This is a genomic window from Streptomyces sp. NPDC001194 (assembly GCF_042896985.1).
Taxonomy (GTDB): domain Bacteria; phylum Actinomycetota; class Actinomycetes; order Streptomycetales; family Streptomycetaceae; genus Streptomyces.
The window spans coordinates 505,409-560,511 of sequence record NZ_JBIAXU010000003.1; the positions used below are offsets into that span (position 1 = coordinate 505,409).

The window sequence follows — 55,103 nt, forward strand, 5'->3', positions numbered from 1 at the left end:
GACCGTGGCCTTGCCTGCCTTGGTCTGGCCGGTGAGCTGCGTGACCTCGTTGGTCTTGGCGGTCTCACCGCCGCCGCAGGCGGTGAGGGTGAGCGCGGCCGCCGCCACGAGGGCGGCGACCGTCACACGTGTGGTGCGCATGGAGGGATGTCCCTGGGATCGGGGATGTGGTGCACGGGCGGGCCGGCGACGAAGAAGGACCGGCCGCGCGCACGTTCTGGACTAAGGGGATACGGCCTGGGGCCGCTCAGGGTCAGGAGGCGCGGCGGCGCGAGGCGACACCGAAGGCGACGCCGCCGAGGCCGATGACGATGCCCGCGACGCCGAGGGCGCGCGCGGTGGTGTCGGAGGCGCTCTTGGCGGCCTCGTCGTGGCCCTTGTCGTCCTTGGCGGCGGCGTTCTTGTCGCCGTCGTCGTGGTGGTCGTCGGCGGCCTTGGCCGCGGTCAGCTTCAGGACGGGAGCCGGGTTCTGCGGCTCCGCCGCGCCCGCCTTCGTCTCCTCGATCCAGCGGACGACCTCGTTGTTGTCGTACGTCTGGATCGCCTTGAAGACCATCTGGTCGGCGTTGTCGGGCAGCTTGCCGACGGAGACCGGGAACTGCTGGAACTTGCCGGGCTCGATCTTGCCGCCGCTCCAGGTCACCTTGGTGACGGCCTCGTTGACCTGCTTGCCGTGGACGGTGAGCGGCTTGTCGAGCTTGCTCTTCTCGATCGTCACGGTCCAGCCGGGGATGTCCTGCGGCATGACGGAGGTCAGCGGCTGGTCCACGGGGAAGTTGACTTCCAGCTGCGTGGTCGAGGCGTTGTCGCGCTCGTTCGGGACCTTGAAGTTGATGGTCGCGTAGCCGCCCTTGACGGCGTCCCCGGGCTGCACGCTGACGTGCGCGAAGGCCGTGCCGGACAGGACGAGGACGGAGCCGGCGGCAAGGGCGGCGGCGAAGGAGACGCGAGAGGTCTTCATGGCGGGAACACTCCACAGGGGCAGGGTGACGGTGATTCCGCGCACGGGTGCGCGCGGAGTTCGCGGCACCGGTGCTTCCGCCGGGTGCTCCGGGGAGGGGTGCCGCGTCAGGCTGCGAGGGCGAGCGCCGTGGAGGGCGGCCCGCGCCTGATCACCGTGTGCTGGAGTGCGTCCCGGCCTGTGTACGCGGCGGGTTCGGCAGCGGTACGGGCCGCCTGCGGTCCACCGGCCGGCGTACCCGCGAGCCCGGCGCCGAGGGCCCGTACGAAGGCCAGCGCTGCGCGCAGCGGACGTACCGGATCGGCTTCGGCGGAGCTGCGCGACAGTTCCACGAGCCGGAACAGGGCCGCGTCGCCGCGCCCCATCAGCCAGCCGGCGGCCAGGGCGGCCAGCAGGTGCCCGAGGAGCATGCCGGTGCTGAACAGGCCGGTGGCGGGCGCGGCGGTGGCCTGCGCGAGGTGCGCGTGGCCGGCGTGGACCGGTGCCGCTCCCTGCGCCGCGGCCTGGGCGGCCAGGGCGGCCGGATCCAGTCCGGCGGTCTCCAGGATCTGCCGGGCGTCGGCCGGGCTGAGCGGGACGGAGTTGCCGCCGCAGACCAGCCGGGCGGCGAGCGCCGCGAGCGAGGTGTCCGCGCCGGCGGGTGCCTGGGCGGAGGCCGCGCTGTGCTGGCCGAGGCCGAACACCGCGTGCAGTGCGAGCTGTCCGAAGGCGAGTCCGGCGGCGATGCCGGGCAGCGTCCGGCGGCGGCCCGCGAGCGGGGCGGCGACGGCGAACACGGCGAGGAAGGCGATGACCAGGGCCCACCAGGGCACCGCGGCGCAGGACGCCAGGGCGTGCCCGGCCGCGGACAGCACGACGCAGACCGCGGTGAACACCGCGGCCCGAAGCAGCCGGAGTCCGGCTCCGGCAGGCGTCGCGTGGGGGACAGTCATGGCCGGGCCATCATCGCACTGCCCTCACACCGTCCATACGGCAGGTCCGGAAGGTCGTGAGTGCCCCTGTACGAGGGCTTCACCTCGGGTGTCCCCGCCGGGACGGGGGCCCGGTACGCCGCCGCATACACCGCTGCTTCGGAGTGCCGCATCGGCCGAATGAGGGCTGTGGAGGCCGCCAGGGGCTTACGCCCCGCCGCGGGCGGCAATACGTAACCGTATGAGCATCTGGTGGTCTCTCCACTTGAGGCGCGAAGCCGCGAGCGTGCCGCTCGCCAGGCGGCTGCTGCTGGGGACGATGGAGACCGCGGGGGTGGACCCGGACATCTCCTTCGATCTCTCGGTGGCATTGAGCGAGGCCTGCGCGAACGCGGTGGAGCACGGCGGTCCCGCGGCCGAAGCCGGTGCCGGCGCGGAATCCCTCCCGGAGGCGTGCGCGGCGTACCGCGTCACGGCATACCTGGACGGGGACTGCTGCCGCATCGAGGTGACCGATTCGGGCCCGGGTTTCCCCGCGGCGACGGTCTCGGGGCACAGACCCCCGCCGGCCGGCCCCTCCGAACCCTCGGAGAGCGAGCACGGCCGGGGCCTGTGGCTGATCGCGGAGCTCGCCGACCACGTCAGGTTGCGCAACCGTCCGGGCCGGGGTGCGGTGGTCAGCTTCGACAAGATCCTGAAATGGCGTGAGGGAGCGTTGCTGAAGGTGTCCTAGCGCAAGCCCCGGCGGAGTGCTGGGGCAAGTCCCGGCGGAAGGCCCCCGGATACGCCGATGGACGGGACTCGCGTACGAGGTCCCGCCCATCGGAGGCGAACGCGGGGCCGGTCCGAAGCCCGGCCCCAGGGCGTCAGCCCTTCAGACGCGCCATCCAGGCCTCGACATCGGCAGAGGTGCGGGGCAGCCCGGCCGACAGGTTCCGGTTGCCGTCCTCGGTGACCAGGATGTCGTCCTCGATGCGGACGCCGATGCCCCGGTACTCCTCGGGCACGGTCAGGTCGTCGGCCTGGAAGTACAGACCGGGCTCGACGGTGAGGCACATGCCCGGCTCGAGCGTGCCGTCGACGTACGCCTCGGTGCGCGCGGCGGCGCAGTCGTGGACGTCCATGCCGAGCATGTGGCCGGTGCCGTGCAGGGTCCAGCGGCGCTGCAGGCCGAGCTCGAGGACGCGCTCGACCGGGCCCTCCAGGAGGCCCCACTCGACGAGCTTCTCGGCGAGCACGTGCTGCGAGGCGTCGTGGAAGTCGCGGAACTTGGCACCCGGCTTGACGGCCGCGATGCCGGCTTCCTGGGACTCGTACACCGCGTCGTAGATCTTGCGCTGGATGTCGGTGTACGTGCCGTTGATCGGCAGCGTGCGCGTGACGTCGGCGGTGTAGAGGGAGTGGGTCTCCACACCGGCGTCGAGCAGCAGCAGGTCGCCGGAGCGGACGTCGCCGTCGTTGCGGACCCAGTGCAGGGTGCAGGCGTGCGGGCCGGCGGCGCAGATGGAGCCGTAGCCGACGTCGTTGCCCTCGACGCGGGCGCGCAGGAAGAAGGTGCCCTCGATGTAGCGCTCGGACGTGGCCTCGGCCTTGTCCAGGACCTTCACGACGTCCTCGAAGCCGCGGACGGTGGAGTCGCAGGCCTTCTGGAGCTCGCCGATCTCGAACTCGTCCTTCACGGCGCGGGCCTCGGAGAGGTAGACGCGCAGCTCCTCGTCGCGCTCCTTGGTGACCTTGTCGGTCAGGGCCGACTCGATGACGGAGTCGTGGCCCCGCACGTTGCGTACGGGGCCCTCGGCCTCGGTCAGCTCGTCGGCGAGCTTGCGCACGTCCTTGGCCGGGATGCCCAGCAGCTGCTCGGCCTCGGCGAGGGAGTGACGGCGGCCGACCCACAGCTCGCCCTGGCCGGAGAGCCAGAACTCGCCGTTCTCCCGGTCGGAGCGGGGAAGCAGGTAGACGGTGGCGGTGTGGCCGGTCTCGCCCGAGGGCTCGAGGACCAGCACGCCGTTCTCGGTCTGGTCGCCGGTCAGGTACGCGTACTCGGTCGAGGCGCGGAAGGGGTACTCGGTGTCGTTCGAGCGCGTCTTGAGGCGGCCCGCGGGCACGACCAGGCGCTCGCCGGGGAAGCGGGCGGACAGCGCGGCGCGGCGGGCGGCGGTGTGCGCGGCCTGGGCGATCGGCTCCAGCCCGTGCAGCTCGGTGTCGGCCCAGCCCGTGCGCATGCTCTCCGCGAGTTCGTCGCTGACGCCCGGGTACAGCCCGTTCTTGCGCTGCTTGTGCTTCTTCTGGGGCTGCTCTTCTTCCGGGGTCTCCGGGGTGAGCTCGTCAGCCACGTCTTCTCCTCAGCTACGACACGTACGACAGCTACTGCAAGGACCGGGTAGGACCGTATCCATCGTATGTGCGAGGGGAAGACGCCCGGCGGCGGGTGTGAGGAATCAGTCAAAACGGGCAGCAAGCAGGACGATGTCCTCCACTTCGTCCTCCGTGGCGGACATGGCGGACATGGCGGCCGCGGCGGCCGTGGTGGCGGACGCGGCGGAAGCCACCGCCAGGGGGGCGGAACCGGCGGGCGCGGCCGCAGGATCGTCCGGGGGCAGCACCGTCCGCAGGATGTGGTCGCAGATGGCCGCCGGATCGTCCCGGATGGCCCGGGGGACCCCCGCGGCGGCCGCGTGCAGCCGTGCGTAGGCCCGGTCCATGGAGTCTCCGGTCCGCCGCAGCAGCCCGTCGGTGTACAGCAGCACCGTTTCTCCACGCGCGGGTTCGATCTCCACGCTCGGCGCCTCCCAGCACGACAGCATCCCGAGCGGCGCCGAGAGCGTGGTCTCCACGTACTCCGTGCGGTGCTCGCCGATGAGCAGCGGCGGGGCGTGTCCGGCCCCGGCCAGGATGATCTTCCGCCCCTGCGGGCCCCCGGCGGGTTCGCAGTAGGCGAAGAGCGCCGTCGCGCAGCGCGCGGGCTCGGTCAGGCGCAGCAGCAGTTCCAGGTCGGACAGGACCGCGACGGGGTCCTCCCCCTCCATGACGGCGTACGCGCGCAGCGAGGCCCGCAGCCGTCCCATCGCGGCGACGGCGCTGGGTCCCGCCCCGCCGACGGAGCCGACGGCCAGCCCGAGTGCGCCCTCGGGCAGCGGCAGTGCGTCGTACCAGTCGCCCCCGCCGCGCGGTCCGGTGTGATGGCGGGCGGCGAGCTGCACCCCGGGGATCCGGGGGAGCCGGCTGGGCAGCAGTTCCTCGGCGACCGTGGCCAGACGCGCGCGGGAGCGTTCCACCTCCAGCATCCGGGCCAGGTGTTCGGCGGCGTGCCGCACGTAGAGCCCGGCGAGGTCGCGCTGGCGCTCGCTCGGCTCGGCCTGTTCGTCGTAGAGCCAGACGGCGGCTCCCAGCCGTCCCGTGGCCTCGGCCGTCAGCGGCAGCGCGTAGCTCGCGGCGTAGCCGAGCCGGGCGGCGACCTCGCGGTGGCGGGGGTCGACGGGGGCGCCGTACCCGTTCGAGCCGGGGACGGCGTCCGGTTCGGGGAGCACCTCGGAGCCGCCCCGGGCGTCGGGGAGTCCGTCGAGGATGCGGCCGTACGAGGTCGCGGTGCGCGGCACGGTCTCGATGTGCCCGAGATCCGCGCGGCCGAGGCCGAGGCCGATGGTGGTCGTCGGGCCGAGCCCGTCGGAGGGTTCGAGGACGACCAGGCCGCGGCGGGCGCCGACGAGGGCGGCTCCGGCGCGCAGGAACTCCTGGAGGGAGGAGTCGAGGTCACGGGCGCGGGCGAGGCGCTCGGTGAGCTCGTGGAGGGTGGTCAGGTCGGAGACCATCCCCGCCAGCCTGTCCTGGATCACCGTGCTCGGTCCGGGGACCGCTGCCGCAGCCTGTGCGGGGGCGGTTCGGGCGGGTGTGGGCGCCGCAGTCTGCGGGACCGCGGTAACTGCTGGATCGATTCCAGCCACTTTCGGCAGATGCGGGGCGCTCATGGCGTCCGCCTTTCCACCTGGTGCGATTCGCCATATAGCATCGCAAACCCCCAGATCGTGCTGCGCCGCCATCAATGAATCCACATCTACACGCACACGAGGATCGATGTCCAGCATTGCCCAGGTGGGAATCCTGGTGTCCGTGGGACGGCAACTCACTGTCCAGCCAAGGCTAGAACTTGGCTGGAAAAAGCCGGAAGCGGACGGTTTTTGCGATCGACTGGTCGGGCGCCGGAGTGGCTCCGGGTACCTAATCGGTGGTGCCCGGGGAGAGTTGGCGCAGCCCGGCGGTCGCCGGGAACCGCCCGGCACGGTCCGTCGTCCTTAGCGGCGGCAGCCGGTCTCGGCACTGGCGCGGGTCGCGTTCCGCCCCCGCCGGACGTTTCATGGACCCGTAAGAAGACTGCACGAACCGTGTGGACCTGCTTCAAGGCGGACAGTGACGCGAAACGTGTACGTGTGGTGAAACACCGGTTACATGGTGTGATGTGGCCCTCGGCGTTCAACGGAAAGGAACGAGCGCTCATGCGCGAGATCCTCGGAAGGCGTCTCCAGCGGCTCCGCGATCGCTTGAAAACCCTCCGCCCCGCCCCTGGGCAGAGCGGTGATCAGGCCCTCCCCCTCCTCGACGCGGCGCTCACCTGCGCCACGGCCCGGCAGTGGCCGGTGCTGCCCGGCATCGGCCGCTCCGGCGCCGACGGCAACCGGTGCGCCTGCCCCGATCCCGACTGCGTCGTTCCCGGCGCGCACCCCTTCGACCCCGGGCTGCTCGCGGCCACCACCGACCCCCGGATGGTGTCCTGGTGGTGGACCAACCGGCCCACCGCTCCCGTACTGCTGGCCACCGGGGGGTCCGCGCCCTGCGCCGTGAGCCTGCCGGCCAACGCGGCCGCGCGGGCCGTCGTACGGCTGGACGCGCAGGGCATGCGGCTCGGTCCGATCGTTGCCACGCCCACCCGTTGGGCGCTGCTGGTCGCGCCCTACTCGCTGGAGCGGCTCGGCGAACTCCTGTACGCCAAGGACCACGTGCCCTCCGCGCTGCGTTTCCACGGCGAGGGCGGCTACCTGTTGCTCCCGCCCTCCCCCGCCTCCGGCGGGGGGCAGGTGCGGTGGGAGCGCGAGCCCGAGGACGGCCCCGTCCCCGGCGGCCTGTGGCTGCCGGAGATCGAGGCCGTCGTGCACGCGCTGGTCGAGGCGAGCACCGGGGCCTCGGGCGGCGGCAGCCGGCTCGCGTACTGAACCGGTGCTCCGGGCACCCGCGGATCACTCGTACGGGTGCCAGCGCGACGAGTTTCCAAGGGAATTGGGCGCGGGGATCTCCGTGCCCCATTCCCGCCTCGCTATCTTCGCCGAATGAATCTCCGCTTGATCGGTATCAGCGCCGGTGTGCTGATCATCTTGTCGCTCCCGCTGGCAGGAGCGATCGCCGGACCGGATTTCGCCGGTCAGGAGGACGGAAAAGGCGGCGGGTTGCTCTCCTCGCTCGGACTGGCCGATCCGTCGGGCGGATCGCGTACGTCGACACCTGCCGCCGGGTCCGAACGGCGGGCCGAGCCGGCGCGGGGAGTGCGGCCGGGGCAGCCGCCCGTGCAGCAGGCCCGGCCGGGCCCGTCCGAGCAGCCCCGCACGGACTCCCGGTGCGGACCCGAACTCTCTTCCCCGCAAGGGCTGGAGGCGCAGACCTGCGTCCTCGTGGGCGAGGGCCGGACCTGGGGCCGCAGCTACTACCGCAACACCAGCGGGCGCGCGTTGGACGCGGTCCTGACGGTGATGGGGCCGGCGGGGCGCACGGTGCAGATCCGCTGCGCGGTCGGGGCGGGCGACGAGCCGGGGCTGTGCGAGACGCCGCGTGAGGACTCGGCGGGGGCGCCGGACGCCTACTCGGCAGTTGCGGAGTTTGCAGTTCCGGATGATGAAGGGCAGCTGCTGCTGCGGTCCGGGAGCAACTCACCGGCACCGGCCGACGGTTGAGCGACGGCGGAAATGGAAGGGCCCGGTCGCTGGCGACGGGGGATGCACCAGCGACCGGGCTACAAGAACGGTAACAAGAGATCGCCTGTTCGCAAATTCGATCTCTGATATTCAGACACCGATTTGCAGGCGATTAGCGGGAGTTGTGACCCCAGTCACCGGTCCTGCGGGGGCTCGGCGGTCAGCTGAGCGTGACCTGGCGGTTGGTGAGTCCGCCGCGCGCCCGGCGCTCCTCCGCGGTCAGCGGGGCGTCCGCGGCCAGGGCCGTGGCCAGCCGCTCCGCGAACTCCGCAGCGGGCTTCTCCACGTCGTCGGCGGTCACTCCGGTGGGCAGGTCCCAGACGGGGACCATCAGGCCGTGCGCCCGGAACGAACCGACCAGTCGGGTGCCTTCGCCGAGCGAGGAGGTGCCCGCGGCGTGCAGCCGCGCGAGGGCGTCGAGCAGCTTCTCCTCGGGGTGCGGCATGACCCAGCGCAGGTGGTTCTTGTCCGGGGTCTCGCACCAGTAGGCCGCGTCCACGCCGGCGAGCTTGACGGTGGGGATGGCGGCGGCGTTGGCGCGCTCGAGGGAGGCGGCGATCTCGGGTGAGGCGTTCTGAGCGCTCTCCGCATCCGGAATCCAGAATTCGAAGCCGCTGTGCACAACCGGCTCGAAAACGCCGTCCGTGTCCAAGAGATCCTGAAGTCGCGGACCCTCGGCCGGAACGCGGCGGGCGGCGACCGGGGTGCCCGGCTCCGCGACGAGCGCGCGCTCCAGGGTGTCGGCCATGTCCCGGGCGAGGTCGCCGGTGGTCGAGTCGTTCTGGAGGCCGAGCAGGACGGAGCCGTCCTCGCGGCGCAGCGCCGGCCAGGCCATCGGCAGTACGGTCACCAGCGTGACGGACGGGACGCCTTCGGGCAGGCCGCCCTTGAGCGTGAGCGGGATCGTCGCCGCGGGCACGAGCTCGCGCAGCGCCACCCAGTCGCACTCGGAGGGCAGGCCCTCGAAGGGGCGCGCCACGTGCTCGGTGACGGCGTGTGCGGCGGCCGCGCCGTGGCAGGCCTTGTAACGGCGCCCGGATCCGCAGGGGCAGGGCTCGCGTGCGCCCACCACCGGGATCTCCCCGTTGTTGATCTGCGGCTTTGCAGTCTTCGCTGCGGGGCGCTTCTTGGCCATCGTGGGTGTCTCCCGGTTGCGGCGGTACGGCGTTGTGTCTGGGCGCGAGCCTAGCCGTTCGCGCCGCCGCAACCGGGAGGGTGCGGCCGGGAGCACGGTCGGCGTGCGCTCCCGGCGGCCGCTCGTTCGGATTCGGATGGCCGGTGTCGTCGTCGAGGATCCGGGTCAGGGATCCGGGTCAGGGTTCGGGGTCGGTGATCCGGTCACGGATGGAGATCGTCGAAGGCGGTGCTGAAGTCGATCGCCGGGGGCGCAACGCGCGTAGCGAAATCCTCGTGCCGGGCCCCGCACGCGACCGTCACCCATACGGTGACCTCGCCCGCCGCTCCGTCCCGGACACCCCAGTCCATGGCGAGGGCGCTGATGATGTTCAGCCCCCGGCCGCCGCGCGCGGTGACCGAGGGCGTGGCAGGAACCGGGCGGGTGGGACCGCCCCCGTCCGTGACCTCGACCGTCAGCCGCCCCGCCTTGTCGATGCGCCACGCGGCGCGTATCTCCCCGTCCCCGACCTCGCCGACGCCCAGTGGCCTGCCGTGCCGGCAGGCATTGCTGAGCAGTTCGGAAAGGATCAGTACGGCGTCGTCCACGACCGATTCGGACACCCCGCTCATGCGCAGTTGCTCACGCATGCGGCGCCTTGCCTCGCCCACGCCCGCAGGACCATGGCATACGTCCATACGCGAAGACGTGGGCACTTCCTGTGCCACCACCAACGCCACCCCCGGAACCTCCTTAGCCCCACGCCATGGTCTGGATGCCCCAATGGCCTGGACCGGAAACCGACCAGGCGGAGCCCTCTGACGCATTCATGTCGGACGATTGCGGAGCGGATGCGCCGGTGCACACCCCGTCACTTGAGTGGCGTGCGGGACGGGTGCGCAAAACGGGACGTCAGCGCCCGAGCTGTGACAGAACTTGTCGCGGCCTGTTCGTGATGATTGCTTCCACACCCAGATCAGCGCAGAGCTGAACGTCTTCCGGTTCGTTCACGGTCCATACGTGTACGGGGTGGCCCGCGCTCTGGAGCTTGCGGATGAACCCGGGGTGGCTGCGCACGATGCGCATCCCGGGACCCGCGATCCGCACCCCGGCCGGCAGGCGCCCGTCGCGCATCCGGGGCGAGATGAACTGCATCAGGTACACGGTCGGGACCGTCGGCGCGGCCGCCCGTACCCGGTGCAGGGAGCGCGCCGAGAAGCTCATGACGCGGACCGGGTGAGGCCCCTCGGCGGGCGGCGAGTCCAGCCCGAACCGCTTGAGGAGGAAGAGGAGCCGCTCCTCCACCTGTCCGGCCCAGCGGGTCGGGTGCTTCGTCTCGACGGCGAGCTGCACCGGCCGGCCGGCGTCCACGACCAGCTCCAGGAGCCGCTCCAGGGTGAGCACGGAGGTGCGCTCGGGGTCGGCGTCCCAGTCCGGGGACTCCTCGCGGTCCTTCCAGGAGCCGAAATCGAGGGCGGCGAGGTCGGCCAGCTCCAGGGCGGAGACGGCTCCGCGGCCGTTGGAGGTGCGGTTGACCCGGCGGTCGTGGACCAGCACCAGATGGCCGTCGGCGGTGAGCCGGACATCGCATTCGAGGGCGTCGGCGCCGTACTCGATGGCCTTGCGGTAGGCGGCCAGGGTGTGCTCGGGGGCATCCTCCGAGGCGCCGCGGTGGGCGACGACCTGGATGGGCGGCAGTGCATGGGTCACCGGGTCATGGTGCCACCGAGACGGCCCCGGGTGTCGGGCTCCGCCGTGCGGATGCGCCCGGAATGCCGGATATAAAGAATGGGGTGGACGCACAGGTCCGGCTTACAGTGCTCTGACGGGTCATGGGGAAGGCTTTTCCCAGGAACTTGTGCGGCACGTCGAACGTTCAGTCGGGCCGAATCGCCAGTTTTTCTGAAGCCGTGTGTGACGAGGAGAAGAGCGCTGTGAGCACCGAGAACGAGGGCACCGCGGCCCCGACGCCCCCCGCGGCCCCGTCCACACCCCCGGTGGCCGCTCCTGCCCCCGAGACGTCTGCGCCCGCTCCGGCAGCCGAGACCCCGGCGCCGCCGGCTCCGGCCGCACCCGCCGCGGAGCCGGTCACCCAGCAGTTCCCCCCGGCGCCCGCGCCCGGCACGGAGCCGACCCAGCAGATCCCGCCCACCCCCGCACCGGGCCCGGCCTACGCCCAGTCCCCCGCGCCGCAGGCCCCGGCCGCGCACGGCGCCGAGGGCTGGCCGCCCCCGCCGCCCGCGGTCCCGGCGTACGGCTCGGGAGGCGGCCACGACGGCGGCGTCTGGGGCGCGCCCCAGACGGCCGACGGCTTCCCGCCCGCCAAGCCGAAGGGCAAGGGCGGCCTGGTCGCCGCCGTGCTCGTGGCGGCCCTCCTCGCCGGCGGCGTCGGCGGCGGCATCGGCTTCTGGGCCGCCGAGCGCAGCGAGAACGGCGTCGGCTCGACCACGGTCGCCGCGAGCAGCACCCCCAAGGACCTCAAGCGGGAGGCCGGCTCGATCGCGGGCCTGGCCGCGGGTGCGCTGCCCAGCGTCGTCACCATCGAGGCCTCGGCCGGCGACGGCGAGGGCGGCACCGGCACCGGTTTCGTCTACGACCAGCAGGGCCACATCCTCACCAACAACCACGTGGTGGCCTCCGCCGCGAACGGCGGCAAGCTCTCCGCCACCTTCTCCGACGGCAAGAAGTACGACGCCGAGGTCATCGGCCGGGCCCAGGGCTACGACGTGGCCGTGCTCAAGCTGAAGAACCCGCCGGCCGGCCTCAAGCCGCTGCCGCTCGGCGACTCCGACAAGGTCGCGGTCGGCGACTCGACCATCGCGATCGGCGCCCCCTTCGGCCTGTCCAACACGGTCACCACCGGCATCGTCAGCGCCAAGAACCGACCGGTGGCCTCCGGTGACGGCTCCGGCGGCAAGAACTCGTACATGAGCGCGCTCCAGACGGACGCCTCGATCAACCCCGGCAACTCCGGCGGTCCGCTGCTCGACGGGCGCGGTGCGGTCATCGGCATCAACTCCGCCATCCAGTCGGCCGGCAACGGCGGCTTCGGAGGCGGCCAGGCCGGCTCCATCGGCCTCGGCTTCGCCATCCCGGTCAACCAGGCGAAGAACGTCGCCGAGTCGCTGATCAAGACCGGCAAGCCGGTCTACCCGATCATCTCGGTCTCCGTGGACCTCCAGTCCAAGACCGACGGCGCCAAGATCTCCGAGCAGGGCGCGCCCGCCAACGACCTGGTCGACCCCAACGGTCCGGCCGGCAAGGCGGGCCTCAAGCCCGGCGATGTGATCACCCGGTTCGGCGACAAGCCGATCGACAGCGGCCCGACCCTGATCAGCGAGATCTGGACGCACAAGCCGGGCGACGTGGTGAAGCTGACCTACCTGCGCGACGGCAAGCCGACCACCGTCGACATCACCCTCGGCTCGCGGGTGGGCGACAAGTAACGACGCCCGGCCCGGGCGCGAAACCGACGGGGCAACCGGCTTGATGGGAGGGGCCGTAGGCGCGAATGCGCCTACGGCCCCTCCCAACGTCCGCTTATGCTTCCCATGTGTTCGATTCCCGGCACATACGTACTTTCCACGAAGTGGTGGCCTCCGGGTCCTACTCGGCGGCAGCCCGCGCCCTCGGGTACACCCAGCCTGCGATCACGCAGCAGATGAAGGCGCTCGAACGCGCCGTCGGCACCCCGCTCTTCACGCGAGTCGGCCGCAAGATGCAGCTCACCGAGGCCGGGGAGTCCATGGCCCGGCACGCCGAGTCCATCCTCGGCAGTCTCTCCGCCGCCGAGGCGCAGCTCAAGGCGTACGCCCGCCTGCGCACCGGGCGGGTCCGGCTGTGCGGCTTCCCCAGCGCCAACGCCACCCTGGTCCCCGAGGCCCTGAGCGACCTGGCCAAGGACCACCCGGGCATTCAGGTCGAGCTGCTGGAGGGGGAGCCTCCGGAGTCGCTGCGCCGGCTGGAGCGCGGGGAGTGCGACATCACCCTGGCTTTCACCTATCCCGGGCTCCACGAGGAGATCCCGGAAGAGGTCGCCGAGGTCAGACTGCTGGAAGACCAGCTGACGGTGCTGCTCCCGACCGGGCACCCGCTGGCCCGGCGGCGGGCCGTGCACCTGGCCGATCTCGCGGAGGAGCGGTGGATCGCCGGCTGTCCGCGCTGCCGGGCGAACCTGCTGCACGAGTGTGCCGAGCTGGGCTTCGTACCCGACATCCGGTTCGCCACGGACGACAACCTGGTCGTGCAGAGCATGGTCGGACAGGGGCTCGGCGTGGCGATGATGCCCGCGCTCGTGCTGCCCTCCCTCTCCCTGAGCAAGGTGTGCGGACGGCCGCTCCAGCCTGCCGCGCGCCGGCACATCGCCGCGTACGTCTACCGCGACCATCTGCGCATCCCGGCGACCTCCGTGGTCCTGAACGCGCTCAAGCAGGTGGCCGCCAACCGCGTCGGCTGCTGATCACCGGACAGTCCTTCCCTTTGAATTCATAAGCGGTGCTTGGGATTTCAGGTGAGAACTGTCGTTGGACGTGATGGATCGACTGTCCGACGCTGCGGGTATGACCACCACTACGCCGGCCCGTACGACCGCGAGGATGGCCGCCCTCGTCAGTGAGATCCGTACGGTCGTGGACCGGGGGCTGGCCCCCGACCTGACCGCCTACCTCGTCGGCGAGCGCGTCGCCCCGCACCTGGGCACGCCCGACCTGCTCACTCCCGAGCAGCGCGTGGGGGACCCCGACCGGTACCGGCAGCACGTCCTGCACGCCGAGCCGGACGGAAGCTTCTCGGTGGTCGCGCTCGTGTGGCTGCCCGGTCAGGAGACCGCCATCCACGACCACGTCTCGTGGTGTGTGGCCGGGGTCCACGAAGGCGAGGAGAGCGAGCTCCGCTACCGGCTGGCCCCCGCGACGGGAGACGCATGCGCCCGGCTGGTGGCTACCGAGCACGTGGTCAACGGCCCGGGTGACGTCTGCGGATTCGCCCCGCCCGGCGATATCCACAAGGTCTACAACTCCTGTCGCACCACGGCGATATCCCTGCACGTCTACGGAGCCGATGTCGTCCGCCTGGGCAGCAGCGTCCGCCGCGTCTACACGCTCCCCACCGACTGATGGCCCTGTTGAACCGCCCTGTACGCGGGGCGGACACCGAGGGCGACCGGCATGTTTCACGTGAAACATCCTCGTCCTGGCCCGGGTTGGGGATGGCGGCCGCCGGAGTGCTGGTGGCGTGGTGCGTGCACCGGCTGGTGCCCGCGGTACCGATGCTGACGGCGTCGGTGGTGCTCGGCATCGCGGCGGCCCACCTCCCGGGCATACGCGAGGTCGTGCGCGGAGCAGCCCGCCCGGGTCTCTCGCTGGCCGGGCGGCGGCTGATGCGGATCGGCATCGTCCTGCTGGGCCTCGGCCTGGGCCTGGACCAGGTGCTCCGGCTGGGCTGGCCCACGGTGGCGATGGTGGCCGCGGTGGTCGCCGCCACCTTCTTCGGCACCCTGTGGCTGGGCCGACGGCTCGGGCTCCCCGGGGACCAGCCGCTGCTGATCGCCACCGGGTACTCGATCTGCGGGGCCTCGGCGATCGGAGCGGTGAGCCAGGTATCGGGCAGTGACGAGGAGGACGTGGCGGCCTCGGTGGCGCTGGTGACCCTGTGCGGAACGCTGGCCATCGCGGTACTCCCGCTCCTCCAAGGCCCGTTGGGGCTCTCGGATCCGGCCTTCGGGCGCTGGGTCGGCGCGAGCGTCCACGACGTCGGCCAGGTGGTGGCCACCGCGCAGACCGCGGGCCCGGGCGCGCTCGGCGAGGCCGTCCTGGTCAAGCTGATGCGGGTGGCCCTGCTCGCTCCGCTCGTGGCCGCGGTGGCCTTCTCCGTACGGGCGCGGCGGCAGGGAGTGCGTACGCCCTCGGGGCGTCGTCCGGCGCCGGTGCCGCTGTTCGTGGCCGGGTTCCTGGCCGCGGCCGCTCTGCGCGCCACCGGGGTGCTGCCCGACGCGGCACTGGACTGGGCGCACACGGCACAGGAACTGCTGCTGGCGGCGGCCCTGTTCGGACTGGGCAGCGCGGTGGACCTCCCCCGGCTGGCCCGGACCGGCGGCCGGGCCGCGGTGCTGGGGCTCGGGGCCTGGCTGGTGGTGGCGGGGGTTTCGTACGCGGGCGTACTGCTGACGACATGACCTCGACGGGCCGGTCCTTGGGTTCCGGCGAAGGGAGTTGGCCAATTCCTGGCCGGAACCGACCGAACGTTCCGACCGTCTCCTGACTTCTCGTGCCGCGCGTGCGACCCTGCGGCCGATCCGCACCGACAGCTCTTCACCCCCACCCTGCCCGTTCCGACGGGACCGGGCACGGCAGAAGGAGTCCTGCGTGAATCGTCATCGCACGGCAGCATCGGTCCTCATGGCGGCGGGCGCCCTGATCGCGGGCGCGCTGACGGCGGCCGCCCCCTCGGCCGCCGCCGATTCCCCGGCCTCGTTCAGGCAGCAGCACACCCAGGGGTTCTGGACCGCCGAGAGGATGCGCGGCGCCACCCCGCTGGACGTGACGGCAGCGCCGGGGACCGGGCGGGCGCCGGTCGCGGCCGCGTCCCGGCCCACGGTGGTCGCCCCGACGGCGGCATCCGCGGCGGCGGCCTCCCCGGCGTCGTTCCCGCAGGCGGGCGGCGCGTGGACGGGCGGCGGCGCGGTGGTCAAGACCTCTGGCCGCGTCTTCTTCACCTTCGGCGACCGTACGGCGTCCTGCTCCGGTGACTCGATCGCCAGCGCCAACGGCAGCACGGTCATCACCGCCGGCCACTGCGTGAAGTACCAGGGCGCCTGGCACACCAACTGGATCTTCGTACCCGCGTACGAGAACGGGAACGCGCCCTATGGCCAGTGGTCGGCCACCAAGACCTTCGCGACGGACCAGTGGGCCGCCAGCGAGGACATGAACATGGACGTCGGCCTCGCCGTCGTCGCTCCGCTGAACGGACAGAAGCTCAGCCAGGTGGTCGGCGCCCAGGGGATCCTGTTCAACGGCGGCTACAACAAGAAGATGTACTCGTTCGGGTTCCCGGCGGCCGCGCCGTACGACGGCACCAAACTGGTCTACTGCAGCGGGGACACCGGCAAGGACTTCCTGCTGACCAAGGACCACAGCCTGGGCTGCAACATGACCGGCGGCTCCAGCGGGGGCCCGTGGTTCCAGGACTTCAACGAGGCCACGGGCCTGGGCACCCAGGTCTCGGTGAACAGCTTCGGCTACACCTTCCTGCCGAACAGGATGTTCGGCCCGTACTTCGGCAACGAGGCGAAGGCGGCCTACGACAAGGCCCAGAATTCCTGACCCGGCCGCCCCCCACCTGCCGGTACTCTGTACCGGCCAGGTGGGTTGCCCGAGCGGCCTAAGGGAACGGTCTTGAAAACCGTCGTGGCGCGAGTCACCGTGGGTTCAAATCCCACACCCACCGCCAGACCGCAGAAGTAGCAGGTCAGAGGGCGGGTCCCCGATGAGGGGACCCGCCCTCTCCGCTCACTCCCGCGTTCGGATCGTGGCGGGGACATGGCGCTCCGCCGCCGTCCGGGCCATGGCCCGGACGGTGGGCTATGTCAGGACGGCCCGCCAGTCATTGCTCGTGTGCCACTGGCCCGGCGGGTACTCGAACTCGGTCTCTCCGAGGAGTACGAAGCCTGCGGCGCGGCAGACGGCGTTGGATGCCGCGTGGTCGACGGACGGGAAGGCGTGGAGGTGGCGGCGCGTGCCGTGCGCGGTCGCGTGGGCGATGACCGCGCGGGCCGCCCGCGCGGCGAGGCCGCGGCCCTGGAACTCGGGGAGGACGCCCCAACCGGTCTCGTAGACCTCCTCGTCCTTCCACGCCCGCTCCCAGAAGGCGATCGTGCCCACGCTCTCGCCCTCGGCGACGATCCGGAACACCCGTCCGGCCGCCGGCTCGCGGGCGCTCATCGCCAGGTACCGCTGATGGCGCTCCCGGAGCTTGGCCTCGGTCTCCGGGCCGCCGAGGTGTTCGGTCATGACGGGCTCGTTCTTGCGCAGCAGCAGCCAGAAGTCGTCCTCGGCCCAGGGCACGAGCTGCAGGGATGCATCCATGCGGCCACCGTAGGCATGGCCCGCATCGGCAAGACAGCCTCTAGGCCCTTCGAGTGGTGTTTGTCGGAAGATCGGCGCGGGTCGTGGGCGCGCTGCGGTTGCGACCACATCATGACGAATGTATGCAGATCCGCCCGTCGGAACATCGCGAAACGAAGGACTTCGTCATGGCTCACCGCATCACCGTCACGTCGATCTGGACCGCAGTCGTCGCCGTCGTCGTGGCCCTCCTCGCGTCCCTCGGATTCGGCGCCAAGGCCGCCCCGGCCGCCGGCGCCACTGCCCCGGCTCCTGCTCCTTCCCTTCGCGCGCCGGCCGCCGTACGCCGACCGGCCCGGCCGATGGGGCGGAGGAGCTGGCGGGCGATGATGCGCGGCGGATCGCTCCCGCCGACCATCAAGCAGCGGATCCGCGCCGAGGCGCACGGCAAGGCCCCGTCCGTCCGCCGCTCGACCACCGCCGCAGCGTCCCTGGCCGGGAGCGGCTCCGGAGCCGCCCGCGAAGACCTGGATCTGGTCGCGTAGCACCCGTACGGCGTCGTCTTACGCCGCGTATCCCGTGACAACGCGGTAGGCGGTCGAGAGTGGCAGCAGCAGGCGCTGGAGCCCGGTCGGCAGGTCGCGACCGCGGATCGCGCCGGTGACGTGCCCCGGAGCGGGGCACGGTGGGATGGCCCCGGCGGGCGCCGGGGGCGCGCAGGGGGCGCGCAGTGGGCGTGAAGCCTGGCATTGCAGGGCCGCAGGCCCGGGAGACGGTGGGGTTCCCGGACGGAGCGGCCCTTTTCGGCATGTCCGGCGCACATGAGTTTGAGGGAACGTTTCACCCCGGATCCGACAGTGGTTTCGGCCGGCTCCGCCGCGCTGACCAGCGCTGATGGGGTGCGAATGGGGTTTATCCGATGTTGCTCATGCTTGCGGGGGAATCGTGGACTCCGGGCTGGTTCGCCGGGGATTCGGTGGGCAACTCTGGTCTCGCGACGTCGTCACCACGCAACGACCGAGGCGGTCGGCCAACTGCCTTGGAGCAAGTCCCACTTCGCTTTTCTGGAGGATTCAGACATGGCAAGCATCCGTACCACCCGCGTCTTCGCCGCCGTCGCCGCTCTCCCCCTCGCCGTCTCCCTCTTCGGTGGTGTGGCCTCCGCCGACAACGGCTCCTTCGCGAACGACGGATCGAATGCGAGCGTCGCCGGCATCATCGGCAGCGGTGTCGGCGGGAACAACAGCGGCAACTCGTCGACTTCCCAGCAGGTGGCCACCGGCTCCGGTGCGTCCAACCAGAACAACACCGCGCAGGTGAACGGCTCGGCCTTCACGGCGATCCAGCAGGGCAACGCCGCTCTCAACTTCCACCCCTGGTGGTAGGCGATCACCGAGTCCTCTGAGTCTTGAGGGCGCCTGTGCCACCGGACCGGCTGGGGTCCGGTGGGGCGGGCGCCTTCGCGCGTTCCCGCATCCGCGCGCAGTGCTTTCCGGGGCTCTCCCGACCTTGACATCCACTGTGAATCTGACGGACAGTCAGGTCCACTCGATGATGTGATGCCGGGAGGCCTGCGCCGTGCACCTCGCCCCGACCGAAGGCCAGTTGCGGCTCCGCGCCGAACTGCGGGAGTACTTCCACGACCTGCTGCCGGGCGGGCCTCCCGAGGACCCCGCCGCCCAGCGTGCACTGCTGCGCCGCATCGGCGCCGACGGACTGCTCGGCCTCGGCTGGCCCGTCGAGTACGGCGGCCAAGGGCGCGGCCCCGACGAGCAGTTCGTGTTCTTCGACGAGGCCTACCGGGCCGGAGCCCCCGTCTCCATGGTCACCCTCAACACGGTGGGCCCGACCTTGATGAAGTACGGGACCCCGGAGCAGAAGGACTTCTTCCTGCCCCGGATCCTCAGCGGAGAGATCGTCTTCGCCATCGGCTACTCGGAGCCCGAGGCCGGCACCGACCTGGCCTCGCTGCGCACCCGCGCCGTACGCGACGGAGCGGACTGGGTCGTCGACGGGCAGAAGATCTTCACCTCCAACGCCCAGAGCGCCGACTGGATCTGGCTCGCCTGCCGCACCGATCCCGACGCCCCCAAGCACAAGGGCATCTCGATCATCCTGGTGCCCACCGACGCCCCGGGCTTCGCCTGGACCCCGATCGACACGGTCGGCGGGCTCACGACCACGTCGACGTACTACGACGGGATCCGCGTGCCCGCCGGGAACCTCGTCGGCCCCGAGCACGGCGGCTGGGGGCTGATCACCAACCAGCTCAACCACGAGCGCGTGGCCCTCGCCGCCATCGGCATGCAGGCCGAGGACTTCTACACGAGGGCCCTGCACCACGCCCGCACCCCCGATCCGGTCACCGGAGAGCGCCCCGCCGACCGGCCCTGGGTGCGGTCCCGGCTCGCCGAGGCACACGCCCGGCTGGCCGCCGTGCGCCTCCTCAACTGGCGCCTCGTCCAGGACGTCGGCGGCGGCACCCTGGCCCCCGGCGACGCCAGCGGCGTGAAGTTCCTCGGCACCGAATCCACCGTCGAGGTGTACCGGATGTGCCAGGAGGTGGTCGGCGAGGAGGCCCTCGTACGGGGGCCCGCGGCGTTCGCCGGCGGCGAGCTGGAGCGGATGAACCGGGCCGCGCAGATCAACACCTTCGGAGGCGGGGTCAGCGAGGTCCAGCGCGAGATCGTCGCCATGATGCGGCTCGGCATGAAGGGAAGGAAGCGATGACCGCCACGGCGGACCAGGCAGCGGGAGCGGGCACGGCACCGGGCACGGCAGCGGGAGCGGAGGCGAGCACGGGCGCGGTCGCGGGTACGGGCGCCGAGGAGGCCGCCGCCCGGTTCCACGCGCTGCTCAAGACCTTCGAGGGGCGCGCCGCCGCCACCGCGGGCCGGGGCAAGGACCCCGTCAACCAGCCGATGATCCGCCACTGGTGCGAGGCGATGGGCGATGCCGACCCCACGTACACCGGCCCGGACGCCATCGCCCCGCCCACCATGCTCCAGGCCTGGACCATGGGCGGGCTCTCCGGCCACGGCGACCGCTCCTCCGCCTACGACGAGCTCCTCGCCCTGCTCGACGGCGCGGGCTGCACCTCCGTGGTCGCCACCGACTGCGAGCAGGAGTACCTGCGGCCGCTGCGCCCCGGCGACACGGTCAGCTACGACGCCGTCATCGAGTCCGTGTCCCCGCGCAAGACGACCAAGCTGGGCACCGGCCACTTCGTGACCACCCGCATGGACGTGCGCGCGGACGGCGAACTCGCCGGGACCCACCGCTTCCGGATCCTCAAGTACGCGCCCGCCGCCCCGCGGGAGAGGAAGTCCGCGGCCCGGCGCCCCCGCCCGGTGATCAACCGCGACAACCAGGGCTTCTGGGACGGGGTCGCGGACCACAAGCTGCTCATCCAGCGCTGCACCGCCTGCGCGACCCTCCGCTTCCCCTGGCTGCCCGGCTGCAACACCTGCGCGAGCCTGGACTGGGACACCGTCGAGGCATCCGGCGCCGGCACGGTGTTCAGCTACGTCGTCATGCACCACCCGCCCTTCCCGGCCTTCGACCCCCCTTACGCGGTCGCGCTCGTCGAACTCGCCGAGGGCGTCCGCATGGTCGGCAACATCACCGGCGTCCCGTACGGCGAGGTCCGCATCGGGATGCCCGTGCAGCTGGAGTTCCTGCGGGTCGACGAGGAGCTGGAGCTGCCGGTCTTCCGAGGGAGCGAGGTCTGATGGACTTCCACCCCACCGAGGAGCAGGCCGCCGCGGCCGGGCTGGCCGGCCGGATCTTCCGCGACCTCGCCACCCACGAACGCCTCGCCGCGGCCGGCACCGGCAGCGACGCCGAGCTGTGGAAGGCCCTCACCGCCGCCGGACTGACCGCCGCCGTGGAGGACATCGGCCTGCTCGGCCTGGTGCTGCTGCTGGAGGAGCAGGGCCGCACCACCGCGCAGGTCCCGTACGCCGCCACCTGCGTGTACGGGATCCTGCCGGTCGCCGCGCACGGCAGCGCCGAGCAGCGGGCCCGGCTGCTGCCCGCCCTGGGCTCGGGCGAGGCGGTCGCCACCGGGGCGTTCCCGGCCCGCGGCCGCATCACCGCCTCGCCGGAGGGACGGCTGACCGGGACCGCGCCCCTGGTGCCCTGGCTGCGCGATGCGACGCACGTGCTGGTCCCGGACGCGGACCGGGTCCTGTGGCTCGTACGGACGGACGCGCCCGGGGTCGGGACGCCCGAGGTGGAGACCACGGCTCCCTGGTCGGCGGGGCGGCTCACCCTGGCCGGGGCCGAGGCCGAACGGCTGGGGGACGGCCTGGCCTACGAAGCCGTACTGGCCACCGCCCGCACCGCCTTCGCGGGGCTCCAGGCGGGGGTCTGCGCGGGTTCCCTGGCCCGCGCCGTCGAGTACACCTCCACCCGCGAGCAGTTCGGCCGGCCGCTCTCCACGAACCAGGGGGTCATGCTGCGCGCGGCCGACGCGTACATGGACACCGAGGCGATCCGGGTCACCGCGTACGAGGCGGCCTGGCGGATCGACGAGGGGCTTCCGGCGCGCGAGCACGCCCTGACCGCGGCCTGGTGGGCCTCCGAGGCCGGCACGCGGGTCGTGCACGCGGGCCAGCACCTGCACGGCGGGATGGGAGCCGACCTGGACCATCCCGTCCACCGGCACTTCCTCTGGGGGCGCCAGCTGGACGCGTACCTGGGCTGCGGCGGCGAGCTGCTGGCCGAGCTGGGCGCACTCCTGTCCGACCACGCAGCACCCGAGGGGGACGACGCATGAACGTCGGCGACACACTGGCGCCGCTGGAGATACCGGTGACGCGCACGCTGATCGTGGCGGGCGCGATCGCCTCGCGCGACTACCAGGACGTCCACCACGACGCCTCGCTCGCACGCGAGAAGGGCTCCCCGGACATCTTCATGAACATCCTGACCACCAACGGCCTGGTCGGCCGGTACATCACCGACCGCCTCGGGCCGGGCGCCGTCCTGAACAAGGTGGCCATCCGGCTCGGCGCCCCCAACTACCCGGGCGACACGATGGTCCTGACCGGCACCGTGGTCGCCGTCGACGGGAACCGGGCCGAGATCCGGGTCGTCGGTGCCAACGGGATCGGCCACCACGTCACCGGCACGGTCACCGTCACCGTCACGGCGGAGGTGGCGGCATGAGCGTCCGGCACCGCGACACGCTCGGAGGTCGCGCCGCCATCGCCGGCATCGGCGCGACCGAGTTCTCCAAGGACTCCGGCCGCAGCGAGCTGCGGCTCGCCGTCGAGGCCGTGCACGCGGCCCTCGACGACGCCGGGCTGACCCCCGCCGACGTCGACGGCATGGTCACCTTCACCATGGACACCAGCCCCGAGATCACCGTGGCCCAGGCCGCCGGGATCGGGGACCTCTCCTTCTTCTCCCGGATCCACTACGGCGGTGGCGCGGCCTGTGCCACCGTCCAGCAGGCCGCCCTCGCCGTCGCCACCGGGGTCGCGGAGGTCGTGGTCTGCTACCGCGCGTTCAACGAGCGCTCCGGCCGCCGCTTCGGCTCCGGGGTGCAGCAGCGCGAGCCCTCGGCGGAGGGCGCGGCGCTGGGCTGGTCGCTGCCCTGGGGGCTGCTCACCCCGGCCTCCTGGGTGGCCATGGCCGCCCAGCGCTATCTGCACGCGTACAACCTGACCCCCGAGGCCTTCGGCCACGTCGCGGTCACCGACCGCCGGCACGCCGCGAACAACCCCGCCGCGTACTTCCACGGCAAGCCCATCACCCTCGCCGATCACGCCGCCTCGCGCTGGATCGTCGAACCGCTGCGGCTGCTGGACTGCTGCCAGGAGACGGACGGCGGTCAGGCGCTCGTCGTCACCAGCGCCGAGCGGGCCCGGGACCTGCGCCACGCACCCGCCGTGATCACCGCTGCCGCTCAGGGCGCCGGGCGCCGCCAGGAAGCCATGACCTCCTTCTACCGCGACGACCTCACCGGGCTCCCGGAGATGGACGTGGTCGCCCGGCAGCTGTGGCGGACCAGCGGACTACGGCCCTCGGACATCGACGTCGGCATCCTCTACGACCACTTCACCCCCTTCGTCCTGATGCAGCTGGAGGAGTTCGGCTTCTGCAAGCCCGGCGAGGCCGCCGACTTCGTCGCCGCGGACGCGCTGCCGCTCAACACCCACGGCGGCCAGCTCGGAGAGGCGTACCTGCACGGCATGAACGGCATCGCCGAGGCCGTCCGGCAGCTGCGCGGCACCTCCGTGAACCAGGTGGCGGGAGCCTCCCGCGCCCTGGTCACGGCCGGGACCGGGGTGCCGACGTCCGGGCTGATCCTGGGAGCCGACGGCTGAGCCCACAGCCGCGTGCCGCTCGTGAGCTGGTCCGTCGGCCGGTCCGTCGGCCGGTCCGCGGGCGTCCCGGTGGCGCCCGAGGTCGGCCTGCCCCTCCACCTTCAGGAGGTGGGGCAGGCCCCACCCCTACAACCTGAGATGGATCCAGCTTCGGCACTTGCGGCCGATCCCAGGTCCGGACCGCGCTTCTAGCGTGGAGCCATGACCACGCCTGTGTGCACGCTCGCCTCGAACCCGACGCCGTACCCGTCGTTCTCGGCGTACGTCCGAACCCGCGGCTCGGTCCTGATGCGCACCGCTCGCTCGCTCACCGCCAACCCCTGCGATGCCGAGGACCTGCTCCAGACGGCCCTCGCCAAGACGTACGTCGCCTGGGACCGCATCGAGGACCACCGCGCCCTCGACGGCTACGTCCGCCGGGCCCTGGTCAACACCCGTACCTCCCAGTGGCGCAAGCGCAAGGTCGACGAGTTCGCGTGCGACGAGCTCCCGGAGCCCGAGGAGAGGCCCGCCTCCGATCCCGCCGAGGCGCAGGCGCTGCACGACGCGATGTGGCGCGCGGTGACCCGGCTTCCCGACCGGCAGCGCGCGATGGTCGTCCTGCGCTACTACGAGGACCTGAGCGAGGCGCAGACCGCCGAGCTGCTCGGGGTCTCGATCGGCACGGTCAAGAGCGCCGTCTCGCGCGCACTGGTCAAGCTCCGCGAGGACCCGGAGCTGACCCCGGTCCGCTGAACAGGCCCGTGTTTCACGTGAAACATCGACGTTTCACGTGAAACGTCACCAATCAGTTGCCGTGTTTGTACCCCCGGGTAGTGACATGCCGACCGGTACGTGCGCAGAATCGGCTCCATCCGTAGCCGCCGCAGCGCCGCAGCGCTCACCGGGAGGACGCTTTGCTGAGCACCATGCAGGACGTACCGCTCCTCGTCACCCGCATACTCCAGCACGGGATGACGATCCACGGTAAATCCCAGGTCACGACCTGGACCGGGGAGGCCGAGCCGCACCGCCGCAGCTTCGCCGAGATCGGTACCCGCGCCACCCGCCTCGCCAACGCCCTGCGCGACGAACTGGGCGTGCAGCAGGACGACCGGGTGGCGACCCTGATGTGGAACAACGCGGAGCACGTGGAGGCGTACTTCGCGATCCCCTCCATGGGTTCCGTGCTCCACACCCTCAACCTGCGCCTGCCTCCCGAGCAGCTGATCTTCATCGTCAACCACGCGGTCGACCGGGTCGTGGTGGTCAACGGGACCCTGCTGCCGCTGCTGGTCCCGCTGCTGCCCCACCTGCCGACCGTCGAGCACGTGGTGGTCTCCGGCATCGGCGACCGTTCCGGGCTCGAAGCCCTCGCGCAGGAGCGCGGCTTCCGCGTCCACGACTACGAGGAGCTGATCGCGGACCGCGCGACCTCGTACGACTGGCCGGAGCTGGACGAGCGCCAGGCCGCCGCCATGTGCTACACCTCCGGCACCACCGGCGACCCCAAGGGCGTCGTCTACTCCCACCGCTCGATCTACCTGCACTCCATGCAGGTCAACATGGCCGAGTCGATGGGCCTGACCGACAAGGACACCAGCCTCGTCGTGGTCCCGCAGTTCCACGTCAACGCCTGGGGCCTGCCGCACGCGGTGTTCATGACCGGCATCAACCTGCTGATGCCCGACCGGTTCCTCCAGCCCGCCCCGCTCGCCGAGATGATCGAACGGGAGAAGCCCACGCACGCCGCGGCCGTCCCCACCATCTGGCAGGGGCTGCTCGCCGAGGTCACCGCCAACCCGCGCGACCTGACCTCGATGAAGCAGGTCACCATCGGCGGCGCGGCCTGTCCGCCCTCCCTGATGGAGGCCTACGACAAGCTCGGCGTCCGCCTCTGCCACGCCTGGGGCATGACCGAGACCTCCCCGCTGGGCACCATGGCGCACCCGCCGGCCGGCCTGAGCGCGGAGGAGCAGTGGCCGTACCGGATCACCCAGGGCCGCTTCCCCGCAGGCGTCGAGCCGCGCCTGGTGGGCCCCGGCGGCGACATCCTGCCCTGGGACGGCGAGTCGGCCGGCGAGCTCGAGGTACGCGGCACCTGGATCGCGGGCGCCTACTACGGCGGTGCTTCCGGCGAGCCGCTGCGCCCCGAGGACAAGTTCAGCGCGGACGGCTGGCTCAAGACCGGCGACGTCGGCGTGATCAGCCCCGACGGGTTCCTCACGCTGACCGACCGCGCCAAGGACGTCATCAAGTCCGGCGGGGAGTGGATCTCCAGCGTGGAGCTGGAGAACGCGCTGATGGCGCACCCCGAGGTCGCCGAGGCGGCGGTCGTCGCCGTCCCGGACGACAAGTGGGGCGAGCGTCCTCTGGCCACCGTCGTCCTCAAGGAGGGCGCGACCGTGGACTACGACGGACTGCGCGTCTTCCTCGGCCAGTCCATCGCCAAGTGGCAGCTGCCCGAGCGCTGGACGACCGTCGAGGCCGTCCCGAAGACCAGCGTCGGCAAGTTCGACAAGAAGGTGATCCGGAAGCAGTACGCGGACGGCGAGCTGGTCGTCACCCGGATCGGCTGAGGCGCGAAGGTCTGATGCTCAGCCCTGGCCGGCCTTGGTCAGCCAGGGCCGCAGCAGCCTGCTGACGGCCGGCATCGCCAGGTAGGTCATCAGCGTGCTGAAGACGACGGCGAAGGCGGCCGTCCGCAGGACGAAGTGCAGATTCACCAGATACGGCCCGAGCACCGCGTTGCCGACGAGCGAGATCGGGAAGATGGCGAGCCCCGAGCTGATCGCCATCTTCCAGCGCGGCGGCGCGGGCCGGGTCGTACCCGGCTTGGCGAACCAGGTCTCCATGCCGTGCAGTTCGCGCCGGGCTATCTCGGTGTGGTGGTGGCCCAGGCAGTTGGAGAACCACTGGGCCCGCTCGGCGGAGTCCTGCCACCGCTGGAAGGCCTCCTGGTTCCGGAAGCGGTGGACCAGGAACCACGGGCCGCCGTCCGCCGCCGGACGGAACAGCCCGTACCCCAGATGACCGGGGAAGGTCGCGGCCGTCTCCAGAATCCCGTGGGCCCAGGCCTCGAACGCCTCCTCGTGGCCCGGCTCCACCTGCCGGGCGATGAGGAGGTTCACCTCCCCGTTGTCGGCGGGGACGGTCTGCTCGCGCGTGTCGGTGATGGCCATCGGGCCAGGATGACTAGTTCGTTCCGATCTTGGCCAGCAGGTCCACGATGCGGCCCTGGACCTCCGCCGTGGTGGACCGTTCGGCGAGGAAGAGCACGCTCTCCCCGGAGGCCAGCCGCGGCAGTTCGTCCGGGTCGATCCCCGTGGCGGTGTAGACGACGAGCGGGGTCCGGTTGAGCTGCCCGTTGGCGCGCAGCCAGTCCACGATCCCGGCCCGCCGGCGCCGGACCTGCATCAGGTCCATGACCACCAGGTTGGGACGCATCCGCGTCGCCAGCTCCACGGCGTCGGTGTCCGCGCCCGCCCGCGCGACCTGGAGGCCGCGCCGTTCCAGGGCGGCCGTCAGCGCCGTCGCGATCTCGTCGTGCTCCTCGATCAGCAGCACGCGGGAGGGGTGCTGCTCGCTGTCGCGGGGGGCGAGCGCCTTGAGGAGGACGGCAGGATCGGCTCCGTACGCCGCCTCGCGCGTGGCGTGCCCCAGCCCGGCCGTGACCAGTACGGGGACCTCCGCGGCCACCGCGGCCTGGCGCAGGGACTGCAGGGCGGTCCGGGTGATCGGCCCCGTGAGCGGGTCCACGAACAGCGCGGCGGGGAACGCGGCGATCTGCGCGTCCACCTCCTCGCGGGAGTGCACGATCACCGGGCGGTAGCCGCGGTCGCTGAGCGCCTGCTGGGTCTGCACATCGGGCGCCGGCCACACCAGGAGGCGGCGCGGGTTGTCCAGCGGCTCCGGAGGCAGTTCGTCGTCCACGGGCAGCGGTACGGGCCGGTTGACGACCTCGACGGCGCCCCCGGGCCCGTCCAGCGGCTCGGGGCCTTCGTCGGCGCCCGCCTCGGGGGCTCCTATCGCGAACGCCCGTCCCTGGGGCGCGGGCTCGGCGAGCCGGCGCCGACGGCCGGAGCCGCTCGTGCCGCCCGCGCCGTCGGTGGAGCCGGAGTCCACGGAGATGCCCTGGCCGAGGGTGCCGAGGGCGCGCACGCTGATCGGCTGTGCGGCCTCCGCGGGGGCGTCCTTGGGCTGCCTGGCACCGGGGACGGCCACCGGGCCGGCGCCCTCCTCGTCCTCGGGAGCGGTACGGGCCGCCGGGACCGGCCAGGCCGGAGTGGCGGGCAGCGCACGCCGCCGGCCGGTCGGCGGTACGGGCTCCTCCGCGGCCGATGCCGATGCCGGCTGCGCTGCGGGGGCCGCGGGCTCGGCGGGCGCGCTCAGCACCCGGCGCCCGCGCCGCCCGGCCGGGGCATCGCCCTCGGCCTCACCGGGCGCGGGGGCCGGTCCGGCCGCGGCGGGGCCCTGTCCGGGGCCCGGCGCCGGTACGGGAGCCGCTGGCGGGGTCGGACCCGCGGGCAGGGCGAAGCCGCCCTCGGGGGCGATGGGACGTGCGGGCGCCTGCGGGGCCGCGGCCTGGGCCGGGCCGAGGCCCGTCGCGGGTACGGGCCCTCCGGGCTGAGGCGCGGCGGCCGAACCCAGCGCGCGCCGCCGCCCGGCGGGATGTTCGGTCACCGGAACCGGCGGCACGGCGGGCACCGGGGGTACGGGCACCACCGGCGCGCCCTGCTGCACCGGGGGCACACCGGGACCGCGAACGGCTCCGGGAGGCCCCTGCGGCACCGGCGGGAGCGCGGGCATGGCGGTGCCCTGCGGGGGCACGGGCCGGCCGGGGCCGCCCTCGCCGCCCGTCTCGCTCCCGTCCCCGTCCCGGCCGCGCCGGCGACCGGTGCCCAGGCCCGCCGGGTTCACCGGGGACTGCGCGAGCTCCGGGCTCGCGGCGTCGACCCCACCGGACTCGCCCGCCCGCCGCCGCCCGGACGGCAGCGCCAACGCGCTCCCGCCCCCGGCGGCGCCGTTCGACTTCGCCTCCTCGGCCGCGTCCTCCAAGAACGCGTCCACCCCGCGCCGGGCCCGCCGTCCGGCGGGGCCCTTGCCCGGTCCCTCGGCGGCCGCGGGCTCCTTCGCGGGCTCGGGCTTCGGCTCCGGCAGCGTCACCGTTCCGGCTCCCGCGCCGAGCGGCAGCTCCAGTACGTACGCACCGCCGGGCGCGCCGGGGACCTCCACCGTCTGCAGCACACCACCGTGCGCGGCCACGATGCCCCGCACGATCGGCTCGTGCACCGGGTTGCCGCCCTCGTACGGCCCGCGCACCTCGATCCGTACGACATCGCCCCGCTGCGCGGCCGCCACGACGATCGTCGAGTCGCCGTACCCGCTGCCCTGGGGGGTCTTGCCGGTGGCGTCCACCCCGGCGACGTCCGCGACCAGGTGTGCGAGGGCGCCGGCGATCCGCTCGGCGTCCACCTCGGCCTCGATGGTCGGCGCGTGGACGGCGAACTGCACGCGGCCCGGTCCGATCAGCTCGACCGCGCCGTCGATCCCGGACGCGACGACCCCGTCGATCAGGACCTTCTTCTTCCTGAGCTTCTCCGTGCCCGCGTCGAGCCGCTGGAAGCCGAGCACGTTGTCGACGAGCGCGGTCATCCGGGAGTACCCGGCGGCCAGGTGGTGCAGCAGCTGGTTGGCCTCGGGCCACAGCTGCCCCGCGTCGTCGGCGGCCAGCGTGGCCAGCTCCCCGCGCAGTTCCTCCAGCGGCCCGCGCAGGGAATCGCCGAGGACGGCCAGCAGCTGGGCGTGCCGGGCGGCCAGCGCGTCGTAGGGCCGCCGGTCGGTGAAGGTCATGACGGCGCCGACGAGCAGCTCCCCGTCCCGTACGGGCGAGGTGGTCAGGTCGACGGCGACGGGCTGCCCGGCCTTGTTCCACAGCACCTGGCCGCGCACCCGGTGCTTGCGGCCGCTGCGCAGGGTGTCGGCGAGCGGGGATTCCTCGAAGGGGAACGGCGAGCCGTCGGCGCGCGAGTGCTGGATCAGCCCGTGCAGCTCGCGGTTGCCGAGGTCGGTGGCGCGGTAGCCGAGGATCTGCGCGGCGGCCGGGTTGACGAGGACGACCCGGCCGTCGGTGTCCGTGCCGACGACGCCCTCGGCAGCGGCCCTCAGGATCATCTCGGTCTGCCGCTGCGAGCGGGCCAGCTCGGCTTCGGTGTCGACGGTCTCGGAGAGGTCCCGCACGACGAGCATCAGCAGTTCGTCGCCCGTGTACGCGGGCTGCGGCTCACGGTAGGCGTCGCGGCCGTCGAGGTGGGCGGCGGTGACCTCGACGGGGAACTCGGTGCCGTCGGTACGGCGCGCGACCATCCGCTTGGGCTTGGCCCGGCCCCCCTCGTCCTCGCCGGGCCGGCGCATGGAGCCGGGGATCAGCTTGGAGTCGAACTCGGGGAGGAGGTCCAGCACGCCGCGGCCGACGAGGCCGGTGCCGGGACTCTCCATCACTTCGAGGGCGATCGAATTCGCGTTGACGACCGTGCCGTTGGCGTTGACGAGCAACAGCGCGTCCGGAAGAGCGTCGAGTATTGCTGCGAGGCGAGCAGCGCCTCGGGATGGCCTGCTGCTCACGACGAGCTTCCTCCCTGACCACAACTACCGGCATGTCACGGGAGGAGTCTAAGGGCACGGCCCCGGCATGAGGTGGCGGATGTTCGGTGGATACCGCGCATCCTTCGCATCCTCCCAGGTCAGGACCGCCCACCCGGAAGCACAGGTTCCAGGTTGTTCCACCGGGCGATCTCGCATCCGTTGGTCCGCCGGAACGCCGCGTCCACCTTGTGGCCTTGCCAGGTTCCGGTGATGTGCGCGGTGGCCGGACCCCCGTCCTGCATGGTGCAGATCTGCCGCTTGGCGGTGGGGGCGAAGGGGTCCTTGTCCTGCTTCGCGAGGATGTCGAGGCGGTCGCAGGCCCGCTCGGCCTCGGGGTGGTCCCCGCCGACGGGGTTGCACTCGAGCAGGTACTCGCCGTTCGCCCGGGGGTTGCCTGTGGCGGACACGGTGATGGTGAGGCGGTCGGGCGCGGCCAGCAGCCGGCCCAGCGCCGGCAGCGGGGGCAGCGGTGGCCCCGCTGCCGTGACCGCCGAGGCGGCCAGGGCGGAGGTGACGGCGAAGGCGGCGAGACGCAGCATGGGGCACTCCAGGTCGTCCGTACGTCGTACGCCTGACCAACGACGCGCGCCCGCCGACGTTGCGTACGGGCGCGCGTACGGACGGACGTGCCGGAGGGCGTGCCGGAAGGGTGCGTGGGAGGACGTGCGGGACCACGCGGACCGGGAGGCTTAAGGCTTTGCTCTGGTGGCGGCTGTCCTTGTACCGTGGGAGCGGATTGGTGAGCGGCCCTGTGGCTGTGTCATCATCTGCACGCACCCTCGTACGCGGGGGTGTGCTGGAGGCGTCGCCTAGTCCGGTCTATGGCGCCGCACTGCTAATGCGGTTTGGGTCTTAAAGCCCATCGAGGGTTCAAATCCCTCCGCCTCCGCACCTGCCGAAGCCCCGGTCCTGACGGACCGGGGCTTCGGTGCGTTCCGGGGTCTTGCTTTGACGCGTTCCGGCCAGGCGGACCACCGGCCCAACCCCGCCCCGACAGCGGTGCGAACCCACCCCGATGATCTCCATCCGGAGTGTTTCCGCAGGTCAGACCCGGTTTGGCTAATGGATTTCGCGTCCCGCCGAGGTCCATGTATTGTTGTTCTCGCAAGGCCAACGGGGCGCAAAACCCCGAGAAGCCCAAGCACTCGTAGCTTAACGGATAGAGCATCTGACTACGGATCAGAAGGTTGCAGGTTCGAATCCTGCCGAGTGCACAGCAGGCCAGAGGCCCCGGACGGAAGTCCGGGGCCTCTGGCGTTTCCGCCGTACAGCAGCGAAGTACAGCAACCGCCTCAGCCGGTGCCGCCGCCCATTGCTTCGGACAGCTTGCCGATCGCGGCCCGCACCTCTTCCTCGCTCGCCTCGGCGTAGACCTCCATCGTCATGGCGATCTGCGAGTGCCGCAGGATCCGCTGGGCCACCTTCGGGTGCACCTTGAGCGCGACCAGAAGCGAGCTGCACGTGTGCCGGGTGTTCCGGAGCGGGATCACCCGCAGGCCGGCGCGTCGGGCCCGTAGGGCAAACATTCGGGTCAGGTTCCCCGGCTCGATGGGCGTCCCGTACTTCGTCGTGAAGACCAGGCCACGGCTGTCCTGCCACAGATCCCCGGCCGCCTTCCGGTCCCCGATTTGCTGGGCTCGACGCATTCGGAGCGCCTTCAGGCAGAGGGAGGGCAGCGGCAGGAAGTCGTCGGAGTCCTCCGTCTTGGTCTCCCGGTGCAGGATCTGGCGCCCGGCCCGCTGGATCTGGTGGTCGACGTACAGCTCCCCGGCGTCGAAATCGATCGACTTCCAGGTCAGCCCGAGGACCTCCCCGCGCCGCAGCCCGAGGCACAGCACGAGCATCCACGCGGCGAAGAGGTGATCTTCCCGGGCGACTCCGTCTGCCAGGAACTTGCCCGCTTCGACCACGGACCACGGCTTGATCCGCTTGCGCCGGGGCTTGGGCACCTTCACGAGGGAGGCGACGTTCTTGCCGATCTCCTCTTCCGTGACGGCGTGAGTGAGGGCGGCCCGCAGCGCGTCACGTGAGCCCTGGATCACGCGCCGGGACGGGAAGGACTCGCAGCACTCCCCGACAGCACAGCAGCGCCGGACCTTGGGGGCACGCTTGGCATCCTTGCCCTGGGCGCAGCACTGGCAGATGGCAGCCAGCTTGGTCAGCCACTCGCGCACGTCCCGGACGGTGAGCTTGTCCAGCCGCTTCGTACCCAGGTGCGGAGCGATGTAGAGCCGTACGTAGCCCTCGTACGAGACGTAAGAGAGTGGAGCCAGGTTCGGCTTCACGATCGACTCCAGCCAGTAGGCGAGGAAGGCCGAGACCGTTCTGTGCCGGGTGACCACAGGCCCCTTCTTGGCCTCCGCGTGCAGGTTCAGCCACTTCTCGTGGACCTCTTCGCGGGTCTTGCCGTAGGCGTACTTCCGGGCGCGCTTGCCGTCGGGCTTTGTCACCCAGACGTACGCGGCGTAGCCGTTCTTGTACGGGTAGATCGATCCCTCACCGTTGCCACGCTTGCCGCTCATGCCGCCCACCCCTCGGCACCAGCGGTGATGCGCTCGACGTACTCATCGACCCAGGCCGGGAGGATGCGCCGGTTGCGGCCGACCTTCACCGAACGGATCTCCCCGGTCAGCACGAGCATCTTGGTCTTGGACAGGCCGAAGCCGAGCATCTCGGCGACCTCGGCGGTGGTGTGCCACTTCCGCTGGATCACTACGGCAGCCACGCGGTTTCTCCTTCCAGTTCGGACAGTTCGGCCCGCATCTCGTGGGCGAGTTCGCGGTTGTGCTGGAGGTCCCGGCGGATGTTGGCGGCGAGCCAGGACTCACCGGGTGTGTGGCCGTTGCCGGCGTAGGACCAGTGGGCGACGACGAGGAGGGTGGCTTCCGGGTGGTCGTCGGGGTTGGGCAGGCCGAGGGAGGCGCGTTGCTGGGCGGCCCGGTAGTCGGCGCGGACCTGGCGTAATGCGCCGAGGGTGGTCGAGTAGCTGCGGGACTTGGTGGAGAAGTGGCCGCGGAAGCCGAGCATGTGAGCCCAGGCGGCGAGGCGCCGGGTCGGATAGGACGCCTGGAGGGCGATGCAGGCCGCCATGAGGCGGCGGACGTGATCGGGGACAGACAGCCTTGCGAGGTCTTCGCGGGTGCCCGTTCCGTGGCAGCCAGCACAGCGACTCAGCACGGACCCCGGACGGTCGTAGCGGTCGGACACCCCGGTTCCCCCGCACTTTCGGCAGTGCACGGCTGTATCGGTGGCGCCGGTGCTCTCGGCTGCCTTGGTGGCGTACTTGGCGACGTAGGAGGCAACGGCCTGTTCGGTCAGCTCCTCGTGCCCGAGTCCGCCGATGGGCTGCACGTCGAGTTGGTCTCCCCAGGTGAGGGTGCGGGCGGGGAAATCCCCGGCGGCGGGAAGGCTCACGGCGACGCGGCGGGCGGCGGCCCGGATCGCGTCATCGAGCAGGCTGACCGATGCCCACGACGGTGGAGACGTGTGCGGTCCGCCTGGTCCGTCGAGGCGTACGACAGCGTGGAAGTGAACCGCTCCGCGCTGCTGGTACTCGGCGACCTTTCCGAATGAGACCCGGCATTCCTCCTTCAGCTCCACCTGGGTGATCCCGGCACGGGCGGCGATCTCTCGGCGGAGGTAGATCGTGAAGTAGCGCCACAGCTCGGGGGCGTGGTTGTTCCACAGCACGGCGCCCGCGTAGTCGTACGTGCCCGGGTTGAGCGGGGTGCCCAGTTCCTCGGCATCCTCGGGGTGCCGGATGCCGCAGCGGCAGGGGCGGGTGCCGGGCCGGTTGTGGACGGGGCCGAATGACGGGGCGGTCAGGGTGGCGAAGACGCGGGGGTGATCGCGGATCGTCTCGGGGGTGCCCTTGGCGGGATCGCCGATGAGGCCGGCGCGGATCAGGTGGTAGGTGTCACCGGCGTACGTCCAGGCGCAGGCGGGGCACCGGGAGGCCCGGCGGTTGCCGCAGGCGACCCGGAGTACGCCGCCGGGTTCGGCGCTGGTGTCGTACGAGTGGAGCAGGGTCCCGGTGCCCGGGTCGATGAGCTTGGTGCCGCCGGAGAGGCGGATCGGGGCCGTGCAGCCCCCGGTGCGGCGGATCTGTTCGTGGAGGCGGTCGAAGCCGGGGGACCCAGCCACCCGGAGCAGATCGCTCAAGGTGGCCGGGTCCAGGCCCGCCGCAGTGGCGGTGTCGATCACGTGCTCACTTCCTATGGGCGGAGCCGTGGTTGGCGTTCCAACCGGAGACCAGGGCACTGACCTGTGCGTCTCCCTTGGCGGCAGCAATGGCACCGCAGTGGCAGACGGCGGAGGCGGTGGCGGGCTCTGAGGGGGAGGGCTTGCTGACGTGCAGACCGGGCGTGGCGGCCGTGGGCGCGAGGTTCGGCACGGCGCTCACCTGCCGATGCGGACGCGGATGGCGGGGATGGTGCGGCCGAGTCCGCGGCAGGCCGGGCAGTTGACGCTGACCGTGGCCTTGGCGCCGTCAGGGGTCCGGGTGCCGGTGGTGATCGTCGCGGTGGCGAAGCCGTCGCAGTCGCGGCAGACGGGCTTGGCCTGGGCGTGCTGGGGCATGATGAGGCTTCCCTTTCGGGTCCGTTGGATCTGGAAGTGGTTGCAGGCACCGGGGCGGCGGATCTTTGGCGAGAGAGCCGCCCCGGTGCCGTTCAGCGGCGGCGGTTGCGACTGCGCGGGATGGGCGGGATGGAGTCGTAGGACTCCTGGCCGTCGCGGAAGTCGCTGAGGTCGGTCACGTCCTTGTCGTTGCCGACCTGCCGCATGATCCGGTTCATGGCCTTGGTGTCGCGGTGGCGGCGGGCGATCGCGTACTCACGGCCGAGTTCGGCCATCTCTTCGTTGCGGGCGGGCTCGGGGGTGCTGTTCTTGCGGCTGAAGATGCCCATGTCAGTGACCTTTCGGGTTGTTGAGCAGGGAGCGGATGACGACGGCGCACACGGCGACCGAGGCGGCCGTGATGGCGACGGCGAGGAGCATGGAGACGAGTACGGCGCCGACGACCAGGACCACCGCCCCGCCGCTGGCGACGAGGGCAGCGACGCTGCCGGGCGTGAGCTGGACGCTCGGGCGGGCAGTCGGAACGGGGGCCGGGGCCGGGGCGGTCGGCATGGGGACCGCCGCGGGTTCGGGGACCGGGTGGACCGGGGTGTAGGTGTCGGGCTTCGGGTACTTCGGCGTGAGCATGAACGGATCTCCCTTCAGGCCTTGCAGCGGTGGGTGCGGGCGGCGAGTTCGGCGCTGGCACGGGTGAAGTAGTCGGCGGAGAAGTCGCAGCCCGGAGCGGTGCACACGGCGGTGTGCTTGGTACGGCCCCGGCCGTCGTGGTGGGTGCCGACACGCACCGGTCCGAAGCGGGCGACGTTGTAGAAGCGGTTCGGGCGCACGGGGTCTATCTCCCTTCTGTCAGGCGAGTTGGAGGGCGATCGAGTCCGCCAGAGCGGGCGGGACGCCGAGGCGGCTGCGCAGGGTTGCCGCGTCGATCGGGGCGCCGGTCTGTGCCTGATGGGCGTCCGCAATCTTTCGGGCGTGGTCGAGCAGCGCGGGCGGAACAGGTACTGCGGACGGCGTGAGGGCGGGCTGTGGCGGTACGTGATCCGGGGCGGGTTCGGCCGGCGGCAGTTCGGGAGCCGGTTCCGGGTCCCGCTCCACGGTCAGGTCCGGAACGGGTTCGACGTGGGGCGCATCCACAGGCTCCGGTGCCGGTGTGGGTGCGTGGGCGAGGAGGGTGCCGCCGAGGAAGGCGAGTGCGGGCCATCCGGCGACGAGGATGCGCAGCCAGGGCGGGACGTTGTGCAGGTCGAGCAGTCCGGCGGTGGCGACGTTGGCGCCGAGTGAGGCGACGAGGGCGATGGCGAACCAGAGCCAGGCGTCGCGGTTCTCTGCGTTGGTGCGCATCCGGCGCCATGCGGCGACCAGCAGTAGGTCGACGCTGACCGGGTAGGCCCACGCCTTCCAGCCGTCCTGTCCGGCCGCCGCAGCCAGATCGTGCAGGTGGGCGAAGGACAGGGCACCGGCGATGACGGCCTGGATCAACACGGCGTCGAGGCGGAGGGTGCGGAACACGAGTCACCTCCTTTCGGGAGGATTCGAGTCAGGCGGTTCCGGTGCCGAGGCAGCTCGGGCAGAGCCCCGTCTGTGTGGCGCCGATCTCCCGGCGCTTGCGCCCGACCCGGACGGTCGTCGTGGTCTCCCCCGTTCCGTCGCAGGTGTCACAGGACGGCGGGACGGGAGCGGGCTTGGCCGAACGCGGCCGTCGGGTCGACGGCTTCGTGTCAGTGCTCATGGCGGTTCCCTTCGGATTCGGGCATGGGTCGGGTAGGGACCTGGCGCGAGATGGTCACGCCGACCGAGGGGGAGAGAACTGCTACGGCGTCGCCGGAGTCGGCTTCGTCAGCGGGGCGGACCCGGCGGACCAGGCTGAGGCGGAGACCACAGGCCGGTATGAGGCGAGGGCCGGAAGGGCCGGTGTCAGGTACGCGTATTCGGCGCAGACCGCAGCAGCCTTGGCCGCGTTCAGCTCGGGCGTACGGATGCGGGACCAGCCGCCGGAGGAGTCGCCGGCCACCGCGACGCCGGGCAGGTCGGGCGGGATCGCCGTTACGGCCATGACCGCGTCCGGAGCGATGTCGCCCAGGCCCATGTCGGCGGTCTGCTTGTCGTTGACTCGGTGGACGACGCGGCCGGTGAGCTGGGCGCGCAGCGTGGTGGCGCCCTTGCCGAGGTCGGAGCCGAAGCGCTGGCCGCAGATCTCCAGGTACATTCCGGCCGCGCGGGCCATCTGCCCGAGGCGGATCAACTGCATGACCATCCGGTCCCGGCGGTCCTCTTCCTTCTTGCTGGCCACGAGGAACAGTTCCGCGACTTCGTCCACGAGCACCACGATCGGCACCGGACGAACATCCTCGGGCAGCGCCCACACATCGGCGGCCCCGTAGTCGCTCAGCAGATCGAAACGGTCTTCCATCTCGCCCACCAGCGCATCCAGCAGCCCGGATGCCGTCTCGGGGGTCATGGCCAGCGCCGACAGCCGGGGTGCGTATCCCCGCTGCTCGACACCGCGCTTGCAGTCGATGCCGACCAGGGCGACCCGTAGCCGGGCGAGGCCTGCGACCAGGTTGCGCTGGTACATGGACTTGCCCGACTGGTTGGCGCCGAGTGTCAGCGCGTGCGGGACCTTCAGGTAGTCCCGTACGAACGCGGTGCCGTCCTCCCGGAGCGCGACGGGAACGGTCATGGGCCCGGAGGGGAGTTTGCGCGGCATCTTCACCCGGCGCAGTACGTCGTACCCGGTCATCCGGAGCTCGACGAACCCGGGCTTGGTCTCGAAGACGGTGATGGAGTGGACGCCCCAGGCGTGCCGCAGCCGCTCGGAAGCCGCGACCACGTCTGCGGGCTCCAGTCCGGCCGGCAGGCGCAGGGTGACCCGCATGCCGGTCGAGGAACCGCGTACGCGGCGGACCTTCGGCGGTACGGGCTGTACGTCACTGCGGCGGGCAACGTTGCGGATGAGGAACGCCCGCAGGCGGGACGGCTGGACCGTCAGCCCGCATACGTCCATCGTGGCCCGGTACGTCACCGCGAACCGAACCCGCGCCACGGGCAGACCGGCTACGGCCCAGAACACGCGGGGCGCACGGACCTTCGCATATCCGAGACCACCACCCGCTGTAGCGAGGGGTAGGCCGACCTCCCATAACGTCGACAGGTCGGTCATGGTCAGACCCCGACGGTGAGGGCGACGGCGCGGAACGCGATGCCGTGCCGCGTCTGACCGTTGGAGGTGTTCTCCCAGTCGCGGGCCCTGAGACCGATCACCGATACCACCGTGCCCGGCATCAGGCCCGCGGGGAGACCGGTCTCCGGAACGGTCACCTGGCAGAGGGTGCCTTCCCCATCGTCCGAGATCAGCAGGCCCACCGTGGACAGCCCGGCACCAGTCTCCCGGTCCATCGCACGCTCGCCGGTCTGCTTGCTCACGAGCTTCGGGGTAGGGGCCGTGGCCACGAACACCACGGCGGTCGACGTGTCCACCTTGAACGACGGCATGGTTTCTCCTTCAGAGATGCCAGCAGGAAGCTAGATGACCAACTTGGCTATCCCGGTTGGTCACATCTCGAAGATAGGAGAGATGGCTAGCCATGTCAACAACATGACTGGCATGGCTGTCCCGCTTGGGGGGTGTCGCCTACCATCGACCACATGACCTTTGTCCCCGAGCCCCTCGACCCAGACGACGACCGAGCCCCGTACGAGCAGGTGGCGAGCAGCCTCAGCGCGGCCATCCGAACTCGAAAGCTGGGCCCTGGTGAGAAGCTCCCGTCTCACGCGAAGCTGACGGAGCACTACGGGTTCGCTCGGGCGACAATTCAGCGCGCGCTGCGCGACCTCGAAGATGAGGGCCTGGTGGTCTCCCGCAAGGGCAGCGGTGTCTATGTGCGCAACCGGACCGAACGGCCGGCGGGCTTGCGCCCGTACGTCGAGCAGGCTTTCGCCAAGGACCGCGTGACGATCGACTTCGCGGGTTTCTCCAGCGAGACCCTGCATGGGGCGCTTCAGGAGCCGCTCGACAAGATCCGGGTCGGTCGGCTCACGCCGTCGAGCATCACCATGCGGATACTCGTCCCCGACATGTCGGTGCCCCAGGCGGCGCCGGTACGCAAGGACGACGGCGCGGACGACAAGCGGCTCCGCGACCGCATGCACGACATCATGGTCAGCTACACCCGCAGCATTCGTGACGCGATCACCGAGCTGGAGCACCTTGGGCTCGTAGCCGAGACGCAGATCAGCGTCCGTGTCCACAGCGGTACGCAGTTCTTCAAGCTCTACGTGATCAACAACGAAGACGCGTTCTTCGGGTACTACCCGATCCGCCCCAACAAGGTCGTCGCCCAGGGCGAGACGATCGAGATCTACGACCTTGTAGGCAAGGACGCCACCCTGTTTCACCACTCGATCAATGACGGCGAGTCTTCCAGTGGGGCGCAGCAGGTCCAGCAAGCCCGCATGTGGTTCGACAGCGTGTGGGAGACCATCGGAAGGGACTTCGACCTTGACGCACGATGACCGTCTCTCGGGGGTCCTGGCGAACGCGCGCGTGATCTTCTTCGACTTCGACGGGCCCGTGTGCGACGTGTTCGCCGGGCTGCCCGCCCCGGAAGTCGCCAAGCAGCTCACCACATTGCTCGCAGCCCAGGACGAGGCCGCCGGTGCCAAGGCCGCCGAGACCGACGATCCGATCGAGGTCATGCGCATCGCGCACGAGGCCGGTGACGAAACCGGCCGGACGGTGGAGCAGGCCCTGACGGCGGCCGAGGTCGAAGCCGTGGCGCTGGCCGGCCCGCCGACCCCGGGGGCGGTGGAAGCCCTTCAGGCCGCGCGTGCCGCGGGGCGGCCGGTGGCGGTGGTGAGCAACAACTCCGCGGAATGCGTCCAGCGCTTCCTGGAGAAGCACGGGCTGGGGGGATACGTCGTGAAGGTCATCGGTCGACCGTCCGGGCAGCCGCACCTGATGAAGCCGAACCCGTTCCCACTGATCGGGGCGGCAGACCAGATGCAGGTGGATGTCACACACTGCACCCTGATCGGTGACTCGCTTACGGACATCCAGGCCGCTCATGCCGCAGGGACGACGGTCATCGGCTACGCCAACAAGCCCCACAAGGCCGCCCTGTTCGCGGACGCGGGAGCCGATGCCGTAACGGACGACATGCAGGCCATCGCCGACGCACTCACCACGGCGTAGCCGAGGATCAGCGGGGGACCTGTTACAGGTTTCTCTACCTCATCAAGCACCCGGCTGCGCTCCGCTCCGCCGGGCGGGCTTCCCGGCTCCGCTCGGGGCGACGCTCCTGCCTTCGGCCCGCTCCGCCCCCGCTGCGCCGACGCCCGCCCCTGCAAGACGGGATAGGCCCAAGGGCATGAGTCGAGCCCCGACCGACCGCGGATTCCATCCCTCACCGATATGCCTCCGGCGGGGGCGCTCCGACTCCGGGATGCGGGGGCCCGCCATGCGGCCGCAGGCGCGTTGTGGTTCGGGGTGGGGCTGTCATCCCGTCTGCCGTCGCCCCAGGGCAAGCCGTAGCAGACCAGCCACCAGGGGCCCAGGTCGTTCGTCCAGCAGGGCGCTCCACCTGGGCCCCTGGCGACTGCCCTGCTACCACTCCGTGTGGGACGACGGCAGACGGGATGACAGCAGGGCGCGATGTGGCCGGGGCGGCATAGAGGCGCGGCACCCGCCCCACCCACGGTTTGTGAGTTACGTCACTGCGAAATGTCACATGGAGAGCTATTCGACCCCATTTTATGCTGTGACCTGCGTCTCTCGTCTCGGCGTGGTGTCAGGTGCGTGTGCTATGGGCCGGAAGGGGGCTCGCATCGCCGCAGGTCGGGCGCTCGGACGTGGTGTACAGAAAGCGCGCTTGGGCGACTGCGGAGTGACGTCAACAACACCAACAACATGGCCAGTTGCAGTTTCAGCGCGGGTTGGCAATAGGAGGTGCGCATCCGCATCATGTGGCAACAGGAAAAGCCCACCCAGACTGCTCCTGGCTTGGCGGCGTGGCGCAGTCGGGTGGGCACTAAGCCATGGAGGCTCAGTGATGAGTGTGACCCCTTCCCTATGGGGACTGTCAAACCCCCCGCGTAAGTACTGGGTTATCACCGTGATCATCATCGTGATGATCGTGTGGCCCTCGATGGGCGAAGCCGTCGGGGCTTACGCCGACTTGTTGGCCATTTCGGCCGCGCTTGCAGGGGGAGGTACAGCAGTGGCGTACCGCAACCATGGCAACCGCGCTTGACCCTCAGGGTCCCGGCATGGTCGTCAAGTAGCCGGTATGGCCGTCGCTGACCGGTCTGGCTAGAGCTACGGATCAGAAGGTTGCAGGTTCGAATCCTGCCGAGTGCACAGCAGGAGAGGCCCCCCGGTTCGCCGGGGGGCCTCTTGCGTTCCCCGGTGTCCTTCTCGGTGGGGAGGGCGGTCTCGGGGTTCTTCAGGGGTGGCGGTCGGTCCTGTGGGGGATGATCGGCCGGCCGGGCGTGGATACGGTCCTTGGAGACGGTTCGGAACGGTCGGGCCGCGAGAGGGGGACTGTCATGGGGCTGTTCGGGAACGCGCACACGGTCGATCCGATGTCGGCGCAGCGGGACTACGCGCGGCTGCTCGGGCAGGGGGAGCAGGTGCACGCCGCGTACCTGTTGATACGCGACACGATCCTGTTCACCGACCGGCGGCTCGTGCTCGTCGACAAGCAGGGCCTCACCGGGAAGAAGGTGGAGTACCACTCCATCCCGTACCGGAGCATCACGCACTTCTCCGTGGAGACCGCCGGGCACTTCGATCTCGACGCGGAGCTCAAGATCTGGCTCTCCGGGAGCGCTGCGCCGATCGAGAAGACGTTCACCAAGGGTGTGGACATCTACGAGGTGCAGGCGATCCTCACGCAGTTCGTCGCCCGGTAGCCGGTTCTGTGGGTGGCGCTCTCCCTCCTGGCGGACTACCTGCTGAATTTGGTTCGGCCTGTCGGTGAGATCTCAGGATCCTGTACTGTCGGCTCCAGGTTTCAGGGGATGTGGGAGGAAGATCGCGTGGACGACATCGACCGGGCGCTCGTCCTGCGCCTGCAGCAGGACGCGAGCCAGTCCTACGCCGCCCTCGGCACCGCCGTGGGGCTGTCGGCCGGGGCCACCCACGAGCGCGTACGCAAGCTGCGCGAGCGCGGGGTCATCCGGCGCACGACGGTCGAGGTGGATCCCGCGGCCGTCGGGAGCGGGGTGCTCGCGTACGTGATGGTCGACTCCAACGCCTGGATGGGGGATTCGAAGGCGGCCTTCGAGGCGATCGCCGAGATCCAGGAGGCGCACATCATCGCGGGGAGCGCCTCCGTCCTCGTCAAGGTGCGCACGGCCTCGACCGAGCAGCTCCAGGACGTCCTGCGCCGCCTCTACGCCGTCGACGGCGTCAGCGGTACGCACGCCACCGTCGTGCTGGACACCTTCTTCGAGCGGCCGCTCCCGCTGTGACCTGGCGGTGCACCGGGATCCGGTGGACTGACGGCCTCCCCGCCATCGGGTGGTGGGCCGAGGGCCGCGGTGAGCGCAGCAGCCCGCTCGCGTACGGACGGCAGCTGGCTTTCGCGGCCCGCGGGGAGCGGCACTGCCTCGGTGTGCGACGGGCCGGGAAACGGACCCCGTGCCCCACGGCCGCCACCGTTCCCGGCCGGGCCGCGAACGCCCAGTGCCCCGAATGCGCCCGTCTGGACCGCTCGTTCTCGGTGGCCGCCGACACCAATGCCGCCGACCCGCGCACCTACCGCGTCTACCTGGCCTGGTTCGGGCCCGAGATGGTCAAGGTCGGCATCACCGCCGAGGAGCGCGGCCCGGCCCGGCTGCTGGAGCAGGGGGCGGTGACATGGACCTGGCTGGGTCGGGGGCCGCTGATGGCCACCCGACGCACCGAGGAGCTGCTGCGCGCCGCCCTCGGGGTGCCCGACCGGATCGCGTACGCCCGCAAACGCGCCGTACGGGGTCACCTGCCGGCGCCGGCCGACCGCGCCCGGGAGGTCGCCGAGCTGCACGCCCGGGCCGCGGCCCTGGAGGGCTGGCCGGAGTCGCTGGAGCGGATGGAGTGTGAAATCGCCGATCACGCCGGCCCGTTCGGGCTGGACGGGCTGCCCGCTCCCGCGCGGGTGATCACCGCGATGGTCCCCGGCGGGGCGGTCGTCGGCCCGCTCGCCGGCGCGGCCGGTCCGGATCTGCACTTCGCGGACGGGCTCGTGGTGGACACCCGGCTGCTCGCCGGCTGGGAGCTCGTCGCCCCCGCCGCCGACGCCGCGACCGCCGTGCCCGTGGCCGAGCTGCCCCCGCCCGCCGGGCCCGGCGGGCAGGACGGGCTGTTCTGAGCAGCGGGTGGCCACACCGGCGGAGGCAGGGCGTCCAAGGTCAAAACTTGGATCCCTTTGCGCTCCCCGCCCCCTTTCCGGTGGACATGCCGGGGCGCCGCTGCGGAAGGTGGTGGGCATGAGCATCCAGCCCGTACCCGCCTTCGAACCGCCGTACGTGATGGCGGTCTTCAGCAACATCCGCATGCCGGACGACACCGGATACCCGGAGACCAATCAGCGGATGAACGAGATCGTGGCCGCGAATCCGGGCTTCCTTGGCTACGAATCCGCCCGCACCCCCGGTGGCCTCGGCATCACCGTCGCCTACTTCCGCGACCACGAGTCCCTCGGCGAGTGGCGCCAGAACCTGGAGCACCAGGCGGCCATGAAGCGGGGCCGCGCCGACTGGTACGAGAGCTACACCCTGCACGTCGCGACCGTCGAACGGAGCCACGGCTTTGCCCGCAACGACTGACGCGGTCCACGCCTTCCGGGAGCGGCTCGGGCTGCCCGGACTGGTCGACGTCCACACGCACTTCATGCCCGAGCGGGTCCTGGCGAAGGTGTGGGACTACTTCGACGCCTTCGGGCCGCTGGGCGGTGTCGAATGGCCCATCACCTACCGGCACGAGGAGGAGCAGAGGGTCGCGCTCCTGAGGGAGTTCGGGGTCCGCGCCTTCACCTCGATGCTCTACCCGCACAAGCCGGCGATGGCCGCCTGGCTCAACTCCTGGGCCGCCGACTTCGCCGCCCGGACCCCCGACTGCCTGCACACCGCAACCTTCTTCCCGGAGGACGGGGCCGAGGCGTACGTCCGGCAGGCCGTCGAGACCGGAGCCCGGGTCTTCAAGGCCCACCTCCAGGTCGGCGGGTACGACCCGAACGACGACCGGCTCGACCCGGTCTGGGGGCTGCTCGCCGAGGCGGACATCCCGACGGTGATCCACTGCGGGTCGGGGCCGGTCCCGGCCAAGCACACCGGACCCGAGCCGGTCGCCCGGCTGCTGGCCCGGCACCCCCGGCTGCCCTTGATCGTCGCGCACATGGGCATGCCCGAGTACGCGGACTTCCTCGACCTCGCCGACCGGTACCCCGCGGTGCGCCTCGACACCACCATGGCCTTCACCGACTTCTCCGAGCGGTTCCGCGGCTTCCCGCAGACGGAGCTCGGGCGGCTCGCCGACCTGGGCGACCGGATCCTGCTCGGCACCGATTTCCCGAACATCCCCTACCCGTACGAGCACCAGCTGGAGGCCCTGGAACGGCTGGGCCTGGGCGACGACTGGCTGCGCGCGGTCTGTCACGACAACGGGGCCCGGCTGTTCCGTCTGGCCTGAGCGGCCGGCCCGGCGTCGCTCGGGGTTTCTCAGGAAATTCACAGGTAGGGACAAGAACGCTCTCAGAGGCCGCGGTCAGCGTGGTCGCATGACTGCGACGACCACCTCCCATGCGTCCACGTCCACCAGCAACCCGACGGCCCTCGTCCGGCCCGACGGCGGCCCCTGCCGGGTGCTCGTCGTCGACGACGAGGCCTCCCTCTCGGAGCTGCTCTCCATGGCCCTGCGTTACGAGGGCTGCGAAGTCCGCAGCGCGGGCGACGGGGCCGGCGCGGTCCGGGCCGCGCGGGAGTTCCGGCCGGACGTCGTGGTCCTCGACATCATGCTTCCCGACATGGACGGACTCGCCGTCCTCGGCCGGCTGCGCCGGGAGATCCCGCAGCTCCCGGTGCTGTTCCTGACCGCCAAGGACTCCGTCGAGGACCGCATCGCGGGCCTGACGGCGGGAGGCGACGACTACGTCACCAAGCCCTTCAGCCTGGAGGAGGTCGTGGCCCGGCTGCGCGGCCTGGTCCGCCGCTCGGGCGCGGCGCACGCGGCCCGCGGGGGCTCCGTCCTGGCCGTCGGTGATCTGCGGCTCGACGAGGACAGCCACGAGGTGTCCCGGGGCGGCCGGGAGATCCACCTGACCGCCACGGAGTTCGAGCTCCTGCGCTACATGATGCGCAACCCGCGGCGCGTGCTGAGCAAGGCGCAGATCCTGGACCGGGTGTGGTCCTACGACTTCGGCGGCCAGGCCAATGTCGTCGAGCTGTACATCTCCTACCTGCGGCGCAAGCTGGAGAGCGGCCCCGGCTACCCGCCCATGATCCACACCCGGCGCGGCGCCGGCTACTTGATCAAGCCGGCCGAGTAGTGGCCCTCCGCCCGCCGCGGCCGCGTCCCGCCTTCCGCCTGCCCCGCCCCTTCCGCCCGGTCCGCTCCTGGTCCCTGCGGGCCCGGCTCGTCGTCTCGGCGGTGGCGCTGATCGCCGTGGTGGGCACGGCCATCGGGGCCGTCACCACCCTCGCGCTGCGCTCGTACCTGGTCGACAAGCTCGACGACCAGCTGAGGGTCTCCGTCGACATGGGCATCCGCAAGCCCCTCGAGGAGAAGGCGCTCCGCGACAAGGACGACAAGTTCGTCCTCGCCCCCGGCACCCCGCTGGGCGCCGCCGGGATCCGGCTCCTCGCCGACGGCACGGTCGCCAGCACGGCACGCAGCGCCGCCGTCGGCGGGCCCGGGTACGACCACATCCAGCGCCTGACCCAGGCCCAGACCGAGACCCTGGCCCGAGCCGCCCGCAAGGCCGCCGCACAGGGCGCGCCCGGCCCCGTGAACCTGGACCTTCCGGACCTCGGCGCGTACCGGGTGCTCACCGCCCCGGACGGACGCCTGGTCCTCGGCTTCCCGCTCGCCGAGGTGGACTCCACCGTGAGCACGCTGATCGCCGTGGAGGTCTTCGTCACCCTCGCCGGTCTGATCGCGGCCTCACTCGCCGGACAAGCCCTGGTCGGGGTCGCCCTGCGCCCGCTGCGCCGGGTGGCGGCCACCGCCACCCGCGTCTCCGAACTCCCCCTGCACAGCGGCGAACCCGCCCTCCACGAACGGGTCCCGGAGGCCGAGGCCGACCCCCGCACCGAAGTGGGCCAGGTCGGCGCCGCCCTCAACCGGATGCTGGGACACGTCTCCTCCGCCCTCACGGCCCGCCAGCAGAGCGAGACCCGGGTCCGCCAGTTCGTCGCGGACGCCAGCCACGAGCTGAGGACTCCCCTGGCCTCCATCCGCGGGTACGCCGAGCTGACCCGCCGCGGACGGGAGGAGCCCGGCCCCGACACCCGGCACGCCCTGGGCCGCATCGAGTCCGAGGCGACCCGGATGACCGGCCTCGTCGAGGACCTGCTGCTGCTCGCCCGGCTCGACGCGGGCCGCCCGGTCAGCTCGGAGGACACCGACCTCGCCCCGCTCGTCGTCGACGCCGTCAGCGACGCCCGGGCCGCCGGACCCGAGCACCACTGGCGCCTCCGGCTACCCGACGAGCCCGCGCCCGTCCGTGCCGACCCGGCCCGGATCCAGCAGGTCCTGGTCAACCTGCTGGCCAACGCCCGCACGCACACCCCGCCCGGCACCACCGTCACGGCCCATGTTTCACGTGAAACATCCGCCGTCCGGCTGCGGATCGAGGACGACGGCCCCGGCATCCCGCCCGCCCTGCTCCCCCACGTCTTCGAACGGTTCGCCCGCGGCGACGCCTCCCGCTCCCGGGCCGCGGGCTCCACCGGCCTGGGGCTGGCCATCGTCGAGGCCGTGGTGACGGCACACGGCGGACAGGTCGACGTGCACAGCGAGCCCGGGCGCACCTGTTTCGAGGTCCTGCTCCCGCTCGCGCCGGACCAGACCCCGAGGACGGGCCCCCGGGCGGACTCCCGGGCGGACTCCAGGCCGGGCTGCCGGGCGGACTCCTGGACAGACCCCCGGGTGGAGTCGCGGGTGCAGTCCCGGACGGACTCACAGACGGGGCACAGGCTCACCACACAGCGGTGACAGCCCGCCCGGAGAAGGTCGGTCTATGCGAACCGACACCTCCTCCGGCGCCCTTCCGGCACGGGCGCACCTCGCGCCCGTGCCCGGCGAGCCCGTACTCGACGTGGTGATCCCGGTCTTCAACGAGGAGACGGACCTCGGCCCGTGCGTGCGCCGGCTCCACGACCACCTCACCCGTACGTTCCCGTACCCGTTCCGCATCACGATCGCCGACAACGCGAGCACCGACCGCACCCCCGAGATCGCGGCCGCCCTCGCCGCCGACGTCGACGGCGTACGCAGCACCCGGCTGGAGGAGAAAGGCCGCGGCCGCGCCCTGCGGACCGTCTGGTCCCGCTCCGAGGCGCCCGTCCTCGCCTACATGGACGTGGACCTGTCCACCGACCTCAACGCGCTGCTGCCGCTGGTCGCCCCGCTCATCTCCGGCCACTCCGACCTCGCCATCGGCACCCGCCTCGCCCGCTCCTCGCGCGTGGTGCGCGGAGCCAAGCGGGAGTTCGTCTCCCGCGCCTACAACCTGCTCCTGCGTTCCTCGCTCGCCGCCCGCTTCAGCGACGCCCAGTGCGGGTTCAAGGCCATCCGGCGGGAGGTCGCGGAGCGGCTGCTGCCGCTGGTGGAGGACTCGGGCTGGTTCTTCGACACCGAGCTGCTGGTGCTCGCCGAGCGGGCCGGACTGCGGATCCACGAGGTTCCCGTCGACTGGGTGGACGACCCGGGCTCCACCGTCCACATCGTCAGCACCGCCACCGAGGACCTCAAGGGCATGTGGCGGGTGGGCCGGGCACTGGCCGTCGGCGCGCTGCCGCTGGACCGGCTCGCCCGCCCCTTCGGAGACGACCCGCGCGACCGCAGCGCCCTGCCCGGCGTGCCGCGCGGTCTGGCCCGCCAGCTCCTCGGCTTCTGCGCCGTCGGGGCGCTCTCCACGCTCGCCTACCTCGCCCTGTACTCCCTCTTCCGGCTCGGCGCCGGACCGCAGCTCGCCAACGGCGGCGCGCTGCTCGTCTCCGCCGTCGCCAACACCGCCGCGAACCGCCGGCTCACCTTCGGGGTCCGCGGCCGCGACCGGGCCGTACGCCACCAGGCCCAGGGCCTCGTCGTGTTCGGCGTCGGACTGGCCCTGACCAGCGGATCGCTCGCCGCCCTCGGCGCCGCCACCTCCGCCCCCTCCCACAGCACCGAACTGGCCGTGCTGATCACGGCCAACCTCGCCGCGACCGTGCTGAGGTTCCTGCTCTTCCGCGCCTGGGTCTTCCCCGAGCGGCGCGCCACACCCGCGAAGGACGACACCCGATGACCACGGCCGTACCACCCATGGACTCCCCGTTCCCCGAACGGGCCCCGACCGCTCCGTCCACCCCGACCGCCACCTCCGGCGCCGGTACCGCGACCCCAGAGCGCCCCCGCTGGGAGCGGCCCGCGTACGTGGCGCTCCTGCTGGCCACCGCCGTCCTGCTGCTGTGGAACCTGGGCGCCTCCGGCTTCGCCAACTCCTTCTACTCCGCCGCCGTCCAGGCCGGCAGCGAGAGCTGGAAGGCCTTCTTCTTCGGCTCCTCCGACGCCGGGAACTCCATCACCGTCGACAAGCCCCCGGCCGCCCTGTGGCCCATGGCGCTGTCCGTCCGGCTGTTCGGGCTCGGCGGCTGGCAGATCCTCGTCCCGCAGGCCCTGATGGGCGTCGGCACCACCGCCGTGCTCTACGCCGCCGTACGCCGCCACTTCGGGCCCGCGGCCGCACTGATCAGCGGCGCGGTCTTCGCGCTCACCCCGGTCGCCGCGCTGATGTTCCGGTTCAACAACCCGGACGCGCTGCTCGCCCTGCTGATGACCGTCACCGTCTACTGCGTGCTGCGCGCCCTCGACGGCGCCCACACCAAGTGGCTCGTCTGGGCGGGCGTCGCGGTGGGCTTCGCCTTCCTGACCAAGACCCTCCAGGCCTTCGTCATCCTGCCGCCGCTCGCCCTGGTGTACGCGGTCTGCGCGCCGACCAGGCTGCGCCGCCGGCTCGGCCAGCTGATGCTCGCAGGAGCCGCCATGGTGGTGGCCGGCGGCTGGTGGGTGGCGATCGTGGAGCTCTGGCCCGCGTCCTCCCGCCCGTACATCGGCGGCTCGCAGAACAACTCCTTCCTGGAGCTCACCCTCGGCTACAACGGCCTCGGCCGGATCAACGGCGACGAGACCGGCAGCGTCGGCGGCGGAGCGCGGCCCGGGGGCGGAGGCGGCGGTGGCGGCTGGGGGGAGACCGGCATCGACCGGCTGTTCTCGGCCAACATCGGCGGACAGATCTCCTGGCTGCTCCCGGCGGCCCTGGTCATGCTCGTCGCCGGAATCGTGATCACCTGGCGGGCCCGCCGGGCCGCCGACTCCCTGGAGGGCATGGCCCGGGCCGCGTTCCTGGTGTGGGGCGGCGCCCTGCTGATCACGGCGCTCGTCTTCAGCTACATGCAGGGCATCTTCCACGAGTACTACACCGTGGCGCTGGCGCCGTTCGTGGCCGCGCTGGTCGGCATGGGCGTGGCGATGCTGTGGGAGGAACGGGGCGGCAAGGCCGCCGCGCTCACCCTGTCCGGCACCCTCGCCCTGACCGCCTGGTGGTCGTACGTCCTGCTCGGCCGCTCGAGCGGATACCTGCCGTGGCTGCGCTGGACGGTCCTCGTGGCCGGCCTCCTCGCGGCCGCCGGGCTGCTGTTCGGCGCCCGGCTCGGCCGCCGGTTCGTGCTGGGCGCGGCGGGGCTGGGGCTGGCGGCCGCGCTGGCCGGTCCGCTGGCGTACTGCCTGACGACGGTGGACTCCACCCGCGGCGGGTCGATCGTGACGGCAGGCCCCGCGGTCTCGGGCGGCCGGGGCGGCATGGGCGGCATGGGCATGCGCTTCGGCGGCGAACTCCCTCCGGGCGCCTTCCCGCAGGGGATGCCGCAGGGCGCCCCGCAGCAGGGCGGGCCCGCAGGAGCCGGCTCGCAGGGCGGTTCCCGGCAGTTCCCCGGCGGACAAGCCGGTCAGGGATTCCCCGGCGGGCAGGGCGGGCAGGGTCTGCCCGGCGGCGCGCAGGGTTTCCCCGGCGGGCGCGGCGGCGGTGCGCGCGGCGGCCAGAACTCCGCGGGCGGCGGACCCGGCGGACTGCTGGGCGGTACGAAGGTCGGCCAGGAGGCCACGGCCGCCCTGCGCAAGGACGCGGGGAAGTACACCTGGGCGGCGGCCGCCGTCGGCGCGCAGAACGCGGCGAGCTACCAGCTGGCCTCCGGCGAGCCGGTGATGCCGATCGGCGGCTTCAACGGCAGCGACCCGTCCCCGACGCTCGCCAAGTTCCAGGAGTACGTGCGCGCCGGGAAGATCCACTACTTCGTCGGTGAGACCGGCGGCCAGGGCGGCGAGGCACAGGGCATGCGCGGCGGCCCGGGCGGTGGTCCGGGCGGTGGCACCAGCAGCGCCATCACGAGCTGGGTCAAGGCCAACTTCAAGACCACCACGGTCGGCGGGGCCGCCTTCTACGACCTGACCGCCCCCCTGAACGGCACGTCCGCCCCGTCCTGAACCTGCCGGAACACAGGAGGCACCCTCTAGCATCAAGTGGGCGGACCGGGCATTCCGGGCTGATCCAGTTGTCGTGAGGAGGGTGCCTCCATGGTGACCACGGCCGATCCCGGCGCTTCCCGGACCAGCGTGTGGCTGGCCCCCGGGCACCCCGCACCCGCCAGGCGCCGCAGCGAGGCGCCTTCGGGTCTCGACCGGGACCGGATCACCGGAGCCACCGTCCGGCTGCTCGACGCCGAGGGGCTGGCCCGGTTCTCGATGCGGCGGCTGGCCGCCGGGCTCGGGGTCACCGCGATGTCCCTGTACTGGTACGTCGACACCAAGCACGACCTGCTCGAACTCGCCCTGGACCGGGCCCTGGGCGAGCTCCCGCTGCCCCGCAGCGCCCCGGCAGAGCCGATCGCACCCGCCGAGCCGATCGCACCCGCCGAGCCCATCGCACCTGCCGCGCCGTCCCAGGACGGCTGGACCGGCCGGCTGCGGTCGCTGGCCTGCGGCTACCGGCGGCTGCTGGCGGAACACCCGTGGGTGGCGCCGCTGACGGCCGCGTACCCGAACATCGGCCCGCACGCCCGGGCCTTCGACGCCGCGCTGCAGCGGCTGCTCGACGCCACCGGCCTGGCGGGTGCCTGCCGGACGGGCGCGCACCTGGCCGTGTCGCAGTTCCTGAACGGCTGCGGGGGCACCGCCCGGCGGGCGTCCGACGGGGACTTCGTCCTCGCGCTCGACGTCCTGATCGCGGGCATCGAGGCGAAGGCCGCCGCCCGGCCGGGGACGTAGGAAACCCCCGCCGGGCGCCGCTCCCGCCCTGCCGGAGGGGAGAGGCGGCCCGACGGGGGTCCGCGGGTACCGCTCGCCGTCGCTACTCCGCCGTGGCCGTGGCCGCCGACGCGGTCGGAGCGTGGGCCGCGGGCTTCGACTTCAGCGCGACCTCCTTGATGAACAGCACCAGGAGGAGCCCGAGCAGCGCGAACGGCGCCGCGTACAGGAAGACGTCGCCGACGCCGTGCCCGTACGCGGACTCGACGACCGTGCGGAACGGCGCGGGCAGCTTGTCGAGGTCGGGGATCCCGCCGCCGGCGGTGCCGCCGTGGCCCATCGCCGCCGCCTTCGGGCCGAGTTCGGCCAGCCCGTCCTTGACGTAGTGGGTGACCCGGTTGGCCATGACCGCGCCGAGCGCGGAGACGCCCACGGCGCCGCCGAGGGAGCGGAAGAAGGTGACGACCGAGCTGGCGGAGCCCAGGTCCTCGGGGGCCACTTGGTTCTGCGTGGCGAGGACGAGGTTCTGCATCATCATGCCGAGACCGAGGCCGGTCAGCGCCATGTAGATCGCGATGTGCCAGTACGGGGTGTCGTACCGCAGGGTGCCCAGCAGCCCGAGGCCGGCCGTCAGGAGGACGCCGCCGGAGACGAGCCAGGCCTTCCACCTACCGGTCTTGGTGATCACCTGACCGGAAACCGTGGAGGAGACGAAGAGCCCGCCGATCATCGGAATCGTGAGGATTCCGGACATCGTGGGGGACTCGTTGCGGGCCAACTGGAAGAACTGGCTGAAAAACACCGTGCCCGAGAACATCGCGATGCCGACGAACAGCGAGGCCGCGGAGGCGAGGGAGATGGTCTTGTTGCGGAACAGGCGCAGCGGGATGATCGGGTCGCTCGCCTTGGACTCGACGAGGAGGAAGAGCAGGCCGAGGAGGACGGCGCCGCCGGTCATCGCCGCGGTGGTCCAGGAGACCCAGTCGTACGAGTCGCCGGCCTGGGTGACCCAGATCAGGAGCAGGGAAACGGCTCCGCTGATCAGGAAGGCGCCGAGCCAGTCGACCTTGACGTCGCGGCGGACGACCGGGAGGTGCAGGGTCCGCTGGAGGACGATCAGGGCGATGATCGCGAACGGCACGCCGACGTAGAAGCACCAGCGCCAGCCGAGCCACGAGGTGTCGGTGATGACGCCGCCGAGGAGCGGGCCGCCGACGGTGGCGACGGCGAAGACCGCGCCGAGGTAGCCGCTGTAGCGGCCGCGCTCGCGCGGGGAGATCATCGCGGCCATCACGATCTGGGCGAGGGCGGAGAGACCGCCGACGCCGATGCCCTGGACGACGCGGCAGGCGATGAGCATGCCGGTGTTCTGGGACAGGCCCGCGACCACCGAGCCGAGGACGTAGATCACCAGGGATATCTGGACCAGCAGCTTCTTGCTGAAGAGGTCGGACAGCTTGCCCCAGAGCGGGGTCGCCGCGGTCATCGACAGCAGGGCGGCCGTGACGACCCAGGTGTACGAGGACTGCGTGCCGCCGAGGTCGCTGATGATCTGGGGCAGGGCGTTGGAGACGATCGTGGACGACAGGATCGCCACGAACATGCCGAGCATCAGCCCGGACAGCGCCTTCATGATCTGGGCGTGGGTCATGGGGGCGGGGGAGCCGGGAGCGGACGCGGGGTCGGACGTGGTCTCCGACCGGCTGCCTCCCTGCACACCGGTGGGTGCGGTGGTCGCCATGTGTTTCCTTCGGTCTAGAAGCTCGATCGGAGCCGGGTCAGCAAGGTGTTGAGTACGTCGATGTCGTGCGGGGACCAGTCGGCCAGGGCCCTTTCCAGCGCGCCGGTGTAGCGGGCGCCGACCTCGGCGAGGAGGGCGTGGCCGGCCGGGGTGAGCCGCAGGATGCGGCAGCGGCCGTCGCCGGGGTCGATGTCGCGGGTGATCCACCCGCGGTCGGCGACGTGGGCGACGTGGCGGCTGGTCACCGAGATGTCGATGGCCATGAGGTCGGCGAGGCGGCCGAGCCGCATTTCGCCGTGGCGGTCGAGCAGGGTGAGGACGGCGGCCGAGCCGGCCGGGCAGTCCGGGGGGAGCAGCCGGGCCAGGTCGCGCTTGACGGCGCCGATGCCGGTCAGCTGGCGGGCCAGCTCTTCGTAGCGGGTGGTGGGGGTGTGGGGTGTCTGCGCTGCGGGTGGTGCCGGTGGCGCTTGCAGCGTCCGGGCTTCGGTGGTCACGGGGCTCCCTCCCCTCCTCATGTTGTTGCTTAGGGCAACCATAAGAGTGATTGGTTGCTACAGGCAAACGAATAGGGGGGTGCGGGCGGTAAAGGAATGGGAAAAGCCGCTAGGGTCCTGAGGCATGGCTGCGAACCACAACTCACAGGGACCCGAGGGCAACTACGACCCCGCGGGCAGCACTCAGATGTTCCGGGCGTTCGTCGAGGAGGCCGCACCGGCCGGGCCGGGTGCCGGGGCGGGGCCGGTGGCCCCGGGATCCCGGCGGCGGCAGGCCGCGGCGCAGAGCTCGGGGTCGAAGGCCGGGCTGTGGCTGGGGGTGGGGGTCGCCGCGGTCGTGCTGATCGGCCTGGTGGCCTGGCTGGCCCTGTAGTCGCCGGTGAGGGCGGGGCGGGGCGCCGCGCGGGCCGCACCCCTGCCCCCGCCTCCCCTCCCCGCCCCGGAATCTCCCCTCCGCCGTCTCTCCCCGGCCGTCCCCTCTCCCCGGCCGGCCCTGGCTCCGATCGCCCCGGCGCCTACGTCCAGGTCGCCGTCGCGCTCCGGGTTTCCACGTGCATGCCCAGGGGGACCCGCCAGGACTCGACGCAGACCGTGTAGGTCCGCGTCTTCGTCGTGCCCCCGGGGACCGGGGCGGGGAGGGGCTGGGTCGTGGTGATCGTGGCCCAGTCGATGCCCAGTGCGCCGATGATGTGCGTCGCGAACGTGACCGTGCCGGAAGTGGCCGGTTTCGATCCCGTGTTGGTGAACGCCACCGTGACCTTCTCGCACCAGCGGTCCGCCGCCGGGGCGCGGGTGGGCGGGCCCAGCGTCAGGCTCGCCGGCGTGGCCGGGGGCGTCGTCCCCGGCTCGGGCGCGGGGGGCCGCGGGGTGGGCGGTGCCTGCCCCGGCGGTGCCTGCCCCGGGGGTGCCTGCCCCGGCGGGGGCTGGGCCGGCTGTGCGGTACCGGCCGGGGTGGCCGGGGATCCGCCCTGGGCGGAGGCCGCCGGGCTCCTCGGGTCCGGGGTGCCGGGCGGCGTACTCCCCGTCTCCGAGGTGGGAGGGGGGCTCTCGGCCAGTTGCCGGAGCTCCACCGGGGACTGTGGCGGCACGTTGTCGCCCGCCCGGCGTTCGGGGCCCGGGGCCACGGCGCCCGCGGCCGCGTAGCCGTCACGTGCCGGGCCGCCGCATCCCGTCAGGCATGCGGCGGCCAGAGAGCAGCACAGGGTCATCAGGGTGAGCGTTCGGCGGTCCACTCGCATCGCCGTAGTTTTGCTGACCCTGCGTCAGGTGGGAACCCTTGCGGCCCCTGCTACTCGCCGATCAGGCCCACGCGCAGCTGTGCCAGCGTGCGCGTCAGCAGGCGGGAGACGTGCATCTGGGAGATGCCGACCTCCTCGCCGATCTGCGACTGCGTCATGTTCGCGAAGAACCGCAGCATGATGATCTGCCGTTCCCGGGGCGGGAGTTTGGCCAGCAGCGGCTTCAGGGACTCGCGGTACTCGACGCCCTCCAGAGCGGCGTCCTCGTACCCGAGCCGGTCCGCGAGCGAGCCCTCGCCGCCTTCGTCCTCCGGGGAGGGCGAGTCGAGCGAGGACGCGGTGTACGCGTTGCCGACGGCGAGGCCGTCGACGACGTCCTCCTCCGACACCCCGAGTACGGCGGCCAGTTCCGGCACCGTCGGCGAGCGGTCGAGCTTCTGGGCGAGCTCGTCGCTGGCCTTGGTGAGGGCCAGGCGCAGCTCCTGGAGGCGGCGCGGGACGCGCACCGACCAGGAGGTGTCCCTGAAGAATCGCTTGATCTCGCCCACGACGGTCGGCATCGCGAACGTCGGGAACTCCACGCCGCGTTCGCAGTCGAACCGGTCGATCGCCT

59 protein-coding genes and 3 tRNA genes (2 of these 62 running past the window's edge) are annotated in these 55,103 nt (G+C 71.9%); 34 read left to right on the forward strand and 28 right to left on the reverse strand.

The window, feature by feature from the left end; genetic code table 11:
- The 3 genes from ACFY1T_RS10360 to ACFY1T_RS10370 form a co-directional block, all read right to left on the reverse strand.
- A protein-coding gene (locus tag ACFY1T_RS10360) for an SCO family protein (RefSeq protein ID WP_390787788.1) crosses the window boundary here: on the reverse strand, positions 1-141 show its 5' portion. It extends 513 nt beyond the left edge of the window; only the first 141 of its 654 coding nucleotides appear in the window; the start codon lies at positions 139-141; the stop codon falls past the left edge of the window.
- Positions 142-253: 112 nt separating this feature from the next.
- Positions 254-961 (reverse strand): YcnI family protein, encoded by a 708-nt coding sequence (locus tag ACFY1T_RS10365; RefSeq protein ID WP_390787789.1) that lies wholly within the window; start codon positions 959-961, stop codon positions 254-256.
- 107 nt (positions 962-1,068) lie between these two features.
- Positions 1,069-1,893, reverse strand: coding sequence for a hypothetical protein (locus ACFY1T_RS10370; protein WP_390787790.1), 825 nt, complete (start codon positions 1,891-1,893; stop codon positions 1,069-1,071).
- A 220-nt stretch (positions 1,894-2,113) separates the two neighbouring features.
- Here ACFY1T_RS10370 and ACFY1T_RS10375 point away from each other — a divergent pair, with 220 nt between their 5' ends.
- Entirely contained in the window at positions 2,114-2,605 is a 492-nt protein-coding gene (locus ACFY1T_RS10375; protein WP_030857836.1) for an ATP-binding protein, read from the forward strand.
- Between the two features lie 133 nt (positions 2,606-2,738).
- On the opposite strand, the gene ACFY1T_RS10380 is transcribed toward ACFY1T_RS10375, so the two are convergent.
- Both ACFY1T_RS10380 and ACFY1T_RS10385 read right to left on the reverse strand, forming a co-directional pair.
- Positions 2,739-4,205, reverse strand: a complete 1,467-nt coding sequence (locus ACFY1T_RS10380; protein WP_390787791.1) for an aminopeptidase P family protein — start codon at positions 4,203-4,205, stop codon at positions 2,739-2,741.
- A 105-nt stretch (positions 4,206-4,310) separates the two neighbouring features.
- Positions 4,311-5,954, reverse strand: a complete 1,644-nt coding sequence (locus ACFY1T_RS10385; RefSeq protein WP_390787792.1) for a PP2C family protein-serine/threonine phosphatase — start codon at positions 5,952-5,954, stop codon at positions 4,311-4,313.
- Between the two features lie 408 nt (positions 5,955-6,362).
- On the opposite strand from ACFY1T_RS10385, the gene ACFY1T_RS10390 reads away from it, so the two are divergent.
- Both ACFY1T_RS10390 and ACFY1T_RS10395 read left to right on the forward strand, forming a co-directional pair.
- Positions 6,363-7,076, forward strand: a complete 714-nt coding sequence (locus ACFY1T_RS10390; RefSeq protein WP_390787793.1) for a bifunctional DNA primase/polymerase — start codon at positions 6,363-6,365, stop codon at positions 7,074-7,076.
- A 114-nt stretch (positions 7,077-7,190) separates the two neighbouring features.
- Positions 7,191-7,808 carry a hypothetical protein gene (locus ACFY1T_RS10395; protein WP_390787794.1) on the forward strand — a complete coding sequence of 206 codons (618 nt, stop codon included), beginning with the start codon at positions 7,191-7,193 and terminating at the stop codon, positions 7,806-7,808.
- Between the two features lie 181 nt (positions 7,809-7,989).
- On the opposite strand, the gene ACFY1T_RS10400 is transcribed toward ACFY1T_RS10395, so the two are convergent.
- From ACFY1T_RS10400 to ACFY1T_RS10410, 3 genes are all read right to left on the reverse strand, one after another.
- Positions 7,990-8,964: a DUF5926 family protein gene (locus ACFY1T_RS10400; RefSeq protein WP_390787795.1), complete on the reverse strand. Its 975-nt coding sequence runs from the start codon at positions 8,962-8,964 to the stop codon at positions 7,990-7,992.
- A gap of 203 nt (positions 8,965-9,167) precedes the next feature.
- Entirely contained in the window at positions 9,168-9,770 is a 603-nt protein-coding gene (locus ACFY1T_RS10405; protein WP_390787796.1) for an ATP-binding protein, read from the reverse strand.
- A gap of 85 nt (positions 9,771-9,855) precedes the next feature.
- Complete coding sequence (locus ACFY1T_RS10410; RefSeq protein ID WP_390787797.1) at positions 9,856-10,653, reverse strand: glycerophosphodiester phosphodiesterase; 798 nt, start codon at positions 10,651-10,653, stop codon at positions 9,856-9,858.
- Positions 10,654-10,877: 224 nt separating this feature from the next.
- Here ACFY1T_RS10410 and ACFY1T_RS10415 point away from each other — a divergent pair, with 224 nt between their 5' ends.
- From ACFY1T_RS10415 to ACFY1T_RS10440, 6 genes are all read left to right on the forward strand, one after another.
- A complete protein-coding gene (locus tag ACFY1T_RS10415) occupies positions 10,878-12,389 on the forward strand; it encodes a S1C family serine protease (RefSeq protein ID WP_390787798.1) in 1,512 nt (503 codons plus the stop codon).
- Positions 12,390-12,496: 107 nt separating this feature from the next.
- Positions 12,497-13,402 (forward strand): LysR family transcriptional regulator, encoded by a 906-nt coding sequence (locus tag ACFY1T_RS10420; RefSeq protein ID WP_390787799.1) that lies wholly within the window; start codon positions 12,497-12,499, stop codon positions 13,400-13,402.
- A gap of 100 nt (positions 13,403-13,502) precedes the next feature.
- Positions 13,503-14,057, forward strand: a complete 555-nt coding sequence (locus tag ACFY1T_RS10425; RefSeq protein ID WP_030857856.1) for a cysteine dioxygenase family protein — start codon at positions 13,503-13,505, stop codon at positions 14,055-14,057.
- Positions 14,057-15,115, forward strand: coding sequence for a YeiH family protein (locus ACFY1T_RS10430; protein ID WP_390787800.1), 1,059 nt, complete (start codon positions 14,057-14,059; stop codon positions 15,113-15,115). Before ACFY1T_RS10425 ends, ACFY1T_RS10430 begins: the two co-directional genes overlap by 1 nt.
- 190 nt (positions 15,116-15,305) lie before the next feature.
- Positions 15,306-16,265 (forward strand): trypsin-like serine peptidase, encoded by a 960-nt coding sequence (locus ACFY1T_RS10435; RefSeq protein ID WP_390787801.1) that lies wholly within the window; start codon positions 15,306-15,308, stop codon positions 16,263-16,265.
- Between the two features lie 39 nt (positions 16,266-16,304).
- Positions 16,305-16,392: transfer RNA gene (locus ACFY1T_RS10440), tRNA-Ser, on the forward strand.
- Positions 16,393-16,523: 131 nt separating this feature from the next.
- Here the strand turns inward: ACFY1T_RS10440 and ACFY1T_RS10445 are convergent.
- On the reverse strand, positions 16,524-17,027 hold the full coding sequence (locus ACFY1T_RS10445; protein WP_390787802.1) for a GNAT family N-acetyltransferase: 504 nt from the start codon (positions 17,025-17,027) through the stop codon (positions 16,524-16,526).
- Between the two features lie 167 nt (positions 17,028-17,194).
- Between ACFY1T_RS10445 and ACFY1T_RS10450 the strand changes: the two genes are divergently transcribed.
- From ACFY1T_RS10450 to ACFY1T_RS10490, 9 genes are all read left to right on the forward strand, one after another.
- Positions 17,195-17,551: a DUF6344 domain-containing protein gene (locus ACFY1T_RS10450; RefSeq protein WP_390787803.1), complete on the forward strand. Its 357-nt coding sequence runs from the start codon at positions 17,195-17,197 to the stop codon at positions 17,549-17,551.
- A gap of 534 nt (positions 17,552-18,085) precedes the next feature.
- Positions 18,086-18,391, forward strand: a complete 306-nt coding sequence (locus tag ACFY1T_RS10455) for a hypothetical protein (protein WP_390787804.1) — start codon at positions 18,086-18,088, stop codon at positions 18,389-18,391.
- Positions 18,392-18,584: 193 nt separating this feature from the next.
- Positions 18,585-19,736: an acyl-CoA dehydrogenase family protein gene (locus ACFY1T_RS10460; protein ID WP_390787805.1), complete on the forward strand. Its 1,152-nt coding sequence runs from the start codon at positions 18,585-18,587 to the stop codon at positions 19,734-19,736.
- Positions 19,733-20,737 carry a bifunctional MaoC family dehydratase N-terminal/OB-fold nucleic acid binding domain-containing protein gene (locus ACFY1T_RS10465; protein ID WP_390787806.1) on the forward strand — a complete coding sequence of 335 codons (1,005 nt, stop codon included), beginning with the start codon at positions 19,733-19,735 and terminating at the stop codon, positions 20,735-20,737. Before ACFY1T_RS10460 ends, ACFY1T_RS10465 begins: the two co-directional genes overlap by 4 nt.
- A complete protein-coding gene (locus tag ACFY1T_RS10470) occupies positions 20,737-21,786 on the forward strand; it encodes an acyl-CoA dehydrogenase family protein (protein ID WP_390787807.1) in 1,050 nt (349 codons plus the stop codon). Before ACFY1T_RS10465 ends, ACFY1T_RS10470 begins: the two co-directional genes overlap by 1 nt.
- The gene (locus tag ACFY1T_RS10475; protein ID WP_390787808.1) at positions 21,783-22,178 is read left to right on the forward strand and encodes a MaoC/PaaZ C-terminal domain-containing protein; all 396 of its coding nucleotides are present in this window, start codon (positions 21,783-21,785) and stop codon (positions 22,176-22,178) included. Before ACFY1T_RS10470 ends, ACFY1T_RS10475 begins: the two co-directional genes overlap by 4 nt.
- On the forward strand, positions 22,175-23,341 hold the full coding sequence (locus tag ACFY1T_RS10480; RefSeq protein WP_390787809.1) for a lipid-transfer protein: 1,167 nt from the start codon (positions 22,175-22,177) through the stop codon (positions 23,339-23,341). Before ACFY1T_RS10475 ends, ACFY1T_RS10480 begins: the two co-directional genes overlap by 4 nt.
- 201 nt (positions 23,342-23,542) lie before the next feature.
- Positions 23,543-24,076 carry a SigE family RNA polymerase sigma factor gene (locus tag ACFY1T_RS10485; protein WP_030857893.1) on the forward strand — a complete coding sequence of 178 codons (534 nt, stop codon included), beginning with the start codon at positions 23,543-23,545 and terminating at the stop codon, positions 24,074-24,076.
- A gap of 161 nt (positions 24,077-24,237) precedes the next feature.
- The gene (locus ACFY1T_RS10490; protein WP_030857895.1) at positions 24,238-25,899 is read left to right on the forward strand and encodes a long-chain fatty acid--CoA ligase; all 1,662 of its coding nucleotides are present in this window, start codon (positions 24,238-24,240) and stop codon (positions 25,897-25,899) included.
- Between the two features lie 18 nt (positions 25,900-25,917).
- Here ACFY1T_RS10490 and ACFY1T_RS10495 read toward each other — a convergent pair whose 3' ends face one another.
- The 3 genes from ACFY1T_RS10495 to ACFY1T_RS10505 form a co-directional block, all read right to left on the reverse strand.
- Positions 25,918-26,502 carry an antibiotic biosynthesis monooxygenase gene (locus ACFY1T_RS10495; protein ID WP_390787810.1) on the reverse strand — a complete coding sequence of 195 codons (585 nt, stop codon included), beginning with the start codon at positions 26,500-26,502 and terminating at the stop codon, positions 25,918-25,920.
- A 13-nt stretch (positions 26,503-26,515) separates the two neighbouring features.
- A complete protein-coding gene (locus ACFY1T_RS10500; protein WP_390787811.1) occupies positions 26,516-29,944 on the reverse strand; it encodes a PAS domain-containing protein in 3,429 nt (1,142 codons plus the stop codon).
- A 119-nt stretch (positions 29,945-30,063) separates the two neighbouring features.
- Positions 30,064-30,504, reverse strand: a complete 441-nt coding sequence (locus ACFY1T_RS10505; protein ID WP_390787812.1) for an SSI family serine proteinase inhibitor — start codon at positions 30,502-30,504, stop codon at positions 30,064-30,066.
- 259 nt (positions 30,505-30,763) lie between these two features.
- Between ACFY1T_RS10505 and ACFY1T_RS10510 the strand changes: the two genes are divergently transcribed.
- Both ACFY1T_RS10510 and ACFY1T_RS10515 read left to right on the forward strand, forming a co-directional pair.
- Positions 30,764-30,854 (forward strand) — tRNA-Ser (locus ACFY1T_RS10510).
- A 252-nt stretch (positions 30,855-31,106) separates the two neighbouring features.
- Positions 31,107-31,179: transfer RNA gene (locus tag ACFY1T_RS10515), tRNA-Arg, on the forward strand.
- A 78-nt stretch (positions 31,180-31,257) separates the two neighbouring features.
- Here the strand turns inward: ACFY1T_RS10515 and xerC are convergent.
- The 12 genes from xerC to ACFY1T_RS10575 form a co-directional block, all read right to left on the reverse strand.
- A complete protein-coding gene (gene xerC, locus ACFY1T_RS10520) occupies positions 31,258-32,487 on the reverse strand; it encodes a tyrosine recombinase XerC (RefSeq protein ID WP_390787813.1) in 1,230 nt (409 codons plus the stop codon).
- Positions 32,484-32,690 carry an excisionase family DNA-binding protein gene (locus ACFY1T_RS10525; RefSeq protein WP_078971754.1) on the reverse strand — a complete coding sequence of 69 codons (207 nt, stop codon included), beginning with the start codon at positions 32,688-32,690 and terminating at the stop codon, positions 32,484-32,486. Before ACFY1T_RS10525 ends, xerC begins: the two co-directional genes overlap by 4 nt.
- Positions 32,678-34,168: a replication initiator gene (locus ACFY1T_RS10530; RefSeq protein WP_390787814.1), complete on the reverse strand. Its 1,491-nt coding sequence runs from the start codon at positions 34,166-34,168 to the stop codon at positions 32,678-32,680. The genes ACFY1T_RS10525 and ACFY1T_RS10530 overlap by 13 nt, the downstream gene beginning before the upstream one ends.
- A gap of 4 nt (positions 34,169-34,172) precedes the next feature.
- Positions 34,173-34,358, reverse strand: a complete 186-nt coding sequence (locus ACFY1T_RS10535) for a hypothetical protein (protein WP_390787815.1) — start codon at positions 34,356-34,358, stop codon at positions 34,173-34,175.
- A gap of 5 nt (positions 34,359-34,363) precedes the next feature.
- The gene (locus tag ACFY1T_RS10540) at positions 34,364-34,543 is read right to left on the reverse strand and encodes a hypothetical protein (RefSeq protein WP_390787816.1); all 180 of its coding nucleotides are present in this window, start codon (positions 34,541-34,543) and stop codon (positions 34,364-34,366) included.
- Between the two features lie 92 nt (positions 34,544-34,635).
- On the reverse strand, positions 34,636-34,872 hold the full coding sequence (locus ACFY1T_RS10545; RefSeq protein WP_383337016.1) for a hypothetical protein: 237 nt from the start codon (positions 34,870-34,872) through the stop codon (positions 34,636-34,638).
- Between the two features lies 1 nt (position 34,873).
- Entirely contained in the window at positions 34,874-35,170 is a 297-nt protein-coding gene (locus ACFY1T_RS10550) for a SpdD protein (RefSeq protein ID WP_390787817.1), read from the reverse strand.
- 14 nt (positions 35,171-35,184) lie between these two features.
- Complete coding sequence (locus ACFY1T_RS10555; protein WP_053688359.1) at positions 35,185-35,370, reverse strand: mobile element transfer protein; 186 nt, start codon at positions 35,368-35,370, stop codon at positions 35,185-35,187.
- 19 nt (positions 35,371-35,389) lie between these two features.
- Positions 35,390-36,049, reverse strand: coding sequence for a DUF2637 domain-containing protein (locus ACFY1T_RS10560; protein ID WP_390787818.1), 660 nt, complete (start codon positions 36,047-36,049; stop codon positions 35,390-35,392).
- A 28-nt stretch (positions 36,050-36,077) separates the two neighbouring features.
- Positions 36,078-36,269, reverse strand: coding sequence for a hypothetical protein (locus tag ACFY1T_RS10565; protein WP_390787819.1), 192 nt, complete (start codon positions 36,267-36,269; stop codon positions 36,078-36,080).
- An 81-nt stretch (positions 36,270-36,350) separates the two neighbouring features.
- Positions 36,351-37,700: an FtsK/SpoIIIE domain-containing protein gene (locus ACFY1T_RS10570; RefSeq protein WP_390787820.1), complete on the reverse strand. Its 1,350-nt coding sequence runs from the start codon at positions 37,698-37,700 to the stop codon at positions 36,351-36,353.
- Between the two features lie 2 nt (positions 37,701-37,702).
- Complete coding sequence (locus ACFY1T_RS10575) at positions 37,703-38,032, reverse strand: hypothetical protein (RefSeq protein WP_390787821.1); 330 nt, start codon at positions 38,030-38,032, stop codon at positions 37,703-37,705.
- A gap of 153 nt (positions 38,033-38,185) precedes the next feature.
- On the opposite strand from ACFY1T_RS10575, the gene ACFY1T_RS10580 reads away from it, so the two are divergent.
- The 13 genes from ACFY1T_RS10580 to ACFY1T_RS10640 all read left to right on the forward strand — a co-directional run bounded on the left by ACFY1T_RS10580 (position 38,186) and on the right by ACFY1T_RS10640 (position 51,038).
- On the forward strand, positions 38,186-39,052 hold the full coding sequence (locus ACFY1T_RS10580; protein ID WP_390787822.1) for a GntR family transcriptional regulator: 867 nt from the start codon (positions 38,186-38,188) through the stop codon (positions 39,050-39,052).
- Positions 39,039-39,731 (forward strand): HAD family hydrolase, encoded by a 693-nt coding sequence (locus ACFY1T_RS10585; RefSeq protein WP_390787823.1) that lies wholly within the window; start codon positions 39,039-39,041, stop codon positions 39,729-39,731. The genes ACFY1T_RS10580 and ACFY1T_RS10585 overlap by 14 nt, the downstream gene beginning before the upstream one ends.
- Positions 39,732-40,650: 919 nt before the next feature.
- Positions 40,651-40,788, forward strand: coding sequence for a hypothetical protein (locus ACFY1T_RS10590; RefSeq protein WP_390787824.1), 138 nt, complete (start codon positions 40,651-40,653; stop codon positions 40,786-40,788).
- Positions 40,789-41,083: 295 nt separating this feature from the next.
- Positions 41,084-41,449 (forward strand): PH domain-containing protein, encoded by a 366-nt coding sequence (locus ACFY1T_RS10595; protein WP_053692457.1) that lies wholly within the window; start codon positions 41,084-41,086, stop codon positions 41,447-41,449.
- 126 nt (positions 41,450-41,575) lie between these two features.
- Entirely contained in the window at positions 41,576-42,010 is a 435-nt protein-coding gene (locus ACFY1T_RS10600) for an Lrp/AsnC family transcriptional regulator (RefSeq protein ID WP_030857900.1), read from the forward strand.
- Positions 42,007-42,888 carry a DUF2797 domain-containing protein gene (locus ACFY1T_RS10605; RefSeq protein ID WP_390787825.1) on the forward strand — a complete coding sequence of 294 codons (882 nt, stop codon included), beginning with the start codon at positions 42,007-42,009 and terminating at the stop codon, positions 42,886-42,888. Before ACFY1T_RS10600 ends, ACFY1T_RS10605 begins: the two co-directional genes overlap by 4 nt.
- A 118-nt stretch (positions 42,889-43,006) precedes the next feature.
- Positions 43,007-43,345, forward strand: coding sequence for an antibiotic biosynthesis monooxygenase (locus tag ACFY1T_RS10610; protein WP_030857902.1), 339 nt, complete (start codon positions 43,007-43,009; stop codon positions 43,343-43,345).
- Positions 43,329-44,207, forward strand: a complete 879-nt coding sequence (locus ACFY1T_RS10615; protein WP_390787826.1) for an amidohydrolase family protein — start codon at positions 43,329-43,331, stop codon at positions 44,205-44,207. Before ACFY1T_RS10610 ends, ACFY1T_RS10615 begins: the two co-directional genes overlap by 17 nt.
- A gap of 88 nt (positions 44,208-44,295) precedes the next feature.
- Positions 44,296-45,063, forward strand: coding sequence for a response regulator transcription factor (locus ACFY1T_RS10620; RefSeq protein ID WP_030857904.1), 768 nt, complete (start codon positions 44,296-44,298; stop codon positions 45,061-45,063).
- 38 nt (positions 45,064-45,101) lie between these two features.
- A complete protein-coding gene (locus tag ACFY1T_RS10625; RefSeq protein WP_390787905.1) occupies positions 45,102-46,730 on the forward strand; it encodes an ATP-binding protein in 1,629 nt (542 codons plus the stop codon).
- Between the two features lie 25 nt (positions 46,731-46,755).
- Positions 46,756-48,024 carry a glycosyltransferase gene (locus tag ACFY1T_RS10630; protein WP_390787827.1) on the forward strand — a complete coding sequence of 423 codons (1,269 nt, stop codon included), beginning with the start codon at positions 46,756-46,758 and terminating at the stop codon, positions 48,022-48,024.
- Complete coding sequence (locus ACFY1T_RS10635; RefSeq protein WP_390787828.1) at positions 48,021-50,258, forward strand: ArnT family glycosyltransferase; 2,238 nt, start codon at positions 48,021-48,023, stop codon at positions 50,256-50,258. Before ACFY1T_RS10630 ends, ACFY1T_RS10635 begins: the two co-directional genes overlap by 4 nt.
- A 90-nt stretch (positions 50,259-50,348) precedes the next feature.
- A complete protein-coding gene (locus ACFY1T_RS10640) occupies positions 50,349-51,038 on the forward strand; it encodes a TetR/AcrR family transcriptional regulator (protein WP_390787829.1) in 690 nt (229 codons plus the stop codon).
- A gap of 82 nt (positions 51,039-51,120) precedes the next feature.
- Here ACFY1T_RS10640 and ACFY1T_RS10645 read toward each other — a convergent pair whose 3' ends face one another.
- Both ACFY1T_RS10645 and ACFY1T_RS10650 read right to left on the reverse strand, forming a co-directional pair.
- Positions 51,121-52,758: an MDR family MFS transporter gene (locus tag ACFY1T_RS10645; protein ID WP_390787830.1), complete on the reverse strand. Its 1,638-nt coding sequence runs from the start codon at positions 52,756-52,758 to the stop codon at positions 51,121-51,123.
- A gap of 14 nt (positions 52,759-52,772) precedes the next feature.
- Positions 52,773-53,231 (reverse strand): MarR family winged helix-turn-helix transcriptional regulator, encoded by a 459-nt coding sequence (locus ACFY1T_RS10650; protein WP_051805019.1) that lies wholly within the window; start codon positions 53,229-53,231, stop codon positions 52,773-52,775.
- Positions 53,232-53,376: 145 nt separating this feature from the next.
- On the opposite strand from ACFY1T_RS10650, the gene ACFY1T_RS10655 reads away from it, so the two are divergent.
- Entirely contained in the window at positions 53,377-53,625 is a 249-nt protein-coding gene (locus tag ACFY1T_RS10655) for a hypothetical protein (protein WP_390787831.1), read from the forward strand.
- Positions 53,626-53,767: 142 nt separating this feature from the next.
- On the opposite strand, the gene ACFY1T_RS10660 is transcribed toward ACFY1T_RS10655, so the two are convergent.
- Both ACFY1T_RS10660 and ACFY1T_RS10665 read right to left on the reverse strand, forming a co-directional pair.
- A complete protein-coding gene (locus tag ACFY1T_RS10660; RefSeq protein ID WP_390787832.1) occupies positions 53,768-54,484 on the reverse strand; it encodes a hypothetical protein in 717 nt (238 codons plus the stop codon).
- 56 nt (positions 54,485-54,540) lie between these two features.
- Positions 54,541-55,103: the 3' portion of an RNA polymerase sigma factor SigF gene (locus ACFY1T_RS10665; RefSeq protein ID WP_389009099.1), read on the reverse strand. 295 nt of this gene lie beyond the right edge of the window; 563 of the gene's 858 nt are visible here — the last part of the coding sequence; the start codon falls outside the window, past its right edge; its stop codon occupies positions 54,541-54,543.

Excerpts from the sequence above, each read along its gene's own strand:
- ACFY1T_RS10470 (WP_390787807.1), top strand. The coding sequence starts at position 20,737 with ATGGACTTCCACCCCACCGAGGAGCAGGCCGCCGCGGCCGGGCTGGCC.
- ACFY1T_RS10540 (WP_390787816.1), bottom strand. The coding sequence starts at position 34,543 with ATGCCCCAGCACGCCCAGGCCAAGCCCGTCTGCCGCGACTGCGACGGC.
- ACFY1T_RS10455 (WP_390787804.1), top strand. The coding sequence starts at position 18,086 with ATGGCAAGCATCCGTACCACCCGCGTCTTCGCCGCCGTCGCCGCTCTC.
- ACFY1T_RS10430 (WP_390787800.1), top strand. The coding sequence starts at position 14,057 with ATGGCCCTGTTGAACCGCCCTGTACGCGGGGCGGACACCGAGGGCGAC.
- ACFY1T_RS10475 (WP_390787808.1), top strand. The coding sequence starts at position 21,783 with ATGAACGTCGGCGACACACTGGCGCCGCTGGAGATACCGGTGACGCGC.
- ACFY1T_RS10370 (WP_390787790.1), bottom strand. The coding sequence starts at position 1,893 with ATGACTGTCCCCCACGCGACGCCTGCCGGAGCCGGACTCCGGCTGCTT.
- ACFY1T_RS10635 (WP_390787828.1), top strand. The coding sequence starts at position 48,021 with ATGACCACGGCCGTACCACCCATGGACTCCCCGTTCCCCGAACGGGCC.
- ACFY1T_RS10365 (WP_390787789.1), bottom strand. The coding sequence starts at position 961 with ATGAAGACCTCTCGCGTCTCCTTCGCCGCCGCCCTTGCCGCCGGCTCC.
- ACFY1T_RS10385 (WP_390787792.1), bottom strand. The coding sequence starts at position 5,954 with ATGCTGGACATCGATCCTCGTGTGCGTGTAGATGTGGATTCATTGATG.
- ACFY1T_RS10480 (WP_390787809.1), top strand. The coding sequence starts at position 22,175 with ATGAGCGTCCGGCACCGCGACACGCTCGGAGGTCGCGCCGCCATCGCC.
- ACFY1T_RS10640 (WP_390787829.1), top strand. The coding sequence starts at position 50,349 with ATGGTGACCACGGCCGATCCCGGCGCTTCCCGGACCAGCGTGTGGCTG.
- ACFY1T_RS10645 (WP_390787830.1), bottom strand. The coding sequence starts at position 52,758 with ATGGCGACCACCGCACCCACCGGTGTGCAGGGAGGCAGCCGGTCGGAG.
- ACFY1T_RS10450 (WP_390787803.1), top strand. The coding sequence starts at position 17,195 with ATGGCTCACCGCATCACCGTCACGTCGATCTGGACCGCAGTCGTCGCC.
- xerC (WP_390787813.1), bottom strand. The coding sequence starts at position 32,487 with ATGAGCGGCAAGCGTGGCAACGGTGAGGGATCGATCTACCCGTACAAG.
- ACFY1T_RS10545 (WP_383337016.1), bottom strand. The coding sequence starts at position 34,872 with ATGGGCATCTTCAGCCGCAAGAACAGCACCCCCGAGCCCGCCCGCAAC.
- ACFY1T_RS10580 (WP_390787822.1), top strand. The coding sequence starts at position 38,186 with ATGACCTTTGTCCCCGAGCCCCTCGACCCAGACGACGACCGAGCCCCG.
- ACFY1T_RS10425 (WP_030857856.1), top strand. The coding sequence starts at position 13,503 with ATGACCACCACTACGCCGGCCCGTACGACCGCGAGGATGGCCGCCCTC.
- ACFY1T_RS10375 (WP_030857836.1), top strand. The coding sequence starts at position 2,114 with ATGAGCATCTGGTGGTCTCTCCACTTGAGGCGCGAAGCCGCGAGCGTG.
- ACFY1T_RS10405 (WP_390787796.1), bottom strand. The coding sequence starts at position 9,770 with ATGCGTCAGAGGGCTCCGCCTGGTCGGTTTCCGGTCCAGGCCATTGGG.
- ACFY1T_RS10550 (WP_390787817.1), bottom strand. The coding sequence starts at position 35,170 with ATGCTCACGCCGAAGTACCCGAAGCCCGACACCTACACCCCGGTCCAC.
- ACFY1T_RS10395 (WP_390787794.1), top strand. The coding sequence starts at position 7,191 with ATGAATCTCCGCTTGATCGGTATCAGCGCCGGTGTGCTGATCATCTTG.
- ACFY1T_RS10495 (WP_390787810.1), bottom strand. The coding sequence starts at position 26,502 with ATGGCCATCACCGACACGCGCGAGCAGACCGTCCCCGCCGACAACGGG.
- ACFY1T_RS10570 (WP_390787820.1), bottom strand. The coding sequence starts at position 37,700 with ATGACCGACCTGTCGACGTTATGGGAGGTCGGCCTACCCCTCGCTACA.
- ACFY1T_RS10445 (WP_390787802.1), bottom strand. The coding sequence starts at position 17,027 with ATGGATGCATCCCTGCAGCTCGTGCCCTGGGCCGAGGACGACTTCTGG.
- ACFY1T_RS10400 (WP_390787795.1), bottom strand. The coding sequence starts at position 8,964 with ATGGCCAAGAAGCGCCCCGCAGCGAAGACTGCAAAGCCGCAGATCAAC.
- ACFY1T_RS10610 (WP_030857902.1), top strand. The coding sequence starts at position 43,007 with ATGAGCATCCAGCCCGTACCCGCCTTCGAACCGCCGTACGTGATGGCG.
- ACFY1T_RS10575 (WP_390787821.1), bottom strand. The coding sequence starts at position 38,032 with ATGCCGTCGTTCAAGGTGGACACGTCGACCGCCGTGGTGTTCGTGGCC.
- ACFY1T_RS10630 (WP_390787827.1), top strand. The coding sequence starts at position 46,756 with ATGCGAACCGACACCTCCTCCGGCGCCCTTCCGGCACGGGCGCACCTC.
- ACFY1T_RS10620 (WP_030857904.1), top strand. The coding sequence starts at position 44,296 with ATGACTGCGACGACCACCTCCCATGCGTCCACGTCCACCAGCAACCCG.
- ACFY1T_RS10505 (WP_390787812.1), bottom strand. The coding sequence starts at position 30,504 with ATGCTGCGTCTCGCCGCCTTCGCCGTCACCTCCGCCCTGGCCGCCTCG.
- ACFY1T_RS10565 (WP_390787819.1), bottom strand. The coding sequence starts at position 36,269 with ATGAGCACTGACACGAAGCCGTCGACCCGACGGCCGCGTTCGGCCAAG.
- ACFY1T_RS10485 (WP_030857893.1), top strand. The coding sequence starts at position 23,543 with ATGACCACGCCTGTGTGCACGCTCGCCTCGAACCCGACGCCGTACCCG.
- ACFY1T_RS10390 (WP_390787793.1), top strand. The coding sequence starts at position 6,363 with ATGCGCGAGATCCTCGGAAGGCGTCTCCAGCGGCTCCGCGATCGCTTG.
- ACFY1T_RS10595 (WP_053692457.1), top strand. The coding sequence starts at position 41,084 with ATGGGGCTGTTCGGGAACGCGCACACGGTCGATCCGATGTCGGCGCAG.
- ACFY1T_RS10465 (WP_390787806.1), top strand. The coding sequence starts at position 19,733 with ATGACCGCCACGGCGGACCAGGCAGCGGGAGCGGGCACGGCACCGGGC.
- ACFY1T_RS10655 (WP_390787831.1), top strand. The coding sequence starts at position 53,377 with ATGGCTGCGAACCACAACTCACAGGGACCCGAGGGCAACTACGACCCC.